Raw genomic sequence first — 57,671 nt, 5'->3', positions numbered from 1 at the left:
CGTCCGTCTGTTGAGGCAATCTATCGTCGGATACAAAAGCAAAACTATTTGAACTCAATACACTCCGCTGCTGACTTAAACAATTTCTTTTCGATGCAGTATGAAATACCAATAGGGATTTATGATACAAATAAAATTAACGGTGATATTGAAATTCGTGTGGGACAACTAGGTGATGAGTATTTAGGAATTAATGGTAGAACCATTTCGATGGAGGATAAAATTTTATCCAGTGATGAGACGGGAGCCTTTGGAAGCCCTTTTGTCGATTCCGAAAGAACCGCTGTAACAACTGAAACCAAACATGCCATTCAAATTGTGTATTTGAAGCCATCTTTACAAAATCAAAGCTGTGAAAAACTACTGACTTCTCTTGGTGCGATGTTCACACAAGTACATGGTGGCTCGGCTAAATCCTTTTTAGTTCTGTAAAATCTTTATAAAATAAAAAAACGCAACACCTCGTTTATCTAAGAAACGAAACACTGCGTTATATATGTATTGGAGCGGGTGATGAGAATCGAACTCACGACATCAGCTTGGAAGGCTGAGGTTTTACCATTAAACTACACCCGCACATAGATATTAATTATATGAAGTTTTCAGTACGACTTTCGGGCCTTACATGCCTCTTCCTCTGCAAGAATATTCAAGATGTAAATGCGTCGAGGCAACTCGCAGCAAGTACATTGAAGCTTTGCTCGTGGCTGAGGTTTTACCATTAGACTATACCCGCATATAAAATTTATATGAAGTTCATTAATTAATTATGTGATTATTATAACAAGTTTGTAAATGAAGTGCAATAGGTTTTGTAACTTTTTGTCGAAGTTTTTTTATCGGCTGACTACTTGATTTATTATACATACCTCATCATTATTTTGCAATAGTAATATTAAAAATATATTCACGTTACTTACATAATTAATACAAAACATCATAAAATTAACCTTTATCAATATAATAATCGTTCTAAGGGACTGCCTGATTTCTTCATGGCAGCCCTTTCTCTTTTCATAAATTTGTTTTGACTTTATAGATTATTAGGAGTAGATTCATATATATATTCAAATAATCAGATATTCTATTATTCAGAAGGAAGGATAAAAATGCTACATAGGTGGGCTTTTTCAGGGAGATTTAAAGGGTATTCGGTTCATTCTTTTCAAAAGGATCTTATTTCTGGCGTCGTTGTTGGGATTATAGCAATTCCTCTTGGAATGGCATTCGCGATTGCTTCAGGCGTCAAACCAGAATATGGGATTTACACGACCATCATCGCGGGTATTCTTATTTCACTCTTTGGAGGCTCCAAATACCAAATCGGTGGACCGACTGGTGCTTTTATTCCGATTCTATTTGGGATTGTTGCAACTTATGGATTTGAAAATTTATTAATTGCTGGTTTTATGGCGGGTGTTCTTCTATTCTTAATGGGTCTTTTTAAACTTGGGTCTTTAATCAAATTTATTCCACGACCTGTTACTATTGGATTTACATCAGGAATTGCAATTATTATTTTTGTTGGGCAGGTACCAAATTTTCTTGGTCTTGATAAGATTGAGAAACATGAACTATTTATAGATAATATGAGAGAGATTATATTTCATATTCGAGAGATTAATATTTATAGCATTCTAACGGCTACGATTTGTTTAGTTGTACTGCTGTTAACTCCAAAGTTCTTTCCGAAAGTACCCGGTTCATTAATCGCTTTGCTTATTTCTACTGGTATCGCGACTATTTTTTACCCAACTCAAGTTGCTACGATTGGGTCAACATTTGGGGATATTCCTAGCAAACTACCAAGCTTTCAATTTCCTGAGATCACATTTGAACGAATTAAACAGTTGATTCAACCGGCATTTGTGATTGCAATGTTAGGAGCAATTGAATCTCTTCTTTCTGCTGTTGTTGCAGACGGTATGACAAATAGTAAACATAATAGTAACCGTGAATTAGTTGGACAGGGAATTGCTAATATGGTTACCCCTTTATTTGGTGGGATTCCAGCAACTGGTGCCATTGCAAGAACGGCAACCAACATTAAAACAGGCGCTGTTTCACCTTTTTCTGGTGTTATACATGGTGTCGTTGTTTTGCTTGTCTTACTTTTATTTGCACCGTATGCTTCAAAAATTCCTTTAGCAAGTATGGCCCCAATTATTATGCTAGTTGCTTGGAACATGAGTGAGCGCCGTGTTTTTTATCATGTGTTACAAACAAAAACGGAAGATTCTCTTGTACTTGTTGTCACCTTTCTACTCACCGTCTTTATGAATCTAACTGTTGCGGTGGAGGTAGGACTCATTTTAGCAGTTGTACTTTTTACTAAGCGAATGAGTGATATAATAGTAACGGAAAAAGCTTTACCAAACCCAGAATCTAAACATGAAAAAGTAGATAGTCGTGTTGTGACTGATTCTCATGATTGTCCGCAAATAAGTATTTATAATGTGGAAGGTCCTCTGTTTTTCGGGGCTGCTCAGGCTTTTGAACAACAGATTATGAGTTCAATCAATTACAAACCAAAGGTTCTTCTCCTACGTTTAAGTAGGGTACCTTTCATGGATACAACAGGAGAAGGGCGATTAGCTAGTATTGTTCAGGACTTTTCAAAGCAAGGTATTGTTTTAATCTCAGGGATCAAACCACAACCAAAAAGCGTTCTTCATAAAACCGGGTTATATGAGGTAATCGGTGAGGAAAACTTTTTTGAACATACAGGTGATGCCATTGATTATGCCCTTACCCAGATTAACAACAATAAATGTTTGGGTTGCAGACACTTTGCTTTTAAAGAATGTCAGGCTCTCTCCGGAGTCCACGAGAAAGTAGTGAAAAACAGAGGTATTTCTATGAGTTAATGTAGAAAGTGAGGTAAGGTAGTGAATTTAGAAATGCAACAATTCAAGGCTGACTTTTTTAAAGCTCTCGCACATCCATTGAGGATTCGTATCCTAGAGCTTCTTGCTGAGGGGGATAAAAATGTGAATGAAATTCAAACCCTTATTGGAAGTGAAGGGTCAGCCGTGTCCCAGCAATTAACCGTACTCCGTGCTAAAAATATTGTCTATGGAACGAAAGACGGTAATCGTGTTATATACTCACTAAGAGACCCAATGATTGTCGAACTTCTCTCGGTGGCAAAACAAATTTTTAATAATCATCTTGTAAATACCATTTCCCTACTTGATAAAATCGGGGAAAATGAAAACTAATAGAAAACGGCTAAAATGATTGAAACCATTTTAGCCGTTTTATTCGTTTACTTTACTAGTGGGAAGCCGAATCCTGAAGCAATGTCATCACCATTTCCGGCATATTGACCAGCAGTGATATCGTTACTTTTTGCACGATTTTGCATCTCAGTTCTTAATTGCAGGTTAGTCATACTTGGATTTTCTGACCATATTTTTGCTGCTAAACCTGAAATATGAGGTGTTGCCATTGATGTACCGCTGATTGTGTTGTACGTACCGTCACTCCAAGTTGATTCAATAGCACGACCTGGTGCTGACAGCTCAACATCTCCTTCTCCAATCACATAATCACCATCTGTTGTTGGATTTCCTCTAGAAGAAAAATCGGCAACACGGTAAGAACCATTCTGCAACACATTTTCTAATGCCGCTACAGCAATTGCATTATGAAGTCCACCAGGGTATTCAATAGTATTAGGGGCTGGACCGCTATTGCCAGATGCTGCGACGACTAATGCTCCATTATTGAATGCATACGTAACAGCATCAGCAATTAATGAGCTTTTCCCGCTCGATCCTAATGACATTGAAATAATGACCTTGACTCCTTTTTGCTTCCCTTCATCGGCTGCATGGCGTATGGCTGCAGCGATATCATCTGCATATCCGGAGCCACTATTTCCTAATACTCGATATGCCCACAGCTTTGCATCAGGTGCAACTCCATATATTCCATTTCCACTACCCCCATTGGCTAATACGGTTCCGGCAACATGTGTTCCGTGGCCATTTTTATCGTTACACGACCCATCAATTATTGGAGATTTTCTTTGGCTGAAATCCTTGCATTGCTCCACATTGGCTTGTAAATCAGGATGATTAATATTTGTACCCGTATCCAATACAGCTACTCTAATATTGTCTCCACCATCCGTCACGGAGATAAACGGATCATTATATATTGCTTCGATTCCCCATGGGGTGCGGTCGGAAGGTACTGCTTCTCCACCAGCTTTTGGTTTTGCAGTAATTGAAACCTGATCAACAAGCTCTATCTTTAAATTTTTATTTTTTAATAAGGCTTTGTACTGTTTTTCATTGACCGTTGTTGAAAAGCCTTTTGATTCAAAATCCCATCGTGCACCATAAGTAGTTTTTAGTTCGGATTTATCATTTTTATTGAGTGGTTGAATTAATACGCGTAAATCATTGTTTGAGGACTCGTTCTGTTCAGGAGCGGCAAACACTCCGCTGGCTAAAAGAGAATAAAACATAATCGCGATAAGAAAAACTGACAGTAGCTTTGAAATTGATTTCAAAAACATCCCTCATTTCTATAATATGTAGATAATGGATGGAATCAGTTTCAATAATCTTGGGTTAATTTGAAGTTGGATAACTAGAAGGTAAATTGGCAGGAAAGAAGAACAAATTTTTAACTTTTCACCACCTTTTATTTTTTGAATATTCCGCCTATTCATTATAATAGAAGAACCTACTTTCTTCATTGGTTCAAAAGAACGTTTTTATATAGAAGTGACAGGGAAAATATGACTAATTAAAAAAGGCTAGCTCATAATGAACTAACCATTAATCTGGTAAAAATTCCTCACCAAAATTATTGATGATAAATCTTCTTTCTTCAGCTTCATTCATTAAACCATACGCTTTTCCTATCGTTCCGTTTTGGTAGTCCCAAAAATAATTATGATCATCATCTGCTCGACTGAAATCACCATTTTTCCAGCGTTCAGCAATGGCTAAGAGCTGTTCTTTTCTAGAAAAATCGCTTTTGGAAATGATATCATAAATCTCATGGATGGTATCGGGAATCATCGGTGTTGCACCCCATTTATCTTCGGCTTTCACCTTTTGATGGGTCATATGATGCATCACTTTGATAACTTCATGTTCATCTGGTGTTTGGCTTAATTTCAAATCATATGTGATGCCACCAATTTTCTTAGTCTGCTCTTTAAAATCATTCGCATTACTGGATTCCTGCTTCGATGAAGAGACTACTTTTTGATTATCAGCACTGTCGAACACATTAAAAACACTGAACATCAAACCTACTGAAACCGCTATTAAAAGCACAAAACCTATTATCCAATATTTCATCATTTCCCCCTCTAAAAGCACCATATTCTTACTTTTAAGTATTATGTATCCATTTCTCATATTAGCATAAAATAAATGGTTAAATAGCGTTATTTTCTTAAGTGACGTATCTTAAGGATAAAATTAGGTAAAAATACCTACAAACAAGTCGGAGGTTTATTTTATTGAGTTTGGGATTATGGGCCTATCTAGTATTATTTCTTTTAGGATTAGCGATTTTAGCAATTGTATATTGGAAAGTTAGGTCGGGTCGTCTTTTTATTCTTTATTTTACCGTCACTGGTACCACTCTTTTATTTGATTACTTCGTCTATCTTTGGGGAAAAGCTTATGTTTATAAATTAGGTGTGTTAAACAATGAATTAGATTCACATTTAGGTGCAATGGTTAATGGCCTTGTGCTCCCTGCGTTTGCAGCTTTATTTGTCGTTTTGAGGTGTAGGTGGTATTGGAGCATTCCGTTAGCTTTATTTTTCACCTTAATTGAACTCATTTTTACTAGATGGGGAATTTTTGAAACTAATTGGTGGAGCCCCTGGTATACTGTTGTTGGTTTAGTTATTTATTTTCCTATTGCAAGACTGTGGTGGGTACATTTAAAAAAGAAATGGATTCACTTTGGAACGTTACTTTTATCATTTTATGGTATATTTATACCCTTACATTATCTGCTCCATGCAGTTATTGGCATAAGAACCTACCATATTGAATGGCTGGAGCAAATACATCGAGGTAGTTCTGCCATAACAACGGTAACGAGTCTTATTTTTGCTTTTTTACTTACTTATTTAAGTGTAGTTAATGCAAGGAATGGCTGGTATCTTATTATGATTGTTTCATATATTGCTTACGATATAGTTTTGAAAACGACCGGTGTTTTCAAGGCTAAACATACGATTCTAGATTATCCATTAAGCTTTCTCTCCTTCTTCCTCGGATATCTTTTTGTTAGGTATGCAGATCGAAAAATAAAAAACCTTAAAAAGGATACCTAGTCTGGGATTTGATACAATAGATAAAAAGGCTAGGAGGAGAAAAAGTTGGATCAATTCATGAAAAGGGCAGTTAATCTAGCCTTACAAAATGTAAATGAAGGTGGACAGCCTTTTGGTGCAGTTCTTGTAAAGGATAATGAGATAGTATCTGAAGGTGTAAATGAATTGCATAAAGTACATGATGTCAGCGGACATGCCGAATTGCTTGCCATTCGTCGTGCACAAGAAAAATTACAAACGAATGACCTTTCTGGCTTTACCATGTATGCTAGTGGTGAGCCCTGTCCGATGTGTTTGACGGCAATATACTTTGCAGGTATTGAAAATATTTATTTTTGTCAATCAGTTGCTGAAGCTGTAGAGGTAGGATTAGGGAAGTCTACGTTTATTTATAATGAATTAAAGAAAAAGAGAGAAGAACGCACTCTCCAAATGACACAGATGAAATTATTGGAGGGGCAAGAAAACCCCATGTTACATTGGAAGCAAAAATGATAAATTAAGATTATGCCTGTCCCCGAATTATAGTGGCAAACAGGCATACTATTTTTAAAGTTTTTTAGTTAAACATATAATCCGATTCGCTTCTTGAAACCCATTACTTAAATGAAAATTCAAGCTTATATTATTCTCAAGTTCCACATCGCTTGCAAATTCTTTACACCCTTTACTCTTCGCCCATTTCTCACAAGCAGATAATAGCTGTTTCGCAACTCCTATCCTCCTGTATTCTTCCTTTACAAAAATACCTTCAAGATATCCTACCGGGCTGCTTTCGGTTCCCTCAACATAGTCCATTCGTAATTGGCATTGAGCAAAACCTATTGTATCATTCTCTGATTTAGCTAAATAAATGATCGCCTTTTGGTCCAGAATCAGCTCAGAAAACTCACTAGTAAGTTCACTTTCTACATTATCTGGCCATAACCGTAATGCAAGTTTCGTAATTGCTTTTACATCATTATTAATAGCCTTTACTATTTCCATAAATTCCTCCTAAAATAGTTTCTACTATCTTGAACGTCGGCTATAATCGCGTTCGATTTCTTCCTTCCAGCTTCGGTCTATTTTCTTCCCGCTGCGCAGATTTGTGACAGCCTCACTTACCATTTGATAATTCAATTGTGTCCCTTGTTCATCAGCATGGTAGTCAACGGCAAAATCCTCATCAATTCCAAATTGCGCAGCTGTTGATACGGCATCAATATTCGCACCTAAGAACATGAATTCCCATCCATATTTCTCTTTTTGGTTTTGAACCATTTTTTTAATTTTTTCTGCTGTAAATTCACGGCTTGCATTTTCCATTCCATCTGTTGTAATTACGAATAGTACTTTTTCAGCTCGTTCATTATGACTCGTGTGTTTTTGTACATTGTTTATTTTTTGGATCGTAAAACCGATTGCATCTAATAATGCAGTGGTACCACTAACCGCGTAATCTTTTTCGGTGATTGGTGAAATTCCTTTCACATTAATTCGGTCATGCAATATATCATAATGGTGATTAAATAGAACGGTTGTGACAATTGCTTCCCCTTCCGCTTTCTTTTGCTTCTTTAGCATTGAGTTGTAACCACCAATTGTATCGGCTTCAAGTCCTGCCATGGATCCACTCTTATCTAAAATAAACACTAATTCTGTTTTCATCTGTTATCCTCCGTTCAAATTTGATTACATTGTAAGGATAACAAGATTAAAAACAGTGCAGGTCGCTTCAAAAGCGACATTTTTTATGCACCTAATAACGGTTGGTCGAACATAAATAAAGCTTCATTGATTTCATGAATATTATATTTTGCTTGTTTAATAAAAAATTCAATAATAATGTCAAATTTGCTGCTATGGGTCAATGTGTAACCAGCAGCGGACAATAAATGAATGGTTTCTTCAACATCCAATTGTAATGCAATCGCAAAGGCAATCGCTGTTTTCTTTTTAGGGGTGTAACCAGCATCTTTACGAATTTTGGAGAACAATCGACGATCAATATTTGCACGCTTATACGTTTGGGCATCAGTCAATCCTCTTTCATCGATTAAACGAAGAAGTCTTTCAGAAAATGATTCATCTAATTGCTTGACGATATCAGCTAAACTGCTATCGACCTGAAGGCTTTCCTCGATTTCGTAGAGTTCGAGTTCGTCCGTTTCCTCCATTGGTTCAGCATGATAGTGTTCAATATTTCTAGCACGGCTAAATGTCGTTTCTATTTCATCTACATAATATTCGTCTATATACTGATTTATGGAAGCAAACAACTTTTTACTAACACCAAATGATGCTTTATCAAAAACGACGAGATAGACAACCATCTCGTGGTCCATCAAAAATGAGCTAATCGTCGATACCGCGATTTGCAGAGCCTCCTCCTTTGGGTAACCATAGATGCCTGTTGATATCAGTGGAAATGCGACGGATTTGCATTTATGCTGATAAGCAAGTTCCAATGATTGTATATAAGAGGACTGTAAGAGCTTTGCCTCGTTCTTAGAACCCCCCTGCCAAATCGGACCAGGAGTATGGATGATATATTTTGCAGGCAGCATAAAAGCATCAGTGATAACTGCATTTCCTACCGGGCAGTTACCAATTTCATCACAAGCAGTTTGGAGTTCTTCAGCACCAGCAGCACGAAATATCGCACCACACACACCCCCACCCATCTTCAGCTCTGTGTTCGCGGCATTCACTATCGCATCAACTTTCATCCTCGTAATATCATTCCGAACAATCTCCAAAGGCATGAGTATCTGCTCCTTTCTCTTGGAAACCGGTTTGTGGGTCACGGGGACAGGTCCATTGTCCCAATAAATAAAAAATGGGACGAGGTACCTGTCCCTCTGTCCCATTATTTTACTATAAATGTTATTCCTTAGGCAGTAGTTGTATTTCCATTGGCTCTGCGTCTTTGCTATCAAATTCTATGACGGTTTTTCCATTGGTAGCGGATATGATACGAATTCGGGCATCGGTTGTTCCTAACTGCCATTCACCTTCAATCGTTATCCTCATTTGCTTCATCTTACTTTCGGAATGGCGCCAAGTCCGTGAATAAATACTTACTTCTTTTTGAACGCCATTTTCATCATATTGATCCTCTTCAATCCCTTCATAGAGACGTAGGTCGGTATCAACAGCACTTAAGATGAGCTTCTCACCTTCCATTTTTGTCATTACCATGGATGGAGTATCAACAGCTTTCACCATTCCATGCTCAACAGCATGATTAACCTCAAATAACGCATATCCAGTGATTCCAGTTGCTTGATCATGTACAATATGTGCATTCCGGTCTTGTTGTAGAACATGATAAGGAGCTAGATCAGCGTTTTCCATGGCCTCAGCAAATGCCTTCATTTCCTCAACTTTTGTTTTAACCAGTACAGCATATTGATATTTTCCATCTTTAGGAGCATGACCATGGTCAATCCATGCTGTTGAAAAGGATCCTGATGTATCTGAACCATCTTTTTGATCCTTAGACCGCTGTTCAGATCGACTAACTGCAAGTGTTTGTCCTGCAGGTACATAGAATCCATTATCCTTATTATCGATTAACCATGCATTATCTGAAAGTGTAAGATTATCTCTGTAAGGGAAATCTGTAATCTCCCCAGTTGATGACATCCAGACTGGTTCATTATCTGCTTTCATATGATTTTGGAATAGCGTCGTTTCTGTCGGATACTCACTATTCTCATTCTCAATGTCAGATCCAAGTGCAACAATCCGATTGTCAAAGAAGAAATAAGATTTTCGTGCACGATGAGTCCCCTCATATTTTGGATGCTCATGGAGCTTCATCGCAAACATACCGTTTTGCCCTTGTAAACTAAGGCTCCCCGAATACGTTTCGTCAGATAACAACATTTCCTCAACCCCACTAAATTTGTCAACGTTTCGTACATCTGAACGTAATTTATCAAGTGGCAAATGAATCGTTGTTGTTCCAGGCCAACGATTCCAATCCCAACCTTCTTGGACATAACCGCTATCCTTATGATTATATGAACCCATTATTTGCATTTGCCCATAAGACATATAACGGCCATATAGATTGGCGTTTTGATAGGTTTCATTCCCCCATAAATAACGACTATAGCCTTTAACCCCTACAAGCCAATCATCTCGTCTGTGGATACCAAGATTCGCATAGTTCATCGACCAATATCCATTTGGATCTGCCTCTGCTGAAACTCCTACCTTCTTGAACTCACGTACCGTAGCATCCTCCTTATCAGAAAGTCTCAAATATGCAGCAGCAACCTCTCGATCAATTTCCTCTTTTCCATCAGGTGTTCCTGCTAATGCCATATATCTATAAGGCGGCAAGACCAAGCCTTGGGTACCAGTTGGGTGACGTCCCGCAACGCTAATTAGCCATTGTGTTTTATTCGAATATAAGCGCATCGACAGCAAAGCCTTTTTCAGTGTCTCATGAGCATCTTCTGCAACTCTAAAAGGAGAATTTGAAAGAACATACATGATTGGAGTAACACCTTTGAAAGCATCATTCGCATATGCAGGATAATGATTCGCATGATGAAAAGCAGAGCCATCCTTCTTAAATGCAGCATCTAACCCTTTCGCAGGTCGAAGTCCTTGAGATAGCCAAGCTGAAAAACTCTCCATATCTCGTATCTTCTCCACAGTATCCTCTTGAACTAGAATACTAGCAAGCATACCATTCAGGGTTGTGTTTAAGATATCAATATTCCCTACCACTTCTTCCTCGGGAGTATATATTTTTCCTGCACCACTTAACCAAAATAATGCTTTTTGGGTTCGGTCTAATCGCTCAGCTTCACGTAACACGTCACGCATGAGAAAAGCGGAAGTATAGAATCCACGAATATTATAACCAAGGTGATGCATAGTTCCCTGTGAACTGCCATCGTTCCAGCCTTGATCTGCTAAATGATCTACTAAATCGATATACATTGTCTTTAGTTCACTTTTTTGATTATCGTCCTCTGTAGAGAGGTACGCATTCGCTACTACTTGCATAAAATCAGTGTATTTTCTAAGGTCAATTGTATTGTTTAAGTTTTTGAAGTCCTCTTTTAATGGTGCAGGAATTTGGTCAAAATGCGGCATAAACAAGGAGCCCCCACTGATACCTCCTTCATCGCTTCGTTTGATGCCGAATGTGGCAAATTCACCACGAATATCATTTAGTAGTGACTCTGTTACTTTTTGCTTTTTAAAAACTAGTTCTGTAAACTTCTCATCAATTGCTCGAATACCTGCTATTGCAGAATCAGAAACTTCCGATTGAGGTTCTGGTGGTGTTAATCTCGAATAGTGCAGCAAGCCGAGCCAGTGACTATTTGCGGCTTCCATAACAGTTGGATTCACAAACGGTACTTGCCGGTCTGGTGTGTGATGACGTGGGTCAAGAGGTGTGGAAAGCATCATGGAGTCAAAATATAATGTGCCTGATGTAGATTCTGGTGCAACAATCGTCATCCGATTCATTTGAGGATGTGGCGTCCCTTCCATATCACGTTCAAAGGAAACCCAAGCAGTACGCCAGCCTGTAAAATTTAGATCCATTTCAAACCAGCTATCCACTTTATTTCCTCTGCCAAATTGGAAGGTGGCTACATCATTAACGGGTTTTTCATTATAGACCCAGACAACAAAGGTATCGATCGATTGGTCCTGATTATTTTCAACATACGGTTTAAAGTTAATTTTTTCTTTTACTGTGAGTCTTGAACCATTCTGAAATTTCCATTTCAATGCCTGACGTCCATCCTTCGAATGCTCATCTGTGGTTTCAAGTGTTCCCTCTTTGGAAGTAAAGGTCTTAGGGACACCATCTTCGAACAAAAATAATGGAATCCCGAGTGCTTTAGCATCCTGTTCCATCTGGTAAGCCCTTTTTACTATATCCTCTTGTTTTGATTCCTCCTGAATCACTTCGGCATGTGCCTTTGAAGCCTGTGGTTGTGTCCCAATGACGACAAGTGGCATCGCCAAAGTAGCTGTTAACGATAACGCGATGATTTTTTTCCCATACCCTCCCTTTGATAAGGTAGGTGCTGTTAGCTTGTCTATTTCTCGCAGAAACTGTCCCTGGTGGTCATTCTTTGATTTCTTCACCTTTACTCTCCCCTTTCAATGCTAATGTGTAAAACGCTTACATTCATTAATGTTAATTAAAAAAGAAAATAAAAAAAGGTGAAAAGATTATACCCCCGCCAAAAAGAATAGGTATATATTCCTGAAATGATAAAAAAAACAAGGACAAGGAATCCCAACCTATGGAATGGGCTCCCTGTCCTATTAATAGATTTCTTTTTCAAAGCTATCTCCGTTACTATATTCGACTTTCATTACTAGTCTGATATTTTCATATTGTTCAACTTGATGGATGTTGAAAAAATGTTCACTATAATCTGGTGAGTCTTCTTTGACCATTTGCAATTCTTCTTCTCCAATTAAGGTATCTCCCTTATATTTTAAAAGGGTTGCTTTTTCTACATATACAGATTTTTCATCAATCTGATAATTAATTAACGTAATATCTAATTTTGATTTAAAAATATGAACATCTGTCTGGATAATTCCGTAATAACTCGTTCTCAAATCCCCTAAAAATTCATTCTGAATCACGCTACTTTTTACCAAATCATCATCATAAGAAACCGTTACATAAAAATGAATCATATCATTCCCATCAATAGCTTCTTTTTCTGATGCCTCTTCACTGTGATAGGAATCTGAAGTAATCAGTCCAACATGCCATTGCGGCTCTTTATCAAATCTAAATGGTACTTTTACCTGAAAAAGACCATTTTGCATTTCATTTGCAGGGAGAGCTTTATATTCCTCACTCTCACTAAAGGTGTAATGAAACACAACGTCTGAATTTTTTTGTAACTCCTTGACCTGCCAATTAAAAATTGCATTCGCTTGGCCATTTGTTACTGCGTTGTTATCAATCTCCATCGTAACCGTACTAATCCAGCTCTGTTCATTCTTAAATTCTTCTAAAGCACTGTACACCTGACTTGCCTGCCCATCAATACTAGAGATAATATCATGTTGAAAGTTCGAAAAATTGCTTACCTGCCCCTCAAGCTGATTCACTTTCGATACTAATGTAAAATTTAACACCAAACTCCCCACCAAAGCCAGCACCACAAAAATCCTAAAATTTCGCTCGATCCCCATCATCTCCCCATAAAAAATAGAAACTTCCGCATAATAACATCATATTCTCCTTACATTAAATATAACAAAATTCTGGGACACAGGGACAGGTCCCTTGTCCCACTGCAAATAAAAAAGGGACTGGAGAACCCCCGTCCCAAAAGAGGGTAAAAATGAGAATTCGTTTTGGTTATGTGGCAAATGCATTAGGTTTATGGGATTCAAGTCCTTCTAAATCATTAACTTTCACACGGTATGCAGCACTTCCTAAAGATGAACGTATGGATAAGCTAAAATTTGTGACCGCACAGAATTTACTCCATACAAAGAGGATTCTGCATTATAATATCGCACATGAAATTGAGGTTTACCGGCTTTCAAGCTCACTTGTCCCCTTGGCCACCCATCCTGAGGTCTTGTGGGATTTCATCACTCCCTTTAAGAATGAATGGGACGAGCTTGGGCGCCTTATCCAACAATTTAATATGAGGGTGAGCTTTCACCCGAATCAGTTCACCCTTTTTACAAGTCCAAGAGATGAAGTCACGACGAACGCTGTAAGCGATATGGAATTCCATTTCAAGATGCTTAAAGCATTAGATGCGCTTGATAAAGGAGTTCTTAATATACATATTGGTGGTGCATATGGTGATAAGGAAACATCATTATCACGTTTTCATCAAAACCTTAAACAACTACCAAATGAAATTAAAAAACAAATGACACTTGAAAATGATGATAAAACCTATGATGTAGAAGAAACACTGATTACCTGTGAAAAAGAAAACATTCCAATGGTCCTCGATTACCATCACTATATGGCAAATATAGGAGACGTCGACCTCTCTCTTTATTTGGAACGTATTTTCAATACTTGGAATGACAGGCCGACTGTACCAAAAGTGCATATTTCATCACCCAAATCAGATAATGCCTACCGTTCACACGCTGATTTTGTGTCATTAGACTTTGTCATGCCTTTTTTAATAATGGCTAAGGAACTTGATGAAGATTTCGATATCATGATCGAAGCGAAGCAAAAAAACCTTGCCATGCACAAACTTGTTGAAGAAATATCGAAAATTAGAGGAGTAAAGCGAACATCTAGTTCAACTGTGGAGTGGTAGGGACAAACAGCCCCTTGTCTCACTTGTAAACATGAAGAAATATGTGAGGTGAATGATTGTGACAAAGGTACGTCTTGGCTACGTGGCAATGAGTACAGAACTTAAGAATGCTTCCCCTTCAAAAACAATGACATATGCCCAATTTCAAAAAATAGAGGACAGAGAGGCTGCGATTCGCAAATTGGAGCGGATTGCCCTTTCCAATTTACATAATACACTTAGACTACTAAAGCATAATGTGGCATCTGACATTCATTTTTACCGGCTTACCTCTCGACTCATTCCTTTAGCCAATCATGAAGAACTGCTTGATTGGAATTATATGAAACCATTAAAGGCAAGTCTACGAGAAATAGGAGATTTTGTAAAAGAACATGATATCCGGGTGGATTTTCATCCAGATCACTTTGTTCTGATTAATTCTCCTCAAGTGGACATTCTTAAAAATTCAGTGCGCACCCTAAAGCTCCACTATCTTCTCTTAAGGGCTATGAGGCTAGATCCCACTCATCGTTGTGTTATGCATGTCGGAGGCAATTATAAAGAAACCGATGTTTCGCTTGAACGTTTTGTTACCAATTGGATGGAGGTTCCGGCAAAAATTCAAAAGATGATTATGCTCGAAAATGATGATACATCATTTACTCTAGAAGATACCCTATACTTATGTGAAAAACTAAATATTCCACTTGTTTTTGATTATCATCATCATCTTGCCCACCATGAGAATCCTAATTGGAAAATGCATTGGGATAGGATTGTGCAAACATGGAAGCATTCACCGCTCCCAATCAAAATGCATATTTCAAGTCCAAAAAGCAAGGAAGCGTTTCGTCATCATTCAGATTTCGTCGATATTGAGATGTTCTTTACATTTTTAAAAGAAATTAAAGGGAGTGTTCCACAAATCGACTGCATGATCGAAGCAAAGAAAAAAGACGCTGCACTCTTTCAACTAATAGAAGAAATCAAAACGAGGGATGACATAGAAATAATCGACGGCTCTTCCTTCTATTTAAAATAATTGGGACACAGGGACAGGTCCCTTGTCCCAAAATAAAAATGGGACAGGTAACCTGTCCCTTTCCCATTAGGATACTAAGTCTCTCATGGAATTATATATGCGTTCTACTACTTCAACACCAGCTTGTTCCCATCTGCTTTTATCGGATATACGCCCATCCTTATCAAGCGGCTCTTGGAATTGATCAAGTCCAGTTGTTGCAGTGACAAATGAGTTTTCATCATGGTCAAGACCAAAATTCACAATATGCTTTATGACATATGGTGTTCCAAATTGAATTTGGGCACTCGAATGATCCAGCATCCCTTCCACAACGAAAAAAGGAACCCGTAAATAAATCGTTTCTCCATTTTCACGCGATAATACCGCATCAAACTTTCCTTGATCGTATTCAAAATTACTACAAAAACTGCATCCATGGGAATCAAATATATCTCTGACCGCGCCAAAGTTTGCTTTTTTCCCATCGATTACTGAATTTAATGCAATCACACTATTCACCTCTACTAATCATAGTTACTATTGGTAGTATTTTCAAAATGGGATAGGAACATACATGGTTGCATGAAACCTCTTCTTTTTCCATAATCAAACAGACATAACTTTGGGAATGAATAGCAAAAATGAGTAAAAAGGATTTATCCTTTTTTATAAGGACACAGGCACAAGTTCGTTGTCCAAGCTAATACAAATTTTGGGACGAAGAATCTCTGTCCCACTGTAAAGGTGATGTTATGGAACAAATGTATCAGGCTGGTGATGTTGTTTATGTATTTTATCGAAATCCCCATACTCAAGACGTAGCTAATATCCAAGCAGCAGCTGTTGTAAATCACCCAGAAAGACCGAATGAGTTGGCCCTGTTTCTATATGAAACGTATTATCCATTATCAAATGAGGTTGCTGTTTATTCAACAGAAGAAGAAGCAAACCAAGCCTATCAGTATTACTATGGGGATGTTTCAGAAGGGACTTTCGAATGAAGCCATTTAACCCAAAGCTCATCTATTTTGAACCGAAAGCATTAGATTATCCGTTAGGAAAACAGCTCCTCGAAAAATTTGAAAAAATGGATGTTGAGATTCGATATACCACATCACACAATCAGGTAAGAAACTTACCTGGCGATAACGACTTCCAAAAATACCGTGTCGCTAAATCAACTCTTGTAGTGGGGATAAGAAAAACACTTAAATTTGACACCTCAAAGCCTTCTGCTGAATATGCAATTCCATTCGCAACAGGCTGTATGGGGCATTGCCACTATTGTTATTTACAAACAACAATGGGATCAAAACCATATATTCGTACATATGTAAATGTCGATGAAATTCTAGAAGCCGCTGATCAATATATGGAGGAGCGCGCCCCAGAAATAACGAGGTTTGAAGCATCCTGTACATCTGACATTGTAGGGATTGATCATTTAACACATACTCTAAAAAGAGCGATCGAACATTTTGGTGAATCAGAGTATGGCAAACTACGGTTTGTGACAAAATTTCATCACGTCGATCATTTATTAGATGCCAAACACAACGGCAAAACTAGGTTCCGCTTTAGTATGAATGCTGATTATATTGTAAAAAACTTTGAACCTGGAACATCCCCATTAGAAAAAAGAATTGAGGCTGCAGGTAAAGTTGCAAGGGCTGGATATCCTCTTGGGTTCATTATAGCCCCTATCTACCTCCATGATGGATGGGAAGATGGATACTATAAGATGTTCGAGCGTTTAGAGGCAGAATTACCACCAGAAGCCAAAAAGGACTTAACTTTTGAATTTATTCAGCACCGATTTACCAAGCCAGCAAAAAGGGTTATCGAAAAAAATTACCCAATGACTAAATTGGAACTGGACGAAGAAAAAAGAAGGTATAAGTGGGGTAAATACGGGATTGGGAAATACATCTATCAGAAGGATGAAGAAGAGGATATTAAAAAACACCTCTATTCGTATATGGAAAAATTTTTCCCTAACGCAAAACTAGAATACTTCACATAAATCAAGGTAACAATACCGTTGGACAAGGTATCCTTGTCAGGGACAAAGGGACAGGTCCATCGTCCCCAAAAAATGCAGAGGTGAAAATGATGGCAAAGCAAAAAGGAAATAACAACGCGAAACAACAAAGAAATAATGATGTTGGTTCAGGATCAAGATACCATGAAAAACATGCGAGCCATGTTCCAGATTATGGTGCTAATAGCATGGACCCAAATGCAAAGGGATACAAATAAGCTTTCGAAAAGAGGAATCAATATTATGGATTTTGAAGCGAGAAATTCAACGGAGGCTGCCCTCCTTGATTACAAGACCGGTATTGGTACTTTTACTCAAAAAATGCCAAAGCTTGCTGAATTATATAATGCTTTTACAGAGGAATGTTTTAAAGAGGGAGTATTATCTCAAAAACAAAAACAACTTATTGCTTTAGGAATAAGTCTGTATTCACAAGATGAATATTGTATCATCTACCATACAAAAGGCTGTTTAGATCAAGGTTGTTCTGAAGAGGAAATTCTCGAAGTTGTCGGTGTAACCGCTGCGTTTGGTGGAGGAGCAGCCATGAGTCAAGCCGTTACCCTTGTTCAGGATAGTATTGAAGAATTGAACCAATTAAAACAGTAAATCTTTTAACCCAAAGACAGTCTTCTAAGGCTGTCTTTTTTCCACTAAAAAACACACCCTTTAGTGTTAATGAGTGTGTCATACGATGATTTAGAGTTCATCCATTAAGTAAGGCTTTTATCTCTTCTGCATGTCTCCGACTTGTATCGATTACCTTTTTAGCTATTTTCCGGCTTTCTGGATCAAGGTCTCCCTTAACAAGTTCCTCTGAATATTCAACTCCATATTTATCTAGCCCTTTTATAGCATCTTCCATAATATCTACTGGATCGTCGGAAAGCATCATTTTATGCATGGAGCTGTGTATTCTTCCTGAAAGACCCTCGTTGTCCGCAGGCACACCATTTAAATTCTGGATTCTTTCAGCGATTATTTGAGCATTTTGCTTTGTCTCTTGTTGCATCGCTTGGAACCTCTGTTTTAACACAGGATCGTTAAGATTTTGAATATGATGTTCAAATGCACGAATGCCCATATAACATCCTCTTAATAAAGTGTTTAGTTCCTCAACCACGATTTCGTTATTATTCATATTCTCACACTATTCCTTTTTCCCTTATTATGAAGAATCGAAAAGAAATTATGCATGAAGAGGAAACCACTATACATGCACCTATCCTAATTTTAGACATAAATTGGATAATGATAACTATATGTCGGGAGGACTCAGCATGGAGAAGAACAAAACGCCACAAGCCGCAAGAGCAAATTGGCATTTGTGGGAAATCATCGGGGTTATTTTAGTTTTTGGCTTACTGCTTATTTTATTACTTTCTCCTAATTCTATGTCTACGCTTTTCGATACCATCATTCAAGAAGTAAAACCAGTTGTTGTAGATATTTTCCTCACAAGTGAAATTGGTATCGCTATTATTGTAAGCGTTATCGTTGGTAGGATACTAGAAAGATTAGGTTTTACAGACGGGTTAATTCGGATTTTTGTCCCCATTATGAAGTGGTTTAAAATCAATCCTTCAGTCATCATTCCCAGTGTATACAATATTCTTGGAGATATAAATGCAGCTGGAAAAATTTCTGGACCGATTTTAGTAAAGGCAAACGCTACAAAGGCTGAACAAAAAATTGCCGTTGCAACCATGATTCAATCACCCCAATCCTTTGCTACCTTTGTTCTTGGACTGATTGCTCTTTCCGTTTTTGGAATAAATGCCTTTCCATTAGTAATTTTATCTATTTTTGTTCCAATTGTGATTGTTCCACTCCTTCTATCAAGAACGATATATCGAGATACAAAAAAAGTAGAACTTACCGAGTTACCACGTTTTACACCCAACACACGGTTTTTAAACACGATTTTTGCATCAGCTAAAGAAGGTGCAGAACTTCTCTTTCTTATTATCATCCCTGCTGTAGCTGCTGTATTCTTTTTCATCGGCGCATTAAAATTTGCGGGTGTCTGGAGCTTCATTGAATCAGGTCTTTCTTCAAGTCTAACGTTTCTAAGTATCGAACCTGCTACTGGAATCGTTTCCGTACTTGCTGCACCAACATTGGCAGTTGCTCAACTTGCTGACCTTGCTGCAACCATTGATCCCCGATTAATTGTTGGTTCGTTTGTTCTTGCCAATTCAGGATTGCCATTATCTGTCATCTTTGGTCAGGTTCCTGTCACTTGGGCTGAAACCTCAGACCTTACTGAAAGAGAAGCACTTGGTGCAGCCGTAATTGGACTGATTATCCGCATTGCCACAGCCTGTGTACTCGGCTACTGGCTAACTCCATTTTTGGTGTGATGGTCGATGAAATATATTATTCGCGGAAAAAAACTCATTACAGTTTCAGAAGCGGGGACGATTGAAAATGGTGGAATGTTGGTCGAAAACGGATTAATTAAAGTGGTAGGTACCTGGAATGATTTAATAACTCAATACCCTGATGTAGAGGTGGTTGATTGTTCAAAGCATGTGATTACACCATCGCTTGTTGACTGTCATACCCATTTACTTGAGTTTGCGCCCACCTCGCTTTATCCGGTCACTCCTGAGACCCATTTTATTGCCGGAAAAGGAATTCTTTTTAAAGCTTTATCCTCTGGGATTACGGCAATAGGTGAGCAAATATGTGGTCATCCACTATGTGATTTTTCTATAAGTGATTATCGTGAAGCAGTGGCTGATTTTCCAATGGATATCTCGTTTGCAACGACAAGCATCTCCATCGGCTTTGAAGAACTTGCCCATTTCACATCAATTACCGAATCAACGGCCGTTACACTAGCTGACTTAACTTCATCCACTCTTGTAAAAAAAATAGCCGAAAACAGTGATTATCCAGGTGAAAATATATTTATCAATGCCACCCCAGCTAATTTTACAGAGGATGTAGTACCAAAAGCAGGCGAAATCATTTATACCAGTCAACAGCTGCAGGAAATTGTCACTCTATTTCATGAAACGGGTAAGAGAATTGGTTGCCATGTTGCCGGTAAAAAAGGGATTGATCTGACCCTCGAAGCAGGATTTGATGTCTTGCACCATGCCCACGGGATTACAGATGAGCAGATTGATCAGGCTTCTGGGAAAGGAATACAAATTGTGGCAACTCCTATGGGCGGAACACATCTACCACCGAACTCACCTGCGGAAATTAAGAAGTTGGTACAGAAACAGATTCCTGTGTCTATTTCAACAGACGCATACTTGCCACCTTATCCTGGGGTTCCATGGCTGCCGTTTCAGGATTGCTCTTTAAAAGGGCCCGATTCTTTGATGCTAATTGCTGGGCCTGCTATGAAACGTTTAAAGGAGAACTATAATGAAAACGATATTCTTGCATTATTAACTGCAAATCCAGCTAGGATCCTAGGTAAAGAAAAACATTTCGGGATGTTAAAACCAGGACTCGAAGCCAATTTCCTAGTCGCCGAGGGCATACCTGGTTTGGAAATAACAGATGTAGAACAAATTAAAAAAATCTACTATAAAGGAATCAAAGTAATTGAACGAGGCTGAGTGGGTCGTAGGGTTGTGGGTCAAGGGGACAGGTCCCTTGTCCCTGTAAATATATGGTGGAACTAGGGGCCCTCTTTCCGATTATATTAATTCTTTAGCAAGTAATCTGTATACATTTAGTCGTTTTTCTTGTGAATGCGGGATGCTACAAATCATTGCTTCGTCAAAGCCATATACCTGCTGCTCTTGACGAAGTCTTTCAGCTACTGCTTTAGCTGATCCAACTAAGTGAAGTTTTTTGCGATTTTCTTGTATCGTCATTCGTTCCACTTCGGTTAACGGATAATCTTGTGCTTCCTCTGGAGTTAACACCTGTCCAAGCTTACCTCTCATCAACCATAGTCGCGCTATGTCATGTGGCAATGCTTCAAACTCAGCTTCCTCTTCTGTCTCTGCAGTGGTAACCATATAGGAAACTGTAATCTGTGGCTTTTCCATGAAGACGGTTGGTTTAAATTCTTCTTTATACAATCCTAGTATATCCTTAGTCATCTCCCCACTGAAAAACTGTGCAAAGGAATAACCAACACCCATTCTTCCTGCCATGACAGCACTGTTTCCTGTTGAACCTAATAACCATGCTTCAGGCAGTACAACTTGAGAAGGGGTTGCGATTGTATTTTTATAGAGTGGATGGTCAGGTACTTCGTCTTTGATCATATACAATGCTTGGTCGAATTTTTCGTACATATTATTAATCATTGGTTGGCGACCTTCAGATAATGCATAAATTGCGTATTGATCCCCACCTGGTGCACGCCCAACTCCAAAATCAATTCTTCCTGGAGAATATGAACTTAATGTTTTGAACACCTCGGCAAGCTTTAATGGGGAGTAGTGCATCATCATGACTCCACCTGTTCCAATTCGGATCCGCTTTGTTTTCGCCGCCAAATGTGCTACAGAAATCTCAGGAGCAGAACTAGCATATGAGCCGGTTCCGTGATGCTCAGCCATCCACATCCGATGGTATCCTAATTCATCAGCCAAGATTGCTAGTTCCTCAGCTTTCTTCAACGCATCCGCAGGAGAATTTCCTTTAGTAATCGGCGCTTGATCAAGAACACTTAATCTCATTTCAGAATACTCCTTTCTATGTAATGGTAACAGGAATCCATGTCTTGTTAGGAAAAATATGGTGGGACGTGGGACCTGTCCCTCTGTCCCAATTTGTCTGTCTCTAAAAATAAAGTGCCAGCATCCTTCAAGGGGCTAGCACCATTTTTGATTTAGTTTGTTTTTGCGAAATCGAGAAATGCTTCAATTTTACTATCTAAAAAGCTTAGTGTTGACTCGTCAACGAGTTGTCCAGTTTGTTCATCCACTTTTTGTTGTACAGTGTTAATTAGAATTTCATTAGCACCTGGAGGTAAAATATTTGCTTGGATACCTGGGGCAACTAAAATATCACGTAAATGCAATTGAGCACGAATCGTTCCCATCATCCCCGGAGTAGCTCCAAGTGTCATGACCGGTTTGCCGATGAATACTTGCTCCACGCGTGATGTCCAATCTAAGGCATTTTTTAATACACCAGGAACCGACCAGTTGTACTCAGGTGTAATAATAATAACACCGTCCGCATTGGCAATGGCTGCTTTAAAATCCTTTACAACCTGTGGCGGATCTAATTCATCATCTTGATTAAAATGAGGTAAAGCACCGATGTCAGGTATTTGCATGTTCAATTTATCCTTATATCGTTCTTGCATGGTTTTAGCGACTTGCATATTAAATGAATTTTTTCTCAAGCTTCCTACGAGTGTTACGATGTTCATTCCTTTTACCTCCCAAGAATTAATAACATTAACACTTTCACATTATAGTAATTTGTCCCATTTTTCAAACACATTGCTCTTCAAGCATTAACCAAGACATAAACCAAATTGACAAAAAAGCGTAAGCCTCCCAGAACAGCAAAAAAAAAAACACCAGCCCCTCCCCACATAGGGTAAGTGACTGGTGGGCCGTAGGGACAGGTCCCTTGCCCAATTATTGCCATGATTCTTCGTTGCAGATGATTGAGGTTTTTTCTTGTAGTTCAGTTAGGTTAATATCTATATCAAGCGGTTGGCTAGATGATAGGAACATTCTTCTTTTTTTGTTTTCTTTCCAAAGTAAAGCTAGCTGAGATAGGTCCATTGTTTCCTCCCATATGGACGGCAAAAATGCAACGCCTTTGTTTTTTACAGAAGTATTGGTAATGAAATCCTGAGAGCCTAAAACAATATCCGGCAAATGGTTTGTTGATTCTATTGAATTAATATCAGATGAAAAACGCAAAATGCCAAAAATATTGTAAAATTTAATGACATTGAAGAGAGGTTTATATATATCCTTACATTCCTCCCATAAAGCAGAATCCAATTGGCCTTCATTAATGAGGATTCCGTCAACCTTTGCGTCACCAAAGGCCTTACACAACCCAATCATTTCTTGGGTTATTTGTGAAGCCCTATTTTTCATTAAACCTATATCTGAAGTGATATCCTCTCCATAAAGGGTTTTAATAATAGTAACTGGACCAGATATCGTAGCGATTATAGGTAGTTCTTTCCCTTGAACTTTAACCAATCGTTCCACCACTTCTTTTACAACTGGTAATCTTCCGCTTTCCAAAAAGTCGGATGATAACAATTCCTGCGAGAATGGTACTTCTATTACCTTAGGCATTTCTTGATCCATCCATACGACGGTTCCTCCAAATGCTTCTGCCTCCAACGACGGGTCCAACGGTAAAATAATAGCATCGTAGCCAAGTAGTTTTTGAGTATTCACTAATGCTGAATAAAAGGTATTCGCATCTTGTAAGATTGAAGGAATTGAAACTTGATCCACTTTTGTTAAGTACGTCCCAACCAATGGGAGAAAAGGAGGTCGAGGGACAGCTCGACCTTTAAAAAATTTTTGAACTAATTCTTTTTTATCCATAGAACAACTCCTTATTATAAAAAGTTACATACGAACAATTTGTCGTAAAGGCTCTGCATTCGGCCAGCTTCCATAGTAAATCAGTGCTTCTTCAGGTGGTTGCTTTGAAGACCAATCCACCATAAATTCTTCGTAGCTTTTTCCTCTTCCTAAACGATCCTTTCTTTCCGCTTCTCTTAGCTTGTTTGTCTTTTCTTCATCTAAAGTTAGCGTTTCAGGATCGTAGGATACTTTGTAGATATTTTGGGCTACCCAATCTGAAATGAGTTCATCCTTTAAGTCCTTGATTACATTTTCCGGTTCACGATCAAGTACATCACCATAACCAGCACCACCAGTAGAATTTGCTACATAAATATCACCTTCACTAACAGGAGCGGCTGGGCGTGGTGCGCGCTCAACTACGTAATCTCCATCAATGGAGCGATTTTTCACGAGGTCCGTCGTGTTGACAGGAATATCTGCATCCCCATTTTTCATTTTCTCAAAGTAATTTGCATTTACAATCTTAATTCCAGGATGTGACGGAGGTGGATAACCGCCGAATAACCCTTGTGAGATTGGAACTTTATGATGTTTAATAATCGATTGGTACACTAAGAATGGAACGCCTTTTACAGCCCATGCCACATTTGTACCTGCTCCACCACGATATTTTCCAAAACCTCCTGAATCCTTCCAATGCTTAAAATATAAATGTACATGCGGCTGCTCATTCTCCATATCTTCTACATCCGGAGCTTTCCCCCACCATCCCCAAGGGAATCCAAAGGAGTTATCTCCATCACGATGTGTTCTGGCTCCACTACCTTCACTGTTTAGTACGTTTGCAAGCATATCAGCAAATGGAATGCCCCATTGGTTTTGTCCAGCAATTACAACAGCACAACCACCTGCACCATAACCACTTGTTGAAAGCTCTTTTACACCACTTGCATAAAGCATTTTTGCAAAGGCATTAGACGTTGTCGATAGTACACAGCTGTTTGTAATCGGTGAATTAGCTACGGAGGCATCGACATTCGCGTTTAAAAACGTACCTTGTGGAACAATTACCTTTATGGATGAGAATATACCAGATGATGTTGGTAAATCTGCAAAAGGTACACCAAATAAATAGATTGCTATATGGGCACGTACGATGTGCATAAAACTATTAAATGAACCATCATTCTCTGGTGACGAACCTGTAAAATCAAATGTGAGTGAGTCTCCCTCTTTAGTTAATGTTAGTTGACAACGCATCAATGAGTCGGTTGTTCCCATTGTATCCATGAAAGAAACCGAACGGTATACACCATCCTGCCAGCTTGAAATACGTTTACGAGCTCCTTCTTCTGCTACGATTAACATTTTCCTCATGACACCAACAACAAGATCTACTCCTTTTTTCTCAATGAGTTGTTGGACACGAACACGTAAACGGTCACATGCAGCAACACGTGCCTTGGTGTCAATGATTTGCATTCTTGGCGCCCTTGAAACCATGTTTGCCATCATATTTAACATGTCATTTCTAATTTGATAGTTTTCTCCAATTTTGATTGGTGGCAATTTCATCCCTTCATCTGCACGAGACTTCGCTGTTAGTGGCATACCACCTGGTTCAATCGCACCTGTTTCAGGTTGATGTACCGCTGCTGCCGCCCATGCAATAAGCTCACCTTCATGGAATATTGGCATAACCGCTACTTGGTCTGGATTATGAACCCCTCCATAAAGGGCCTCATTCGCATAGAATATATCGCCTTCATTAATCCCAATTGTAGGATCGTCCTTATAATGCTTAAGAATATATTTAATTCCAATTTGAGTAGTAACAGCGTGTAGGTAAACGCCGCAATAGGCCGCTACAAGGTCACCTTTAGCCGTATATAAACCTACGACTATATCCCCTGAGTGTAGCATAGAGGAAACTCCAATTTTTGTTAAGACTTCTTTTGCCTCAAGCACTAATTGGTTTAACTTTTCACTATATATCTCATATTCACCTGGCTTTAAACTATCAAGGGCCGTTTGCTCAAATTCATCTATTGGTTCTGGATGGATTCGTTCATTAATTCCGAAATCAATCACGCCGTTACCCCCTCAACCATTTTCTTTTCAATTAAACCATTTAAATATTGATCAACTGTATAAACAACATTAGGTGGTAAAACAACAGTTGTATGTGGTGATTCGATTAAGGCTGGCCCCTCAATTTTATTACCACTTCTTAAATCCTCTAGCTGATAAATGTTTGTATCTACAAATCCACCAAGTTCTGGCCAATATGCTTTTCGAGTTCCTTTGATGGCATGGCTTGCGTCTTCACCAGATTCTTCATTTTGAATAAAGTTAAATTTCTCCTGTGGAACGATTGCTTTTAAAACAACATTTTCAATTTCGACTCCGCCTTCAGGGTAAACCGCAATAGAGCTGTAAGCATTTGAGTATTCTTCTGTAAAACTATCCCAAAGATTTTGAACATCAACAGGACTATTTAAGAATATAGTTGGCGATAGGGCCCTCTTAATATTAAGTTGACCACCATATTTCATATCGAGCTCTAGTTGATATTGAATATCTTCCGGATTGAATCCTTCACCCGTAATATCTCGGATTGCTTTTTCCTGTAGATCTCGTACGACTGAATTAAGAGATTCATAGTCGGTTAAAAATTTCTTTGTTCCAGGTTCTAGTAGAATAATGTGTTTGGATTGTTCATAAATGTGCATGACGTCCATCATTGAAGATGAAAAGGCACAGAATACAGGTGATTGCTGTAAAACAACCGTTTTAGGAATATCTGCCTCAAACCCAAAACCTGCACCATGTACAGGACCGCCACCTCCTAAAGCAAACAGCACGAAATCTTTAGGGTCATTTCCTTGGAGAGATGTTTCTTTTTGGATAATATTTGCCATATTCCCGTCACAAACTTTTTTTATGAGATAAGCAGCTTCATAGACATCTACACCTAATGGCTTTGCAATTTTTTCTTCAATCACTTGTTTTGCTTTTTCAATATTTAGCGTTAGGTTTCCTCCATGAAAATAATCTGGATTTAGATAACCTAATACAAGGTCTGCGTCTGTCACCGTTGGTTCCGTCCCACCTTGATCATAGGCTACTGGCCCAGGAAAACTACCTGCACTTTGAGGACCAACTTCAAGTCGGCCTCCGAGCACATCATTAATCCATGCGATTGAGCCGCCACCTGTTCCAATCGATTTACTTTCTAACATTGTCATATCCACTAGCCAGCGATCGATAACCGGTTTAAATTGATAATTATTTGTTTCTCCGTCTACAACTAGCCCAATATCAAAGCTCGTGCCCCCCATATCCGTAACAACTATATTAGGATAGTCATATAATTTACCTATTTGATTACTTCCAATTATCCCAGCAACTGGCCCTCCATTATACGTATTTACTGCCGATGTACGAAACACCTCTGCCATTCCTCCAGTATTATGAACCATTAGAAGTGGATTCTTGTACCCTAAATCGCGTAGTTCATCTCCAATATTCGATAATTCTTCAGCCATCGCCTGGTGAAGATATGCGTTTAAGATCGCCATATTGGAGCGAGTATACTCATATCTCTTAGGCATAACTTCACTTGAAAGAACAACCGGCATATTCCCGAGGTAATACTCTGGATATTCTTCTTCAATGAGCTCCTTTATTCTTTTTTCATGAACAGGATTTTTAAACGACCATAAAGTAGATACAACAAAGCCCATTACTCCCTGATCAACTAGATATTGCAGTTTATCTTTAAAATCTTCTTCATCAAGTGGACGAATTATTTCCCCTGTATAATCAATTCGCTCTTTTACTCCCACAACATTTTCTCTCGGAATTAACGGAATCGGCTTGCTTACTTCGGCAATTTTCCTACTTTCTAATGAACTAATTCCATCTTGCCATTGGCTTCCCTTTCCGATATAAAGAATATCTTCATATCCCTCGGTTGTAATAAATCCAAGCTTTGGCCCTTTTCGTTCGATCAGTTTATTCATTGCAACTGTAGTAGAATAACGAATCATATCCGTTTCTTCCAATAGTTCGTCAAGCTCTAAGTCAAGGAGATCAGCTCCATTTTCAATAGCTTTAATAAAACCGACTGATAAATCATATCCAGTTGTTGGACTCTTAGAAATAACGGATTGATCTCCGTATCGAATAAAGCAATCTGTGAATGTTCCACCAATATCAATATCGATTGTTGCTCTAATTTTTGTTGTCATTTCTTTTTCCTCCTTTACACATTCTTAAATACTTTTTTCTGTCGACTTTCCTCTTCAATAGCTTTTTGTTTTAAAGATTCTAGGTCTATTTGAATGTCATGTGTAATCGGATGTCCAGGTGCTAAAACTTCTGTTTCTACCAACGTACCGCAGCCAGGACAATAAAATTCAACTAAACGAACCCAATTTGCATCAGGAGAAAATGTGTAATTCCCTTCTACATGTGGTTGATGAATCTCGCTTGGATCACGATCATAAATGAGGCAACCTTTCTTATAATTCTCATGAGCTGAATTCAATTCATAATCACATTTATCACATACCCAAACTTCCTTTTGTAAATCCACGGCAATATACTCAGTTATTTTTCTTCTCATCCTTACACCTCCATAATTCCGTTTAAATGTTGGTCCATACTAAACATTGCACCAAGCGGAACAACGATCGTTGTATTTGAGCTCTCTAGAACTGCAGGTCCTTCAATTTTATGACCAGGCTTTAACCCCTCAATGTCATAAATATTTGTATTGATTACATTCCCTTTCCAGTAAATAGGTCTTGTTGATTTCGGTTCTGGAATGGAATCAACCAGCTCTAGGGATGGCAACGCAAAATGAGAGACGCTTACAAAACTATTTAATCGAATAAATTCGATTGCGATTTTGTCGGTACCTAAATGCTTAGCGATTGATTGTAATTCCTCTTTCAGATACTGTTCATTTGTGCTATGAAAAACATCACTAGGTAAATAGAAAATATCTCTAACCTTTCCATCCTCTGAAGCAGCCTCTAAGGAAACTTCATATCGTATAGATTCAGGAGTAAATCCTTCTCCACGCATATCACGATGAGAGTGTTTTTTCATTTTTTCGAGACTAGCATTAGCATTAATAAGGAATTCTCCAATCTCTTGATTAGGACTAAATTGGAAATCGACACGATCCTGATACGTATGGGCAACATCAGCTGTTGATAAACCAAATGCGCTAAATACAGAACTGAAAGGGAATGTAAAAATCTTTTTAATCCCGCTCTTCCTAGCCATTCCAGCGGAAAATAGGCCTCCGCCGCCCCCGAATGAAAAGAGTTGAAAATCCTTTATATTTTTTCCTCTTTCATTAGAAAGCTGTTTTAGTGTGTCAGCACCAATTTGTTCGATTTTATCAACAATAAGTGTTGCCGCCTCTTCATTTGATATATTTAACGGTGTAGCAACCCATTTTTTTATAGCATCGATTGCTTTTTGCTTTGATATTTTTTTTGTTCCACCTAAGAAATAGTCAGGGTCAACGATACCAAGTACGACACATGCATCCGTTACGGTTGGTCTTGTTCCACCTAGCCCAAAACATGCTGGTCCAGGTACTGCCCCTGCACTTTCCGGTCCTAATTGAAGCTCTCCATTTTGAGTAACCTTAGCAACGGTTCCACCTCCACCACCGACCGATAAAACATGGATTAGAGGGGCGTGGACTGGAATTTCCGCAATGCTTGATTCTGTATCAAATGTAAGCTCTCCATTTGAAATTAATCCCACATCTGTACTAGTTCCTCCCACGTCCACGGACATGATATTATCCAGACCATACATTTCACCGATGTATCTTGTTCCCATTAATCCTGCGGCAGGACCGGAGTTGTACGTATCCAATGCCTTTGTTTTTGCGACACGCGCAACACCACCATTGGCGTGAGCGATTAATAATGGTTTTGTATAACCCTTTTGTCTTAACCCCTCATCCGCTTTATATAAATACTTCACCATATCACGATGAAGATAAGCATTAACTACAGCCGCATTTGTTCGAACCCCATTATCTGATCGTGAACTAATATCACTACCAAGTTGAATTGGTTTTGTTCCAAGATAATGCTTTGGAAAATCATCTTGGATAATCTTTCGAACGAGTTTCTCATTTTGATTGTTCGTATGAGCATTTTTTAAGCTGACAACAATTACTCTTGTACCTAGTTCTAATAGCTTTTTTGTTACTCGTCGTACTTCAGCTTCATTAACTTCTTTAACTACTTCTCCACTTTCTGATACTTCTTCATCAATGGAAACAATCATATCTTCTTGTACTAAAAAATTTAAAATTGGGTTTTTACCCTCTTGATACAACGAATCTGCATATCCTTTTGTAACAATTAAACCTAGCTTTGGTCCGGTTCTTTGGATAATTGAGTTTGTACCAACCGTTGTTGAAAGTCTTATAGTTTTCGTTTCTTTTAGGAAATCGCTTACATTTCCATGACCAAATCTTTTAGCACCTTCCATTATGCAATTATTAAAACAAACCGTTAAATCATGTGGCGTCGTTTCCACCTTCACTACTTCAAATCGATCTCCATAGGAAAAGAAGCCATCCGTAAAAGTTCCACCTGTATCAATATCTACAGTGTATTGTGCCATGTAAAACCCTCCCTATATATTAATTAATAGATTTCTTTTACATACTTTGTTTTCATTTCATAACGAGGTAAAGTACCTTCAGGAACTAATTGAATGTCGGCACGAAACATGAGTTTACCTCTTAATGTTACTTCTAATTCCTTTTTTAAATTTTGTAAATCCTCTTCAGAGTTCATTCCATGTTCCACTTTAATTTGCAATGGTGGTTCCACTGCAGGTCCCGGCTTTTCTAATAGGATTTGGATATCACCAGTTGTTTTAGGATAAAAACTACTCACAACATCTTTTATTGCTGTTGGAAAAACGTTCACGCCGCGAATGATTAGCATGTCATCTGTTCGACCGATGCATCGAATTCGAAAACTAGTACTGCCACATGAACATTTTCCGGTTTTTACTGAAATTAAATCTCTTGTACGGAATCTAAGTAGCGGAACACATTCTCTATCAATCGCAGAATAAACTAGTTCTCCTTCACTTCCATCTTCAAACGGTTTGACCTTACCAGTTTCTGGATCGATTAATTCACAGATAACATAATCTGGTGCAACAAAATGCATCCCGTCCCCTGCTGGACATTCTGAAAAAAGAACAGGGGCCATATCCGCATTTCCCATCGCTTCAAAAACTCGAGCTCCCCAATCTTGCTCAATCCTTTGTTTCACTTCTGGCAAACCGCCGCCTGGTTCCCCACCCGTACCAATTAGCTTAATTCCTAAGTCACGAGGATTCATATCAATTGAGCGTATATAATCCGCAAGATAATTTGCATAAGATGGTGTACATAAAAGTACATCAGGTTTTAAGTGTAAGGACGTGGTTACTAGTCGTTCAGAGGCTCCTGTTCCAATTGGAATAAAAGTAGCTCCTAATCTTTCAATTCCATCTTTTAAGGGAAGTCCACCAACGAAAAATGATAACCCCATTGCAAAGATAACTTTATGATGCGGTCTTACACCCGCTGTGTAATATACTCTAGATACAATATCTGTCCATACATCACTATCCTTTTTGGTGATCCCAACATATGTAGGCCTCCCAGTTGTACCAGATGAGGAGTGAATTCTTATAATTTTGTCAAAATCAATACATTGGTGTGTACCTAAATCAGAGGCGTTTTCTTGGCTTTTACGGATCTCAAACTTCTCCGTAAAGGGTAGCTTTTGTAAATCTTCAAGTGTCACAATTTCCATAGGGTGGATTCCTGCCTCATCTAATTTAGAAGCATACATTGGGGAATTTTGATACATATACTGGACTTGCTTGCGTAACTTTTCTTCTTGTAATAGCTTAAGTTTCTCAGGCGATATTTGTTCTTCAACTGATTTTTGATATGAGAACAAGATATACCTCCTTTCCTACTCGATAATTCTATATTTTTAGAATATTATGTGTACATTTTACAGGAAAGAAAACACTATAACCACGTTGTTTACCCACAAAAATAACCGGAATTTTTAACACATCTTTGTCTTCTAGAAACAAAAGATAGGTGATATGTCACAAAAAAAAATGACCATTATGTAAATAGTCATTTTCCTATACTTTGCTATACATCAAATGCTCTAGCCTTAATGCAAGAGATAGACTAAGTCTTACCTCGGAATCTGCTAGATCAAACCCAGTCATATCTGTTATTTTTTCAATCCGATACTTAAGTGTGTTTTGATGTACAAATAATTCTTCGGCAGCCCTCTTGATTTGACCATTATGCTTTAAATAGACTTCTAAGGTTTCTTTTATTTCTTTTGAATTTTTCAATTCATTTAGCTTCTTTAGATAAAGATTCGTGTATGCGCTTACGTTTCTTTCATCAAACATGACCATACTCGAAAGCAATGTCCAACTCCCACACGCTGGAAAATATCCGACATTCCCGAGATGCCTGATTCTAGGAAGAGCACTTAAGATTTGACTTGCCTGTTGATAGGAATGTTCAGTCAGCTCGATTGAATCTACAGATTCACCCACTCCTATGAATACCTCTAATTTCCTAGTCTTCGCATGTAAATCGAGATTCTTCTGTAGTACGTCTTGTAACTTGTAGCTTACATCTAGTATTTCATGTTCTGAATCATGTGAAACAAGAGCAACGATAGCCCCATCTTTGTAAATCTTACACGGATTCCCAACCAACTGTTCTATTTTTAATACGATTCTTTCAGATATTGTCTTAGAACTTAAGTTAATCCATTCGCCATTCTTATAGGCACCAATACGTACAATAGAAATCTTAGGTTTTAAGTTAATTTCCAATGTCTTCAATATGCTATAAGCTTCCTCTACTTTTTCCATATTACTAAATAGTAAACAATCAAAAAGCTGATTTATAAGGTACCTTTCAATTTCGATACGTTTATTTTTTGGTGTTCTTATATGAGACATCTCAAGAGCCGCATTTATTGTTAATCCTAATTGTTCTGATAAATCCATAAGCAAATGTAAATCATCTTGGGTAAAGTATCCATCATTTTTGTTGATAGCGTGCAGAATACCAATTCTTTTATTATCGACCACTAAGGGAACAGTAATGATTGATGTCGCTTTAAATAGTTTTACATAACTTTGGTTAAAACGCTTGTCTGATAGTGCATCGGATGTGATAGCTGGAACCCCAGTTAAAAAAACATCTCTTGCATTACTTTTTTCTGTCAGTGATACACGATACTGTTCAATTATTGAGTCTTGCCATGATCCAAATGCTGGTTTTTGCAGTCTCAGTTCCTTATGTTCAGGATCAAACAACATGATTCCTGCCATTTCCGAATTTAACAATTCTCCAACCTTTTGAACAATTTCGGCCAAAATTTCTTGAAATGAATATTGGTTAACAAGTTTTTGTAATTGAGTCATGAAGTTAAGACTTTTTGACTTTCTTTGCATAATCAAAAATAAGCGAGAGTTTTCAAGAATAATGGGAACTGATTGCATAAAGAAATTGACCATATTAATCTGTTTCTCTGAAAGTTCCTCTTCTTGGTGAGGAATAACGACTAAGACTCCTGAAAAAGTCTTTTGTCTTGCTATGGGGAAAAAGTAGGTAGATTGATCTTTTATGTATCTTAGAGTTTGAAGCTCAATTTGCTGAAATTTTTGCTGTGTCCGCTCAATTAATTCTTTTTTCTCCAATTTGTTCAGATTCTGACTTGATTGAGGGATTAATTGTTTTAAACTTTGGTCAAAAACAAAAAAGATCCCCTTTCCACCACCGACTAGTTTAATACTTTCTAATACAATGGCTTCAGTCAATAAATTCCATTCTTGTATACTGTGGAGATTTTCAATTCCCTTTTGAAGTAATTCAATCTGGTTTTCATTTAAGGTACTATTTTTCATTGAAATTAAAAACCACCTCCCGGCATTTATATTTATTTATAGCCTAAACAAATATGTACGAGGTGTCTCAGAAGATTATGATAATTATAAATTTATATCCTTTAGAAAAGAATGTCAATGCTTTAGTTGACAGGTCCCTTTCAAAATGGGTCGCAGGGACATGTCCCGTGTCCCAGGAAAAATATGGTGGGACGAGGGACCTGTCCCTCTGTCCCAGAGTGCTCCTCCTTATTTGAACCAATCCGCTTTCTCCATATTTACGAATGGGATATCTGTGTCAACTTCCCCTTCGATTTTTGCAATGGAAAAATCAGTGCCATTTAACCATTCTGCAAAGTTAAATATGGTGGGTTCTTGGTCTCCACCGAGTGCGCACCAGGCTTCAAGTTTCTTTGGAAAATAAGCTGAGGTATGTATGGTTCCGGCCCAACTTCCATAGAGCTTAGAGAAAACTCCTTTATCCGTATCATTTAAAAGTCGAAACGCCTCCAGCCCATTTAAATGATTTTTCTCTTCTATAGCCTGCAGCCTTTTGTTGGAATCATCTAGGACTCGGCGATTTTCTTCTGTTAGGATTTTAAAATGATTCGTACAAGTATATCCCCGCCGTACCTCTACTCTTCTTGGTGAAGTTTCCACAATAAATGGCATCTCACAGGTTGAATCGAATAAGACATAACTAAATGATCCGCGATGTGGAATTTCTTGTAACAACTGGACGGCCTCTTCTACATTGGAGCAAAGTTCAAGAATCAGTCTTCCAATCATATAACAAACAAATCCGTTCCCCGGACGTTTTCGATTCATAAAGGTATATCCCATCGTTAACCCATTCTCGTTGATGCCATCAGATCTGCCTGTAATTTTTTGTGTTAAACCAAGTGTTGCATAACCGCCATCTGTTGGTTGAAAAGTAACCAAACGGCCATCGTATGTCTTCGGATGGTAATCATAATTTCGAATCATATAATCTTCCCCAACTAATATTGAACAACCTGATGGTCGGATATTGAGCCTGTAGCCTCCAAATTCCATTAAGACCTTATCCAGTGACCATTTCAAAGCATCCTGCAGCCCCAGAAACTCATTCCAAATAAAAGGGGCCAACCGCTCAAATACTTGTTTCGTCTCATCAATGTCAATTTTAAATTGTGGTTTTCTCAGCTTCCACTGTTGCTCCCGATTCATCACCAAAAATGAATTCCTCAAAAGCTCCCCTTGCATAAAACCAAAATCATAATGACTACCCCGAAACTGAATCACATCCGCAAAAATTCTCTTCATATTTATTCCTCCTCATTGACATGCCCATTGTCTGTTTAAAATCCGGCAGGACAAGATATGTATCTTATTTTCCCATCTATCCCCTAAATAAAAAAGACTGCACTACAGAAACGTAAAAAAAGATCAAACCCTTTGGCTTGACCTTTTTTTTCGGGAGTTTACTTAATTTGATTGCTTAGGTTCTGCTAGTCTCAGGGACAGTTTCTCTGTCAGGTTTAAAGAGAAGCACAAGACTGTATAAACCACTTAATCCAACTAAACTGTATATAATCCTTGATAAAATGGAATCCTGGCCTCCAAAGATTGCAGCTACCAAATCAAATTGGAAAAACCCAATAAGTCCCCAATTTATTGCACCAATTATTACTAAAGCTAGAGCTAGACGTTGTAATCCATTCATATTTATCGCCCCTTAATTTTAGTAATAATAGGTTTTGCAATAAAAAATAAAAATATACACACATGTTCTATAAAAAGTTGCCTTAGTGCGCCTCTTTCTTCTCCTTCAATTTTATCCCGTGCTTTAGATAAGGAATAACTAATTTAATCATTTCTTCTGGACTAACACTATTCGGATTTCTTCTCCATTCTACGGAAGCCCCGTACATTCCCCAACTTAACATGACCGATGTAATTTTCAATGTATTTTCTTCATCTGTAGGTTGCTGTTTTTTTAACATTTTATAAAAAATGACTTCAAGCTGATCCCGGATAATACGTGCAATCGTATCTTCATAACCACGGTGACATCGATTTGATAATGACAGTTGAAAAGTAGTAATTGCTTTAAAGATACCTATAAATGTTTCTTCATTTAATTCACTTTGTTGATAGGACTCGCTATTTAAATTTATGAGCAAAACTTCAGATAAAACCTTTTCCAACAGATCATAAATATCCTCAAAATGATAATAAAAAGTTGCCCGATTAATCATGGCTTCCGTAGTGATGTCTTTTATCGTAATGTCTTTAAATTCCTTTTTCCCTGAAAGCTCAATGAATGAATCCATAATTAACTTTCGCGTACGTAAGACTCGCGGATCAGTTTTTTCTTGTGTCATTTCATTCTCCCCCTCCCACTTTTCCAACAATTTTTGTGATGTGTTGGATATCCGACAAATCAAGTCATCTATTGGTTTATATACTTTTCATTATCCACTATATTGAAAGTACAAAGCAAACAAATTGGGACGAAGGAGCTCGTCCCAGACTCAAAAAACAAAAAGTGAGGGATTTCATATGACAAACAACAATTTAATGTGTGATTTGGAAACTGGTATATGTGGTGTAGCAGGTGACGATGACATGGAAGTAATTGATTTTAACCAACCAAAGAAAACAATTGATTTATATTATGTGACAGATCCAATCTGCTCACATTGCTGGGCGCTTGAACCTACTTTTCGTCGTTTCAAAGAGCAATATGGACATTATTTCAATTTCCACACCGTCCTAGGTGGATTACTTGAAAAATGGCATAGCGGGCCTGTTGATCCGGCAAACGGAATTCATAGTCCTGCAGATGTTGCTGGCCATTGGAGAGAAGTTGGGGAATATTCACGTATGCCGATTGATGGATCATTGATGATTGACAATCCGGTCCAATCTTCCTTCCCACCATCTCGTGTGTATAAAATCATTCAAAAAAATCATGGTGATGACAAAGCAAATCAATACTTACGGCATGCTAGAGAAGAACTATTTGCCTTCAATAACAACATCGCTGAAAAATCTGTAATGATTGAAAATGTGAATCATTTAGGATTAGACGGAGAAGCAATCGTAAACGAAGCCGAATCGGAAGTTGGCCAACAATTATTAAATGAAGACTTTGCTCTTGCAGCAAAACTTGGTGCCAGAGGCTTTCCAACAATTATTATGGTGAATGAAGAAAATAAAGGGGTTAAAATTGTAGGTAGCCGTCCATTAGATTACTACGTTTCCGGACTATCGAAAATTACAGGTGAAGATACACTACAAGCAAATCAGCAACCTGCGCTTTCTGACTTGCTTGAAAAAGAAATTCTATTTGCAAAAGAAATTGAAGTTATGTACGATTTGGAACCTGCTGCACTTCAAGCATTCGTTAAGAACCAGTTAAAGCCAGGCACGTTTGAAGAAAAAGAACTCCTTGGCGAAAAATACTTTGTGAAAAAATAATGGGACACAGGGACAGGTACACTGTCCCAGAAAAAATTTGGGACGCGGGATCTGTCCCCGCGTCCCACTAATACGCCCTTTTACCACTGATCGTTCCCTCCATCGACATTTGTGCGTTCATTTCGACATAGAATAATAAAGCTGTTGTATCTGATACTGCAGTTATTATAGGTAGTGGCTCCTCTAAATCCGTAACAGCTTCCAGTTTTTCAATCTGAATGTCCCCAACAGCAAGCTCGCCAACTACAACATATAAAAATGGTAATAAACCTTGATAAACTGGTATTTCTAATTGCTCCCCTTGCCTCAGGTGTGCATCATGAATATAGACATTTTGTCTAATCTTTAGTGGCGCTTTACTTTCTTTAGGTCCTACCATGAGATACCAATCCCGGTTTCGGATGGGCTTTTCATGAAAATGAATCGTTGGTTCTAGATCGGTTTCATAAGGTCGAACAAAAATTTGGAGCATCTCGACATGATCATTTTTCACTTTTTCCTCATGCCAAAAGCTCCGACCAGCGCTCATCATCATTAAGTGACCAGTCGTTATTGGCACCTCTATACCCATTGAATCCTTATGATGCATTATGCCACACCATACATAACTTAAAATCTCATCGTTCACATGCTCATGCATCTTTATCGTTAATCCTTTTTTCATGACAGCATGATCAATGATACTTAATGGGCCGAACGCAAAATCTTTATTCTCCTCTAAAATATCGCCAGGCTGAATTCTTGTGATTGTAAATGGACCCTTGTATGGTTGCCAATGCTTCTCAGCAGAAAGTTTTTGTAACATTAGAAGGTCACCTTTTGTCTTTTTTTTATATTATAACAAACCCTGCTAATCGTTTCTTGTTCAGGACTTTCACCTTGCATATAATGGAAACTAAGTAATCCCTGAAAATTTTTTTAGCCCCGTATCTTTTTATACCCTTTTATTCGTTTATAAAGTAGAGACGCGCTGAAGGAGTGATTGTTTTGCATAGTAGGCTTTCTAATAAATCTGTGGATTTCAAAGGTCATGAGGATAATTTTTCTGAGGAACAGCTTGATGAACTATATCCTAAGCTTCGACGATATTGTCAATTTATGTCCCAAAACAGCTGGGATGGAGAAGATCTCGTTCAGGAATCTTTGATAAAGGCTTGGAACCATTACAAGCATAAGACTGTTTCAACAGCTTTGTTGAATAAGATTGCTCGAAATGAATGGATTGACACAATCCGCAAAAGAAGCAAAGAGTCACTTGAAGCTATTCCAGAACATGCTTACCATGAAACACCTCTGATTGAAGACCGGTTTGAAGCAGTTCAACAACTGATTCATAAGTTAACACCGAAACAAGCTGTTATGTTTGTTTTAAAAGAAGGATTCCAATTCCAACTATCTGAAATAGCCGAAATTCTAAAAATAAACGAAACGGCTGTTAAATCTGCAATCTATCGAGCGAAACAGAGAATGACTAACAATGAGGATAATGAAAATAACCCATTAATAAATATGTATTGGTCAGATCAAGACCGTGAGAAACTCAAAAAAGTATTTCATGAATCCTTTAGGACTCAAGATCCATCCATCATAATCAAGACTATTCCTTTTATCCATTCAATCACCAAAAATTCAAGTCCTACTTGCATGAAGCATAAATCAGGTCTCTACAAACTTCCTTCAAGCACTGTCTCTATGGCTGCATAATAAGATGCAAGCGAATAAGGAGGAAAATAAGATGAATTCGATACCATATGTAATTGAACAATCCAGTCGTGGGGAACGATCATATGATATTTACTCGCGGTTATTAAAAGATCGTATTATTTTGATTGGTGACGAAATAAATGATGCTGTTGCAAATAGTGTCGTTGCGCAGCTATTATTTTTAGCCGCTGATGATCCTGAAAAGGATATTTCTCTCTATATTAACAGTCCTGGAGGTTCAACAACTGCTGGTTTTGCCATCTTTGATACGATGCAATATATCAAACCAGATATCAGGACCATTTGTACAGGTATGGCTGCATCCTTTGGTGCTATGCTTTTGCTAGCCGGAACAAAAGGGAAAAGATTTGCCCTTCCAAATAGTGAAATCATGATTCATCAACCACTAGGTGGAGCACGTGGGCAAGCCACTGAAATTGAGATCTCTGCAAAACGAATTCTTAAGCTTCGAGAACATATCAATCAAACCATTTCGGAACGCACAGGTCAACCTGTTGAGAAGGTAGCAAAAGATACAGACCGTGACTATTTCATGAGCGCCCAAGAAGCGAAAGAATACGGGATTATTGATGAAATAATTAAATGACTCTAGATTGATGCAATTCCCCACTTAAAGTGCCCCAACCAATGATTTATTGGTTGGGGTTTAAAACTGAAACTAATAATCTGATGCATTACATTTAGTTCCTATACTGTTTTAAGTTGTTTTTCATTAAATCTTCCATTCCCCCATCATCAATTTCTGCATCATCCCATTGGTGACCAAAAAAACGATCAGTACTTTCAATTAAAAAATTTAATTCAAACCACTTTTCTTGTTTGATTAGATTAACTATATACGCTAATCTATTAACCATAAATTTATTTAGCTTTTTCATATCTTCTTCAGTTATATTTTTTTCTCTATCAGCATGCATGTCCTCTATTGGACCATTACGAAAAGCAAAATGAGTAATTGCTTTTGCTATTTTTGTCAGATTATCCTTGCTCAATAATTCATGTTTTGCCTTTTCTTGTACTTCTTCCGGAATATTATTTATTAAGTCGTCGATTATGGAATTCCGAATTGTTATACCATTTTTTCTTCGCAGATATGTTATTTTAGTTGGCTTTACATCAAATAGATTCGCTATCATATTATCTGTTTTTTCCTCTTCAATAAACAATATTCTAAGTACTTCCGGAGTTAATTCATTTATATCTATCCTTTCACAATTACTTTTCCTCACTTCAAATTCCTCATAAAGCCCCATAGTATAAGCTCCTTTATATTAGTGCTGAAAAAGTCCATTATTGTTATTATTGTCTTATTTTTAAAAAAGCGAACACTTCTAGTAGTATTCGCTTCAAAAATTATCTCAAATGTATTTGTTAGAATTGGACAATATAAATAAACTCTACCATTGCTCTGCCGTCGGTAAAATATTGCCACGCTAAATTGAAGTAAATTTGAACTGTCCGAATTTTCCTTACTTTCGGACTCGACGACGACTGTTCCTACTCTTCCTGTCCGAATTCTCCTTACTTTCGGACTCGATGATGACTGTTTCTCCTCACCCTGTCCAAATTCTCCTTGCTTTCGGACTCGACGACGGCGGTTCCTCCTTACCCTGTCCGAATTCTCCTTGCTTTCGGACTCGACGATGGCGGTTCCTACTCTTCCTGTCCGAATTCTCCTTGCTTTCGGACTCAACGACGGCAGTTTCTCCTTACCCTGTCCAAATTCCCCTTATTTTCGGACTCGACGACGGCGGTTCCTACTCTTCCTGTCCGATTTCTCCTTACTTTCGGACTCGTGAACTGCCTTTCCTGCTCTACCAGTCTGAATACACCTAGTTAGATAAAAAAACAATCGTTCTTAATGATAGTAACCTCATAATAATAAAAAAATGACATGTTAAACTAATGTCAGTTTACATACCATTTTTTAAATTTATATTAAAACCGGAATGGTTTTGTCTCAACCTGCGCCCTTCACAAGTATAGACTTAAGTTTTTCCATCTTTTTCCCAATTGATTTCGCTGATAAAGGTAGATCCCAAGATTAAGATGCCACCCACAATTTGTATTAGGTTCATACTTTCATTTAAGATAATGGCCGCCATGATTACGGCGGAAATGGGGTCAATATAGCTTAACACGGCAATGGTTTGTCCCTTTAATTTTTTTATTGCAGAAAAATATAAAAGGTACGCTACCCCTGTATGAATGATCCCCACCATCAATAATAGACTGATTGACTGTAGATCAAGTCCTGAGTAATTCAGGCTTTGCGTTGCTAGAACGTATGGAAACAATACAATTGAGGCCATTGAAAGTTGCATAATTGTAGTTTCAAAATCTGATAGGCCCTTGATAAACTTATTAATGAGAATCATACTTGCGTAAAACGCCGCAGCCAATAATCCGTTCAATATGCCTACAGGATGATTGTATGTTCCAACCGTTGTTTCAGCACCTGGATTAACTACTAAAAGTAAACCTACAAAGGCGAATACAATGCTAATCCCCTTCATCCATGTCCATTTTTCCTTCAGTAATAATGGAGCCAAAATCATAACAAACACTGGGGCAAAATAATAGCTTAGCGTAGCATTTGAAATAGTTGTATACCGATAAGATTCAAATAAAAAAATCCAGTTAAAGCCCAACGCGGCCCCTGATAAAAGTAGTAAGATAAGGTTCCGTTTTGACATTTTCAATGAAAACTTCTGCTTAACTAAAAAACTAGCACCAATTAAAAACAAACTTCCAATTGTTCCACGAAATAAAGCCATTTCGCTCGAAGAAAGATCAATATTCTTCACAAATAACCCTATACTGCCAAAAATCAGCATCACTACTATAAAAATAAACTTTGCCTTCATTACCCTTCTCCTATTATAGGCCTCTCCCTCTTCCTATAGGACACGAGGGCAGGCACAAAATGTCCTAAAACTAAATGAAACAGAAAACCTCAATTTATGAGATTCTCTGTTTCACATGTTACATTGCTTTATTTAAATTGTCAGCCTATATTTTCATTTTCGGAATCTATTACGTAAAAAGTCTCGTAATCTTTTCCTCTATAAATGAATCGGTCCCTGTGGTCCAACTGGAACACCGATTAGGTACCAAACCACAGCAATTATGATCCAGAATATACCGAAGAATACTGTGTATGGAAACAGTCCAGAAATCAATGTACCTAACCCGATATTTTTATCGTATTTTTTCGCAAAAGATAATAGCAGTACTAAATAAGGAAGCATCGGTGTAATAGGATTTGTAATGGAATCCCCAACTCGGTAAATGGCTTGTGTAAACGCCGGGTGGTAATCCAAATACATAAACATCGGTACAAAGATTGGAGCAAGGATCGCCCACTTTGCTGATGCACTTCCAATTAGTAGATTTACAAAAGCAACAAAAATAATGAACAAAATGATTAATGGAACACCTGTTATTCCTATATCATTCAGGAAATTAGCCCCTTTAATCGCAATGATTGGACCTAGATTACTCTCGCTAAAGAATGAAAGTAATTGTGCAGCAAAGAACACTAACACAATGTATGGTCCCATCGTACTCATCGATTTACCTAAGATATTTCCAAAATCTCTTGAACTAGTAATTGTCTTGGCACCCAGTCCGTAGAAGAAACCAGGAATAAAGAAGAAGATTGTTAAAATTGGTACAATCCCTGAAATTAATGGTGAACCATCGATGATTGAACCAGTTTCCTGGTTTCGCAAAATGCCATTTTCAGGAATAATTAATGCCAATAAAACAATCACATAGACAGCTGTTGATATTCCTGCCCATTTTAGTCCACGACTTTCTTCTTGTGAAATTGATTCAATTGCCTCAATTTCACCTGTATATTCCCCGAATCTTGGAATCGTGAACTTATGTGTAACCCATAAAGAAATAAATAAAAGGACAATGGCAGATACCACTATAAAATAATAGTTCATTGCAGGATTTGCCGCATAATTAGGATCTACAGTTTGAGCCGCTGGACCAGTAAAGCCAGCAACTAGTGTATCTGACATCCCGATAATGAAGTTCGCAGCAAAAGCCCCAAGAGTGGAGGCATACGCCATAACGAGTCCGACAAGCGGATGATATCCAAAAGCCATCAATACACTTGCTGCAAGTGGCGGCAATACGATTGGACCTGCATCCCCTGCTGCGTTCCCTACAATCGCAATTAAAATTATGATTGGAATAATTAGCTTTTTGGGAGTCGTTAAGACCGCACGCTTCATAATCGTTGAGAAGAATCCACTATTTTCAGCCATTCCAATCCCAATCATCATAACAAGAACCATACCAAGTGGAGCAAAAGAGGTAAAGTTCGTTACTGAATTTAGTAAAATTGCAACTAGACCATCCCCAGTTACGAGATTAATTGCCTCCACTGCTTCCCCTGTCGTGGGATGTGTTGCTGATACATTGAATAACGATGCAATATAAGATGAAATCAAAGTAATGGCACAAAGAATAATAAACAATACGATTGGATCAGGTAACTTATTCCCTGCGTACTCAATCGAATCTAGCATTCGATTAAAAAAGGTATTATTTTTTTTCGTTGTAGTTTGCGACATACTATCTCCCTTCATTGGTGCATATGCTTATTTATTGTTGGGTTAAAGTTAATGCTGTAAAGACATGGAATCGTAATCCGTCTTTCAATGCTTGTTCATCAATATCAAACTTCGGATGATGGTGTGGATACGTGATTCCCTTTTCTTCGTTCCCTGCACCAATAATGACAAAGCAACCAGGCTTTTCATTACTGAATGCAGAGAAATCTTCTCCACCAAGAAGAGGATCAACCCACTCAAGTGTTCGATCAGGTAAGAACTCTTCAAGAACCTGTACAACTTCATCTGTTACGTGTTTGTCATTCATTACCGAACTATATCCATACGTATAGTTTACCTTTGCTTCAACACCGTTTGCTTTTGCAATTCCTTCAGTAATTTCAATGATACGATTTTTTACAAGTTCACGTACTTCAGGACTTAATGTTCGAACGGATCCACCAATTTCAACAGTATCTGGGATGACATTCAACGCTAACCCACCAGCTTTGAATTTAGTCACAGACACTACACTCGGTTGTAGTGGGTCAATGGACCGTGAGACTATATGATTAAGGCCAGTAACAATTTGTGCACCAGTCGCAAGAGGGTCAATTGTTAATTGAGGAGTTGAAGCATGTCCCCCTTTACCTTGTAATGAAATCTCAAACACATCACTTGCTGCTGTTAAAGCTCCATAACGGATGTGAATCGTACCAAAGGGAACTGTTGAAAATAAATGGACACCGACAACCTCATCAACTCCGTTAAGTACCCCAGCGGCAACCATCTCTTGTGCGCCTCCAGGAGGTAGTTCCTCTGCGTGTTGGAAAAGAAAGACGATTTCTCCACTTAAATCTTCTTTATGCTCCGTTAAAATCTTAGCTGCTCCTAACAACATCGATGTATGACCATCGTGTCCACAAGCATGCATGACACCATCTTTCGTTGAAGTAAACGGAAGCCCAGTTTCTTCTCTAATAGGCAAAGCATCCATATCTGCACGGAGAGCAATGACTTTTCCTGGCTTAGATCCCTTTAAACGGGCTACTACACTTGTTTTTGTCGGTCTTGATAATTCAAAACCACCAAAGCTTTCAAGAAGGTCATATACAAATTGAGAGGTATGATCCTCTTGAAAAGAAAGTTCTGGGTTTTGATGTAAAATGCGACGCCATTCGATTACATCCTGGTAAACATCATCTAATTGTAGAAGGATCTCATTCTTTTTCATAGTAACATCTCCCATTTCGTAAGTAATTTTTATAGAGCAGATCTGATATATAGTTTCTTAGAAAAATACTTTAGTACGTTAATATGATATAAGAATATACAAACTATTTCAATGGAAAATTATATTAATATTTTTCTGAATTAATAGTTTCATTTTGTTTTTCGTCTTAATACGGGTACACAGCGCCTGAATTACCCTGTGTTTTGCGGAATATATCCTATTTCAAAAAATAAAAAGGCAATACCCTATAGGATATTACCTTTAATAACTATATCTTTTGTTAGAATTCTATTTATGTGCGTTATACCTAACTTAATATATTACCTTTTTTCAATTATTGTAATATATCAATTTTCCCGTTCTCTGAACATTGTATCCTCTCCATTTTCAGCCACAATCGACTTAAAATCATGACCGGATGGATTTTGGAATAAGCGTATTCCAAATTCTGGAGCAACTGCAAAAAGATGGTCAAAAATATCAGCCTGAGTCGTTTCGTATACGTCCCATCTTACATCATTAGTAAAGGCATATATCTCCAGTGGTAATCCGTTCTCCGTAGGTGCCAATTGCCGTACCATCAATGTCATATCCTGATTGATACCGGGATGTTTTTGAAGATAATTGCTAATATAAGCCCTAAATACACCGACATTTGTCAAAGCCCTGCCGTTTACTGGATTACTACGATTAATATCATGCTTCATGTTGTATTCTTCAATTTCATGTTCTCTTTTTGTAATATAATCCGCTAGATAATGGATGTTTTTAAATTTCTCAATCATCTCTTCCGTACAAAATGAAATACTCGTTGAATCAATAAATAATGATCGCTTGATTCGTCGTCCACCGGATGTTTGCATTCCTCTCCAATTGATGAATGAATCGGATATAAGAGCATAACTCGGAATTGTCGTAATCGTTTTATCAAAATTTTGCACCTTAACTGTAACTAGAGATATGTCAATAATATCCCCATCTGCGCCGTACTTTGGCATTTCAATCCAGTCACCAACCCGAACCATATCATTGGAGGTCAACTGAATTCCTGCTACAAGCCCTAATAATGAATCTTTAAATACCAACAAGAATACAGCTGATAGTGCACCAATCCCACTGAGAAGAATAAAAGGACTCTTCCCCATTAAGTTTGCAATAACCAGGATGAATCCAAGGGTTATTACGACAATTTTCACAACCTGAACATATCCTTTTATTGGCCTAGTTTTAGAAATTTCATATGTTTGATAAATATCATTTATTGCATTTAAAATTCCATTAATAACCATTAATGCCACAATGATGATATAGACATTTGCAGCCATTCTAATAACATCATCATACGGCTCAAAGGTAGAAGCGAAGAAGTGAATGATAATTGCTGGAACAATATGTGATAACCTGCGGAAAACCTTCCTCTCAAGAAGCATATTATCCCATGTAAATTTTGTACTAGTTACGATTTTTGTGATAATCCTAATGATCACTTTTTTTGTAATAAAATTAGCGATAATACAAAGAAGTGCGATAAAGAGAATCATTATTATCGTTGAAAGATACTTAACTACTGTTGGGTCCAATTCATATTCTAAAAGATATTTCTGAATTAATTTCATTTGTCTCCTCCATGGTATGTAAATTTCTGTTATCTTCTAAGGTGTATGAGTTCACCACGTATTGTGAGATGCTTTTTATTATATCAAATAATTTCTCCCTTTCCTTCATAAACACACATTAGATTTCGATAAACCAATCACCATACAAATTATTCGGATTGTAACAAATAATTACGTCTATATATATTAAATTGTTTTCTCAAAAAAAGACCTGACCACAAATGTAGCCAAGTCCCTTTTTGATATTGTGGGTTAAACTCTTTTTAAATACTCTCCTGTTTCAACCCATCGATTATATTTTCTTTTTTCACTTTTTGTATTGAATACAGCATGGCTGCCCCTACAATAATAAAGATGATGATTACGACAAATAAGATACTCATCCATGGAAGATTAAATCCATATTCAAACGTATTCCTAAGTGACCAATAAATTAAAAACATGATGACAAAGCTTATTGGAAGACCATATAGTAGAGCCTTTACACCATAAAATACACTCTCATAATTAATCATTTTATTAAAGCCTTTCGGGGTCATCCCCACTGATCTCAGCATTGCAAATTCACGTTTTCGAAGCGAGATACTCGTTGAAATTGTATTAAAAATATTTGCAATAGAGATTAACGAAATCAGGGCGATAAAGCCATAGGTGAAAATAGACATCATTATTATCATTTGCTCTTGTTCTTGTCTTCTTTGATAGACGTTATAGACATGCGTGCCAGAGTCTGTGATTTTATCCAACTCATCCTGTGTTGCCATTGGATCTGAACTATTCATGTATAATTCAGTTTGGATTTCACTTTTTGCCTTCTCATTTCCTTCAACAACCTTTGTTAATATATCCTCTGAAACAATTATATCTAATCCACCAAGACTAGATGTTGTAGTACCCATTGGTAGCTGGTCGGTCAATGCTTGAGCTTTAATATTAGCTAAAAATTGTTGCTCTTCAGTCTCATAGTTCATTAAATTAAGTGCAAGTGTATCTCCTACGTTTATATGAATAGATTTTGTATCAATAAATTTCCCCGTCTCGTAATCTTGATAGTTGATGTTATCGATTATGATCGCATTAAGTTCATTTGTATTTTCAAATTCCCCAGAATCCGTACCTACTTTTGCTGCATAGGTATTGAAACTGTCATGATCCAAACCATGTAATCTTACATAATAAGAAAATTTTCCATCTTGTAAAATGGAGGGATCCTTTTCTATAGATTTTAATAACTCGTTTGGAAGTTGATCTTTCTCTGTTAATGTTGTTAAATAGATCGTTTGAATAATACTTGAATTCGTTACATAATCAAGTTTCGTGAATGGTAATAGATCTTCTTTGCCCATCTGATCATTAATCACTTGAATATCATAATTAATATTATCTACAGATAGTTCCAACGACTTCTTCAGGTCCTCTGTGAAATATGACACTGTCAAAAAGAGGACAATACTGATGACAAGCGAAAAAACAGTTGCTTGATATCTTTTCTTGTTTCGTTTCAAATTTTTCAAACCAATTTCAGCTTCAATCCCAAATAGTTTACGTACAAGTTTTGATGTCTTAACTGTTTTTCTTGATAGTTTGATATCCTGTGTTTGACGTATCGCATCAATCGCTGAAACCTTTGACGCTCTCATCGCTGGAATATAGGTGGAGATAAAAATTGTTACAATTGAAATCACACAGGCTACTAAAAGAGAAGCTGGTGTAATAATTACATTTAGTTTTTCAGCAACATTTAGAGCTCCTTCAAGATAAGTGTTAATAAATGAAAAGGTTACCCCAATTCCAGCAAGACCCGAAAGGATACCTATTGGAATACTAACCGCACCAATCACAGCTCCTTCAAAGAAGACGGAATTCCGCTTCTGTTTTTTTGTCGCTCCTACACTTGATAGCATTCCTAAATGTCTTGACCGTTCAGATACACTAATTGCGAAAGCATTGTAGATTAATGCGACTGAACCAATAATAATAACTGCCATGACAATACCTGCCACAGAAAATAAGGTCAGACGCAGACTATCATTGTCTGTGACTCCATAAAAGCGTAATAATTCTTTATTATAGGATACAGAATTGATCCCATTTTCTTTAGCAATGGTTTCTGAATGCTGATATAATGAACCCTTCACTTTTTCTAATACCACAACTGCGTCTGCTGTACGATTTTTACCCAAAGCATTTTTGTCTACGTATTTAACCACCGTATATCCTGGCGACCATGATGGTTCCCATGTTGGACGTTTAATGGTCCCAACAATAGTAAACGTTTCACTAGACTCAATCTTAAGTTTTTCTGTAACCCCATTTTCATCGGATTGCAATGAATAATTCTGACCCAGCGGTTCCTCTTCACCGGCTACTAATCTTTTTCCGATTTCGACCGAAAGTTTGTCACCGATGTTATATTCGACCTTAGCATTATCGGCAATTGCTTCGGATATGACAATTTCATCATTCTTTAAAGGTAAACGTCCTTCAGCTAATTCAATTGGAAATTGTTGAAACCCTGCTGTGTTATATTCTTTAATAAACAGATAAGGTTTACTCTTATTTTTCGAACCCTCAAGTTTTGCATAGCCTAGATCATTTGAAAGGACTAATTTTTTCGTTTGACTATCTTTTTCAATTGCCTTGATTTGTTCCACATTGACATCGTTATATTTGACGTGCCATTCCCCGTTGTCCGCAATGTTATCTCGAATCATTAAGTTTAAAAAAGAGACACCCAGTGTTGCAACAGCTGTTATCATTGCAACAGAAATGATAACACCAATGATTGTGACGAGGGTTCTTCGTTTATTTTCCTTCAAATGTCGAATCGTCAGTTTGTTAATGATGTTCATGGACGAATCACCTCGTCCTTAGCGATCCTTCCGTCCTCTATTGAAATGACACGGTCAGCTTGAAGGGCAATTCGCTCATCGTGGGTAATAACAAGCAAGGTTTGATTATAGGTTTTATTGAACATTTTTAAAAGTTCAATGATTTCGCTGCTATTCTTACTATCTAGATTTCCAGTCGGTTCATCTGCTAGCATAATCGCTGGATTACTAATAAGGGCACGACCTATCGACACCCGCTGTTGCTGACCTCCAGAAAGCTGATTTGGTAAATGGTTTAAACGTTGTTCTAAACCGAGAATCTTTACAATATCCGCAAACTGCTTCGGATCAACCTTATGTTCATCTAATAGCATGGGTAATGTAATATTTTCTTCTACCGTTAAGATTGGAATTAAGTTATAAAACTGATAGATTAACCCAATCTGTCTCCTTCTAAAAATCGCGAGTTGTGTTTCATTTAGATCATAAATATCTGTGTTATCAATTAGTACCTTACCGCTAGATGGTCGGTCAACACCACCGAGTAGGTGCAATAGTGTTGATTTACCTGAACCTGAAGGACCAATAATGGCTACAAATTCTCCCTTTTTCACTGAAAATGAAACATTATCAAGTGCCTTAACTGCTGTTTCACCTTTTCCATATATCTTAGACAGATTCTCGATTTGTAATATATTCATAAGTAAACCTCCATAATTTCAATGTTGAGTTCAGTATATCTGTCTAAGATGACTCTAAAGTGACTACGAAAGTGACATTTTATTCACTTTAGGTGGAATACGCAGCTGTATACGCTAGATCACCTGTTTGTAAAGTTTTATTTTGAACTGCGTGCCTTCTTCTTTACTGCTCTTCACTTCAATATCACCTTGTTGACTATTTATAATACTATGGGCCATTGCTAGACCAATTCCGACACTATCTTCACCTGCATTCTTCCCCTTGTAAAAACGTTTAAAGATATAGGGGAGATCTTCTTTGGCTATGCCTTTTCCATTATCTGAAATAATAATCTCGGTATATAATGCATTCTCAGAAAATGAAATGGATATTTTTCCACCATCAGGCGTATGTTCAACACAATTTTTCAAAATATTAAGAAGTGCCTCTGATGTCCAGTTGAAATCCCCAAGAAAGGATACCTCTTTGTCTCCTTCAACATGCAGGTTTTGCTGTTTAATATCCATTGGAACTAATACAGGTTGAATTGCACGTTCTATCAGCTCTAAAACATAGACTGTATCCTTCTTAAAAGAAACAGTTCCAGCATCAATTTTTGAAAGTTTCAATAACGATGACACCAGCCATTCAATTCTTTCTAGCTGAATACGGATGTTATTTGTGAATTCACCCCGTTTTGCATCATCTAGTTTCTCATCCCCCAATAAATCAGCCATAACCATCATGGAGGTAAGTGGAGTTTTTAGCTGATGCGAAATATCCGAAATTGCATTCGTAAGTTTTAACTTATCCTGTTGCAAAAGAGTGCTATGCTCAGATAGCTTTAATGTCACTTTATAAATATCACTCTTTAGGATGCTAAGCTCGCCTTCATGATTGTCTCTTACATCTAAACTATAATCACCACTCGTTATCCTCCGTAAATATCCAGAAAGTTTTTCAATTTCACGATATCTCCACTTCGTAAATCCCAAAATACATCCAATCAGTAGAGCTGCTGTGAAAAAAACGAGTAGTGCAGCAAGTCCAGAAAAAAGAAAATAGGCAAACAAAGACGCAACCAGTGTTATAGAAAAAAGAGCCAGAAGTAAGAACTGGATTTCCCGGTTACGCAACATATTACTCACCAACCTTATAGCCCATTCCACGGACTGTCTTAATAATTTTCGGGCTTTGTGGGTCATCTTCAAGCTTCTCTCGTAATCTTTTGATATAAACGGTTAATGTGTTATCATTCACAAAATCACCCGCTACATCCCAAATTCGATCAAGTAATTGTGTTCTAGTAAGAACTTGACCAATGTGGTTCGCGAATATCAAAAATAGACGGTATTCTAATGAAGTCAGAAGTACCTCCTCTCCATTTTTATAAACCTTACCTTCTAACGTATTAATACGAATATTTTCTATTTCAAAAACATTCTTGGTTTGTGCCATTGTTTGCCTATTGTAACGACGAAGCACCGATTTGATCCGTGACATTAACTCACGAATACGGAATGGCTTTGTAATATAATCATCTGCACCCATGTCTAAACCCATCACAACGTTCACTTCGTCATCCAAAGCCGTTAAAAAAATCACAGGTTTATCACCTTGCTTCTTTACTAACTCACATAGCTCATATCCACTTCCGTCTGGTAAAGATAAATCAAATAAAAACAAATTAATACTGTTCCAACTATCTGAAATAATCTGCTTAGCATCCTCAACATTATGACAAACAATCGTCTCATACTCATCCTGCTTCAACGTATAATCCAACCCAGAAGCGATCGTCCTATCATCCTCAACAACTAAAATTTTCATCATAACGGGTCAAAGGGACAGGTCCCTTGTCCCAACCCTCCCCATCGTCTAAGTCTGTTCTAGGTTATTTTATCAAAAACAAAATCCCCTGGACATGTTGTTTGTACATCTCCAGGGGATATTCCTTTAAACATAGATAAAATAAACAATAAACGTAACAAAAAGAACATACATAATTGGATGTACTTCTCTATGTCTTCCCAATGCAAGCATTGTAACAGGATACATGATGAAACCTAAAGCAATTCCTGTTGCGACGCTAAATGTCAATGGCATCATAATAATTGTCGTAAATGCTGGTATGGCAATGTCTAATTTCGTCCAGTCAATATGTCGCACTTCTGCCACCATCATTGCACCCACGATTATGAGGGCTGGAGCGGTGATTTCGGATGTAACAACCGCTAACAATGGCGAGAAAAAGAGGGCTAAAAAGAAAAAGCCTGAGATGACAACTGATGAAAAACCAGTTCGTGCACCAGCTGCAATACCTGCAGTAGATTCAATCAAGGAAGCAGTTGGTGACGTTCCTAGAACAGAACCGATAACAGTTGCAGAAGCATCCGATAATAATGCAGGACCCGCGTTTGGAATTTTATTATCCTTTAAAATTCCAGCCTGACTCGCAACAGCAATCAATGTGCCTGCTGTATCAAAAAATCCAACAAATAAAAAGGTAAAAATGACAATAATTAAGTCTGGTGTAAATACATTTGGAAGTTCAGAAAAAACAACACCAAATGTTGGTTCAAGACTTGGGATTTTTCCTATGATACCTGCAGGCTTCTCAATAATCCCAAAGATCATCCCCACAACTGAAGAAATAACCATACCGTAAAATATACCACCACGAATTCCCCTAACGAGCATTATGGAGGTAATGATGAATCCGAATAAGGCAAGCACAGTCGCACCAGATGTGAAGTCTCCAAGTGATACAAATGTAGCTTCGTTTCCGACAATAATCTTCGCATTTTTTAGTCCAATAAACGCAACAAAAAAACCAATCCCACCCGCAATCGCATACTTCAAATCCTGCGGTATCACATTAATAATTTTTTCACGGATTTTTAAGACACTTAAAAGGACAAATAAGATACCTGCGACGAAAACGCCCGTTAATGCTGTCTGCCAAGGAATTCCCATCCCAATCACAACAGAATACGTAAAAAAAGAATTTAGACCCATACTAGGGGCAATCCCGATTGGATAATTAGATAGGAGACCAATAAGCAGCGAGCCAAGAATAATAGTTATTGCGGTTGCCGTAAAAACGGCACCTTTGTCCATCCCTGATTCACCTAAAACGATAGGATTGACCACAAGGATGTAGGCCATCGATAGAAATGTTGTGAGTCCGCCAATAAATTCCTGCTTATATGTTGTTTGGCGCGTATTGAAGTCAAAATAATTTTTCATATTTCTATATTCCCCATTTTGCTTTGATTTATTTTTTCAAAATAAAAAAAGCCTTGATAGTGTAGACCTACCAAAGCACGTACAAAATTTAGTCAAAAGGACAAATCATATCCTTATAAACCATTTGTAGTCAAGCTTTTTACGGTAGCTTGGTAGAAACAATCGGGCCATATTCCCGAACATATACAAATTACTATATTCATATAACTTAAAAAATCTAACAATGATTTTAAGTTTCGTCAAGTTTTTTTCTCTTTTGTTATACCTTTAGTATAACAAACGTGTTATACTATACATAGAACAGATAGGAGGGATTGAAATGATTATTCGAATTGAGCCCGAATCCGATATTCCCATTTACCAACAAATGACCAATCAAATCATTGAAGGAATTGCTATAGGGTTGATTCAGCCAGGTGATTCCCTACCATCCGTGAGAACGTTTGCCGCAGACCTTGGCATTAACATGCACACAGTTAACAAAAGCTATCACCAACTTGAGAAAAAAGGAATTATTCGAATCGTTCCGAAATCTGGGGCGGTGATTTCTTCCCCACACGATTTCAACGATTTTTCCTTTAACAGGTTAAAGGAAAACTATAAATTACTCATCGCGGAATCACTCGTTGTCGGTATGTCCAATGAACAAATTCAAGAATTAGTTTCTTCTACTATAAATCATTTAAAAAACTCATCAAATAAGGAGGCATAATTATGACGTTGGCTATCTTTCTCATAATCGCGGTTATTCTAGCCGGGATTCAGATCGCAGTTCCTTTTCTTGTGAAACGCACAGTTATCTTCGGGATTACAGTTCCCGAAAAACATATTAATAATGAAAAACTTTCTTCTTTTAAAAAGAAATATTCCCTGCTTGTATCCCTTTTATCTATAATCTCTTTGGTAAGTTACGCAATATGGGTACTTTCTAGCAGCGCCTCAGAAGAACAGACCGTTTTGATTGGAACCGTTATTCAATTTGCGATTATTTTGTTTAGCTTTACCCTCTATTTTTATTTTCACGGAAAAACTCTTCAGTTAAAAAAGAAAATGAAATGGGGAGAAAGTATAAAACAAATTCAAATCGCTGATCTGTCAGCACGTGCTAAGGATGAAATGCTGCCTTGGTATGTCTTTTTAGTACCCATATTCATCACAGTTGGTGTAATCGGTTATACCATTTCTCAATATACTCTTCTTCCAGACCAGATTCCAACTCACTGGGGAATTAACGGCGAAGCTGATGCCTTTACTGATAAAACACCTGTTTCAGCCGTTTCATCCCCACTCATGTTGCTTGTGATGCAGGTAATGTTTCTAGCGATTATTATAAGCACAAAAAAATCAGGCATTAAACTAAGTGCAACAGCAACAAACGCTTCACGATTGCGACAATTAACATTACGTAAATATACAAGCTGGTTACTATTTTTAACGTCTATTTTATTAACGGGAATGTTTAGTTTCTTTCAATTAAGAACGATACATCCTGATATTGTGGACGGAACGATTGTTATGGCCGTACCAATTATTTTCCTAGTTATTACTTTAGGCTCTACGGTAGCATTTGCTCTAAAAGTTGGCCGTTCAGATAAACGATCCATTGATGAAGCAGCTGCAGGCATAACAGATTATGACGATGACAAGCACTGGGTTGGCGGTCTCTTTTATGTCAACAAAAATGACCCTTCCATCTTTGTTGAAAAACGCTTTGGTGTAGGCTGGACGATCAACTTCGGTAACCCAATTGGGTATTTAATTATTTTAATACCCATAGCTATCATCATCCTGTTTAGCTTTCTTTAAAAAATCGACAAGCGTTGCTTGCCGATTTTTTTCATCCAGATGATGGGTTTAGTTTCATTTTTGTATCGTAGGCTCGGAAAGCCTTACCATAGAAATAGGCAAAACTACCTTGTAATCCAGCTGCAAGATAAAAAGGTAAAGCCAAAGCACCTAACCCGAAAAGATAGCCAGTAATATACGGACCAATTGAAATTGGCAGACGCATTGATAAAAGATTAATACTTGATGCAAATCCACTTCTTTTTCCACGCGTTAGGCTAACACTTAGTGCTTGCCCTGCACCTTGTGACCCTCGATTTAATGCCGTTCTTAGAATATAAAGAATGGATACAAGTGCATATGAGGACAACAATGGCATTAATATGAGAAGAAGGCATGCTACATAACGAACCATTACAATCGATTGTACTGTCCCATATTTATGTGAAATTCTAGCTTGAAACATCGAAATAATACCGGTCGCAAAAAAAGTAAGAGCTAATGTACTACCAATTTGCGCACTGCTTACACCAAATTTCACAGAAAACCAGTAAGCCATCATCGGCCCCGTCAATCCAATTGCGATCCCATTCAACACATTAATCCCTGCTAATTTTAAAATAGCTGTATTTTCTTCCTTTGTAATTTTCATTTCTTCATTCTCGCTCATCTTCTCTATTGGTTTTTCTTTTCGGTTAAAAGATTCTCTACTAACTGTTAATACAATGGCAGTCGTAGCAATTGAAAATGCAAATGTAGCATAAAAGGCGAGATGGTAGACAGAGATTCCAAGTGAGAGGTTGCCAAACCCCATCGTACCCACTAGCATCGCCCCTGTCGCCATTCCAAAAAAGCTTAGCGCATTATTGAGACTATAGATTTTTCCTCGTTCCGAGGGTTTGATAAAAGATGCAAGCCATGCCTGTTCCGCAGGAGCAAACGGGCTTGCTGAACCCGCATCTGCTTTTCCAAAACCGGAAAAGGCAATCGCAATAAACAATAGGAAAGGATTGATGGACAGGATTCCAATCAATGCACACCCTGCCGTCGAAAGTTCCGAAACCAGAACAAAAGGTTTCCTGCCTACGCGGTCGCTGAATATACCAACAAACGGTGCAAGAAAAACCCCCAGCAATCCACCTGCAGCTAGCACAGTTCCGATTTTAACAGAACTCCACCCTAAATCATCTAGGTATAGTGCTAACACAACAACCATCATACCTTGTCCTATACTTCGAATTAGATTGACTAACATTAGCTTTTTGACCTCGGGATGTATTCTATCTGTATGGTCTTCTTTGACTAGCATATTTTCACCACTTTGAATTGAGACATTGGATTGAGTCTTGGTTAAAATAGGTAATTGGGATAATCTTATTTAAAAGCCTTCCATAGTGTGGTGGCATTTATTCACTAGGTGTGGGGAGAGGGATATTTTTAATACGGATTGTCCGATTTCTTTATTTATAATCTGAGCGGGGGCTATTCGCGTTTTCGCTCATAGATTTTATGAAGAGGATTCAGTGTGGGAATTGTTGTTTTTTTCCTCTTCATAACTCTTATGAAGAGGATTGGGGGACGAGGATGCTCTCGCTTTCCCCTTCATAGCTTCGATGAACAGGATTGGGTTGCAGGATTGGTCTCGTTTTCCCCTTCATAACTTCTATGAAGAAGATTGGGGGACGGGGGTTGCTCTCGTTTTCCCCTTCATAGCTTCGATGAAGAGGATTCGGCGACGGGATTGGTCTCCTTTTCCCCTTCATAGCTTTTATGAAGAGGATTCAGTGTGGGAATTGTTGTTCTTTTCCTCTTCATAACTCTTATGAAGAGGATTGGGGGACGGGGTTACTCTCGTTTTCCCCTTCATAGCTTCGATGAAGAGGATTCAGGGACGGGATTGGTCTCGTTTTCCCCTTCATAGCTTCGATGAAGAGGATTCGGCGACGAAGGTGATCTACTTTTCCCCTTCATAGATCTGATGAAGAGGATTCGAGGACAGGGTTGCTCTTGTTTTCCCCTTCATAGCTTTTATGAAGAGGATTCAGTGTGGGAATTGTTGTTCTTTTCCTCTTCATAACTCTTATGAAGAGGATTCGGCGACGAGGTTACTCTCGCTTTCCCCTTCATAGCTTCGATGAAGGACTTTACACCAAGATCCAGACTACACTCGGTCCTTCATCACCTCCATGAAGCACTTTACACCAAGCTCCTAGCTACACCCGCTCCTTCATCACCTCGATGAAGGACTTTACACCGACGCCCAGGCTACACTCAGTCCTTCATCACCCCTATGAAGCACTTTACACCAAGCTCCTAGCTACACCCGCTCCTTCATCACCTCGATGAAGGACTTTACACCGACGCCCAGGCTACACTCAG

Annotated in this window: 51 protein-coding genes, 1 tRNA gene and 1 riboswitch (1 of these 53 running past the window's edge); of the genes, 18 read left to right on the top strand and 34 right to left on the bottom strand. The window is 37.9% G+C overall.

Translation table 11 applies throughout. The annotated features are described in order from the left end of the window. Positions 1-432, top strand: partial view of a phenylalanine--tRNA ligase beta subunit-related protein gene (locus AC6CHV_RS21155; RefSeq protein WP_498079623.1) — the 3' portion only. It extends 234 nt beyond the left edge of the window; 432 of the gene's 666 nt are visible here — the last part of the coding sequence; its start codon lies off the left edge, out of view; its stop codon occupies positions 430-432. 70 nt (positions 433-502) lie between these two features. Here AC6CHV_RS21155 and AC6CHV_RS21150 read toward each other — a convergent pair. Then, positions 503-576 (bottom strand) — tRNA-Gly (locus tag AC6CHV_RS21150). A 533-nt stretch (positions 577-1,109) separates the two neighbouring features. Between AC6CHV_RS21150 and AC6CHV_RS21145 the strand changes: the two genes are divergently transcribed. Both AC6CHV_RS21145 and AC6CHV_RS21140 read left to right on the top strand, forming a co-directional pair. Beyond that, positions 1,110-2,867 (top strand): sulfate permease, encoded by a 1,758-nt coding sequence (locus AC6CHV_RS21145; protein ID WP_498079622.1) that lies wholly within the window; start codon positions 1,110-1,112, stop codon positions 2,865-2,867. Between the two features lie 21 nt (positions 2,868-2,888). After that, positions 2,889-3,221, top strand: coding sequence for a metalloregulator ArsR/SmtB family transcription factor (locus AC6CHV_RS21140; protein ID WP_121448829.1), 333 nt, complete (start codon positions 2,889-2,891; stop codon positions 3,219-3,221). A 47-nt stretch (positions 3,222-3,268) separates the two neighbouring features. Here the strand turns inward: AC6CHV_RS21140 and AC6CHV_RS21135 are convergent, their stop codons facing one another. After that, positions 3,269-4,528 (bottom strand): S8 family serine peptidase, encoded by a 1,260-nt coding sequence (locus AC6CHV_RS21135; protein ID WP_498079621.1) that lies wholly within the window; start codon positions 4,526-4,528, stop codon positions 3,269-3,271. 265 nt (positions 4,529-4,793) lie between these two features. Further along, on the bottom strand, positions 4,794-5,324 hold the full coding sequence (locus AC6CHV_RS21130) for a DUF6241 domain-containing protein (RefSeq protein ID WP_498079620.1): 531 nt from the start codon (positions 5,322-5,324) through the stop codon (positions 4,794-4,796). Between the two features lie 164 nt (positions 5,325-5,488). Here AC6CHV_RS21130 and AC6CHV_RS21125 point away from each other — a divergent pair, with 164 nt between their 5' ends. Continuing rightward, complete coding sequence (locus AC6CHV_RS21125) at positions 5,489-6,319, top strand: hypothetical protein (protein WP_498079619.1); 831 nt, start codon at positions 5,489-5,491, stop codon at positions 6,317-6,319. A 45-nt stretch (positions 6,320-6,364) separates the two neighbouring features. Continuing rightward, positions 6,365-6,814, top strand: coding sequence for a deaminase (locus tag AC6CHV_RS21120; protein WP_498079618.1), 450 nt, complete (start codon positions 6,365-6,367; stop codon positions 6,812-6,814). A gap of 54 nt (positions 6,815-6,868) precedes the next feature. Here AC6CHV_RS21120 and aac(6') read toward each other — a convergent pair whose 3' ends face one another. From aac(6') to AC6CHV_RS21095, 5 genes are all read right to left on the bottom strand, one after another. Continuing rightward, complete coding sequence (aac(6'), locus tag AC6CHV_RS21115) at positions 6,869-7,306, bottom strand: aminoglycoside 6'-N-acetyltransferase (protein ID WP_341332619.1); 438 nt, start codon at positions 7,304-7,306, stop codon at positions 6,869-6,871. A gap of 24 nt (positions 7,307-7,330) precedes the next feature. Then, positions 7,331-7,969: a vWA domain-containing protein gene (locus tag AC6CHV_RS21110; protein WP_498079617.1), complete on the bottom strand. Its 639-nt coding sequence runs from the start codon at positions 7,967-7,969 to the stop codon at positions 7,331-7,333. 83 nt (positions 7,970-8,052) lie between these two features. Next, the gene (locus AC6CHV_RS21105) at positions 8,053-9,066 is read right to left on the bottom strand and encodes a macro domain-containing protein (RefSeq protein WP_341332621.1); all 1,014 of its coding nucleotides are present in this window, start codon (positions 9,064-9,066) and stop codon (positions 8,053-8,055) included. 121 nt (positions 9,067-9,187) lie between these two features. Beyond that, on the bottom strand, positions 9,188-12,430 hold the full coding sequence (locus AC6CHV_RS21100) for a chondroitinase family polysaccharide lyase (RefSeq protein ID WP_498079616.1): 3,243 nt from the start codon (positions 12,428-12,430) through the stop codon (positions 9,188-9,190). A gap of 183 nt (positions 12,431-12,613) precedes the next feature. Continuing rightward, positions 12,614-13,447: a hypothetical protein gene (locus AC6CHV_RS21095; protein ID WP_341332623.1), complete on the bottom strand. Its 834-nt coding sequence runs from the start codon at positions 13,445-13,447 to the stop codon at positions 12,614-12,616. A gap of 209 nt (positions 13,448-13,656) precedes the next feature. Between AC6CHV_RS21095 and uvsE (AC6CHV_RS21090) the strand changes: the two genes are divergently transcribed. Then, on the top strand, positions 13,657-14,610 hold the full coding sequence (uvsE, locus tag AC6CHV_RS21090; protein WP_498079615.1) for a UV DNA damage repair endonuclease UvsE: 954 nt from the start codon (positions 13,657-13,659) through the stop codon (positions 14,608-14,610). 58 nt (positions 14,611-14,668) lie between these two features. Next, positions 14,669-15,634 (top strand): UV DNA damage repair endonuclease UvsE, encoded by a 966-nt coding sequence (gene uvsE, locus AC6CHV_RS21085; RefSeq protein ID WP_498079614.1) that lies wholly within the window; start codon positions 14,669-14,671, stop codon positions 15,632-15,634. 66 nt (positions 15,635-15,700) lie between these two features. On the opposite strand, the gene AC6CHV_RS21080 is transcribed toward uvsE (AC6CHV_RS21085), so the two are convergent. Continuing rightward, on the bottom strand, positions 15,701-16,126 hold the full coding sequence (locus AC6CHV_RS21080; protein ID WP_121448841.1) for a YugN family protein: 426 nt from the start codon (positions 16,124-16,126) through the stop codon (positions 15,701-15,703). A 242-nt stretch (positions 16,127-16,368) separates the two neighbouring features. Here AC6CHV_RS21080 and AC6CHV_RS21075 point away from each other — a divergent pair, with 242 nt between their 5' ends. The 4 genes from AC6CHV_RS21075 to AC6CHV_RS21060 all read left to right on the top strand — a co-directional run bounded on the left by AC6CHV_RS21075 (position 16,369) and on the right by AC6CHV_RS21060 (position 18,266). Then, the gene (locus AC6CHV_RS21075) at positions 16,369-16,617 is read left to right on the top strand and encodes a transcriptional regulator SplA domain-containing protein (protein ID WP_099353271.1); all 249 of its coding nucleotides are present in this window, start codon (positions 16,369-16,371) and stop codon (positions 16,615-16,617) included. Beyond that, complete coding sequence (gene splB, locus AC6CHV_RS21070; protein ID WP_341332626.1) at positions 16,614-17,639, top strand: spore photoproduct lyase; 1,026 nt, start codon at positions 16,614-16,616, stop codon at positions 17,637-17,639. The genes AC6CHV_RS21075 and splB overlap by 4 nt, the downstream gene beginning before the upstream one ends. An 89-nt stretch (positions 17,640-17,728) precedes the next feature. Beyond that, the gene (locus AC6CHV_RS21065; RefSeq protein ID WP_165918263.1) at positions 17,729-17,875 is read left to right on the top strand and encodes a hypothetical protein; all 147 of its coding nucleotides are present in this window, start codon (positions 17,729-17,731) and stop codon (positions 17,873-17,875) included. A 25-nt stretch (positions 17,876-17,900) separates the two neighbouring features. After that, positions 17,901-18,266 (top strand): carboxymuconolactone decarboxylase family protein, encoded by a 366-nt coding sequence (locus AC6CHV_RS21060; protein WP_121448844.1) that lies wholly within the window; start codon positions 17,901-17,903, stop codon positions 18,264-18,266. 97 nt (positions 18,267-18,363) lie between these two features. On the opposite strand, the gene AC6CHV_RS21055 is transcribed toward AC6CHV_RS21060, so the two are convergent. Next, positions 18,364-18,798: a DUF2383 domain-containing protein gene (locus AC6CHV_RS21055; protein WP_498079613.1), complete on the bottom strand. Its 435-nt coding sequence runs from the start codon at positions 18,796-18,798 to the stop codon at positions 18,364-18,366. Positions 18,799-18,937: 139 nt separating this feature from the next. Between AC6CHV_RS21055 and AC6CHV_RS21050 the strand changes: the two genes are divergently transcribed. After that, positions 18,938-20,020 (top strand): hypothetical protein, encoded by a 1,083-nt coding sequence (locus AC6CHV_RS21050; protein ID WP_341332629.1) that lies wholly within the window; start codon positions 18,938-18,940, stop codon positions 20,018-20,020. Between the two features lie 6 nt (positions 20,021-20,026). Further along, a complete protein-coding gene (locus AC6CHV_RS21045; RefSeq protein ID WP_341332630.1) occupies positions 20,027-21,238 on the top strand; it encodes an amidohydrolase family protein in 1,212 nt (403 codons plus the stop codon). 81 nt (positions 21,239-21,319) lie between these two features. Here the strand turns inward: AC6CHV_RS21045 and AC6CHV_RS21040 are convergent, their stop codons facing one another. The 12 genes from AC6CHV_RS21040 to AC6CHV_RS20985 form a co-directional block, all read right to left on the bottom strand. Continuing rightward, the gene (locus AC6CHV_RS21040) at positions 21,320-22,315 is read right to left on the bottom strand and encodes an MsnO8 family LLM class oxidoreductase (protein ID WP_341332631.1); all 996 of its coding nucleotides are present in this window, start codon (positions 22,313-22,315) and stop codon (positions 21,320-21,322) included. A 152-nt stretch (positions 22,316-22,467) separates the two neighbouring features. Next, the gene (locus tag AC6CHV_RS21035; protein WP_341332632.1) at positions 22,468-23,016 is read right to left on the bottom strand and encodes an NADPH-dependent FMN reductase; all 549 of its coding nucleotides are present in this window, start codon (positions 23,014-23,016) and stop codon (positions 22,468-22,470) included. Between the two features lie 214 nt (positions 23,017-23,230). Continuing rightward, positions 23,231-24,169: a uroporphyrinogen decarboxylase family protein gene (locus AC6CHV_RS21030; protein WP_341332633.1), complete on the bottom strand. Its 939-nt coding sequence runs from the start codon at positions 24,167-24,169 to the stop codon at positions 23,231-23,233. Positions 24,170-24,193: 24 nt separating this feature from the next. Next, complete coding sequence (locus tag AC6CHV_RS21025; RefSeq protein ID WP_121448851.1) at positions 24,194-26,245, bottom strand: hydantoinase B/oxoprolinase family protein; 2,052 nt, start codon at positions 26,243-26,245, stop codon at positions 24,194-24,196. Beyond that, positions 26,242-28,407 carry a hydantoinase/oxoprolinase family protein gene (locus tag AC6CHV_RS21020; protein ID WP_341332634.1) on the bottom strand — a complete coding sequence of 722 codons (2,166 nt, stop codon included), beginning with the start codon at positions 28,405-28,407 and terminating at the stop codon, positions 26,242-26,244. The genes AC6CHV_RS21025 and AC6CHV_RS21020 overlap by 4 nt, the downstream gene beginning before the upstream one ends. A gap of 14 nt (positions 28,408-28,421) precedes the next feature. Continuing rightward, the gene (locus AC6CHV_RS21015) at positions 28,422-28,784 is read right to left on the bottom strand and encodes an acetone carboxylase subunit gamma (protein WP_341332635.1); all 363 of its coding nucleotides are present in this window, start codon (positions 28,782-28,784) and stop codon (positions 28,422-28,424) included. 2 nt (positions 28,785-28,786) lie between these two features. Beyond that, positions 28,787-30,820 (bottom strand): hydantoinase/oxoprolinase family protein, encoded by a 2,034-nt coding sequence (locus tag AC6CHV_RS21010; protein ID WP_341332636.1) that lies wholly within the window; start codon positions 30,818-30,820, stop codon positions 28,787-28,789. Between the two features lie 23 nt (positions 30,821-30,843). Then, positions 30,844-32,163, bottom strand: coding sequence for a phenylacetate--CoA ligase family protein (locus AC6CHV_RS21005; protein WP_341332637.1), 1,320 nt, complete (start codon positions 32,161-32,163; stop codon positions 30,844-30,846). 196 nt (positions 32,164-32,359) lie between these two features. Then, entirely contained in the window at positions 32,360-34,156 is a 1,797-nt protein-coding gene (locus AC6CHV_RS21000) for a helix-turn-helix domain-containing protein (RefSeq protein WP_341332638.1), read from the bottom strand. Between the two features lie 228 nt (positions 34,157-34,384). Continuing rightward, complete coding sequence (locus AC6CHV_RS20995) at positions 34,385-35,440, bottom strand: C45 family autoproteolytic acyltransferase/hydrolase (protein WP_341332639.1); 1,056 nt, start codon at positions 35,438-35,440, stop codon at positions 34,385-34,387. A 175-nt stretch (positions 35,441-35,615) separates the two neighbouring features. Next, the gene (locus tag AC6CHV_RS20990; RefSeq protein WP_121448858.1) at positions 35,616-35,840 is read right to left on the bottom strand and encodes a DUF378 domain-containing protein; all 225 of its coding nucleotides are present in this window, start codon (positions 35,838-35,840) and stop codon (positions 35,616-35,618) included. 82 nt (positions 35,841-35,922) lie between these two features. Beyond that, entirely contained in the window at positions 35,923-36,501 is a 579-nt protein-coding gene (locus AC6CHV_RS20985; protein ID WP_341332640.1) for a TetR/AcrR family transcriptional regulator, read from the bottom strand. A gap of 178 nt (positions 36,502-36,679) precedes the next feature. Between AC6CHV_RS20985 and AC6CHV_RS20980 the strand changes: the two genes are divergently transcribed. Further along, the gene (locus tag AC6CHV_RS20980; RefSeq protein WP_341332641.1) at positions 36,680-37,600 is read left to right on the top strand and encodes a DsbA family protein; all 921 of its coding nucleotides are present in this window, start codon (positions 36,680-36,682) and stop codon (positions 37,598-37,600) included. A gap of 67 nt (positions 37,601-37,667) precedes the next feature. Here the strand turns inward: AC6CHV_RS20980 and AC6CHV_RS20975 are convergent, their stop codons facing one another. After that, positions 37,668-38,405, bottom strand: coding sequence for a pirin family protein (locus AC6CHV_RS20975; RefSeq protein ID WP_341332642.1), 738 nt, complete (start codon positions 38,403-38,405; stop codon positions 37,668-37,670). A 182-nt stretch (positions 38,406-38,587) separates the two neighbouring features. On the opposite strand from AC6CHV_RS20975, the gene AC6CHV_RS20970 reads away from it, so the two are divergent. Further along, entirely contained in the window at positions 38,588-39,304 is a 717-nt protein-coding gene (locus AC6CHV_RS20970) for a sigma-70 family RNA polymerase sigma factor (RefSeq protein ID WP_341332643.1), read from the top strand. Between the two features lie 4 nt (positions 39,305-39,308). Continuing rightward, entirely contained in the window at positions 39,309-39,911 is a 603-nt protein-coding gene (gene clpP / locus AC6CHV_RS20965; RefSeq protein WP_341332644.1) for an ATP-dependent Clp endopeptidase proteolytic subunit ClpP, read from the top strand. A 94-nt stretch (positions 39,912-40,005) separates the two neighbouring features. Here clpP and AC6CHV_RS20960 read toward each other — a convergent pair whose 3' ends face one another. From AC6CHV_RS20960 to AC6CHV_RS20915, 10 genes are all read right to left on the bottom strand, one after another. Then, positions 40,006-40,578: a hypothetical protein gene (locus AC6CHV_RS20960; protein ID WP_341332645.1), complete on the bottom strand. Its 573-nt coding sequence runs from the start codon at positions 40,576-40,578 to the stop codon at positions 40,006-40,008. Between the two features lie 735 nt (positions 40,579-41,313). Beyond that, positions 41,314-42,192 (bottom strand): DMT family transporter, encoded by an 879-nt coding sequence (locus tag AC6CHV_RS20955; protein ID WP_341332646.1) that lies wholly within the window; start codon positions 42,190-42,192, stop codon positions 41,314-41,316. A 198-nt stretch (positions 42,193-42,390) separates the two neighbouring features. After that, the gene (locus AC6CHV_RS20950) at positions 42,391-43,917 is read right to left on the bottom strand and encodes an AbgT family transporter (protein WP_341332647.1); all 1,527 of its coding nucleotides are present in this window, start codon (positions 43,915-43,917) and stop codon (positions 42,391-42,393) included. Between the two features lie 31 nt (positions 43,918-43,948). Next, a complete protein-coding gene (locus AC6CHV_RS20945) occupies positions 43,949-45,130 on the bottom strand; it encodes an amidohydrolase (RefSeq protein WP_498079612.1) in 1,182 nt (393 codons plus the stop codon). Positions 45,131-45,477: 347 nt separating this feature from the next. Continuing rightward, positions 45,478-46,746, bottom strand: coding sequence for a mechanosensitive ion channel family protein (locus AC6CHV_RS20940; RefSeq protein WP_341332649.1), 1,269 nt, complete (start codon positions 46,744-46,746; stop codon positions 45,478-45,480). 263 nt (positions 46,747-47,009) lie between these two features. Beyond that, on the bottom strand, positions 47,010-49,598 hold the full coding sequence (locus tag AC6CHV_RS20935) for an FtsX-like permease family protein (protein ID WP_341332650.1): 2,589 nt from the start codon (positions 49,596-49,598) through the stop codon (positions 47,010-47,012). Continuing rightward, entirely contained in the window at positions 49,595-50,278 is a 684-nt protein-coding gene (locus tag AC6CHV_RS20930; protein WP_341332651.1) for an ABC transporter ATP-binding protein, read from the bottom strand. Before AC6CHV_RS20930 ends, AC6CHV_RS20935 begins: the two co-directional genes overlap by 4 nt. A 114-nt stretch (positions 50,279-50,392) precedes the next feature. Further along, complete coding sequence (locus AC6CHV_RS20925) at positions 50,393-51,397, bottom strand: sensor histidine kinase (RefSeq protein ID WP_341332652.1); 1,005 nt, start codon at positions 51,395-51,397, stop codon at positions 50,393-50,395. Between the two features lies 1 nt (position 51,398). Further along, the gene (locus tag AC6CHV_RS20920) at positions 51,399-52,088 is read right to left on the bottom strand and encodes a response regulator transcription factor (RefSeq protein WP_341332653.1); all 690 of its coding nucleotides are present in this window, start codon (positions 52,086-52,088) and stop codon (positions 51,399-51,401) included. 126 nt (positions 52,089-52,214) lie between these two features. Then, a complete protein-coding gene (locus AC6CHV_RS20915; RefSeq protein ID WP_121448872.1) occupies positions 52,215-53,507 on the bottom strand; it encodes a solute carrier family 23 protein in 1,293 nt (430 codons plus the stop codon). 107 nt (positions 53,508-53,614) lie between these two features. Beyond that, positions 53,615-53,716: riboswitch (purine riboswitch) on the bottom strand. A gap of 110 nt (positions 53,717-53,826) precedes the next feature. Between AC6CHV_RS20915 and AC6CHV_RS20910 the strand changes: the two genes are divergently transcribed. Together AC6CHV_RS20910 and AC6CHV_RS20905 are read left to right on the top strand one after the other, a co-directional pair. Then, entirely contained in the window at positions 53,827-54,219 is a 393-nt protein-coding gene (locus AC6CHV_RS20910) for a GntR family transcriptional regulator (RefSeq protein WP_341332654.1), read from the top strand. 2 nt (positions 54,220-54,221) lie between these two features. Beyond that, positions 54,222-55,313, top strand: a complete 1,092-nt coding sequence (locus AC6CHV_RS20905; RefSeq protein ID WP_341332655.1) for a DUF1648 domain-containing protein — start codon at positions 54,222-54,224, stop codon at positions 55,311-55,313. 31 nt (positions 55,314-55,344) lie between these two features. Here the strand turns inward: AC6CHV_RS20905 and AC6CHV_RS20900 are convergent, their stop codons facing one another. After that, entirely contained in the window at positions 55,345-56,601 is a 1,257-nt protein-coding gene (locus AC6CHV_RS20900; RefSeq protein ID WP_498079611.1) for an MFS transporter, read from the bottom strand. Positions 56,602-57,671 lie beyond the last annotated feature (1,070 nt).

It is taken from the genome of Ferdinandcohnia sp. GQ5 (assembly GCF_059759275.1).
This window is presented reverse-complemented; position numbering and strand designations above follow the sequence as displayed.

Coding starts and splice junctions, on each gene's coding strand:
- AC6CHV_RS21020 (WP_341332634.1), bottom strand. CDS start 28,407: ATGACAACAAAAATTAGAGCAACAATCGATATTGATATTGGTGGAACA.
- AC6CHV_RS20910 (WP_341332654.1), top strand. CDS start 53,827: ATGATTATTCGAATTGAGCCCGAATCCGATATTCCCATTTACCAACAA.
- AC6CHV_RS20920 (WP_341332653.1), bottom strand. CDS start 52,088: ATGAAAATTTTAGTTGTTGAGGATGATAGGACGATCGCTTCTGGGTTG.
- uvsE (WP_498079615.1), top strand. CDS start 13,657: ATGAGAATTCGTTTTGGTTATGTGGCAAATGCATTAGGTTTATGGGAT.
- AC6CHV_RS20900 (WP_498079611.1), bottom strand. CDS start 56,601: ATGCTAGTCAAAGAAGACCATACAGATAGAATACATCCCGAGGTCAAA.
- AC6CHV_RS20990 (WP_121448858.1), bottom strand. CDS start 35,840: ATGAATGGATTACAACGTCTAGCTCTAGCTTTAGTAATAATTGGTGCA.
- AC6CHV_RS20985 (WP_341332640.1), bottom strand. CDS start 36,501: ATGACACAAGAAAAAACTGATCCGCGAGTCTTACGTACGCGAAAGTTA.
- AC6CHV_RS20935 (WP_341332650.1), bottom strand. CDS start 49,598: ATGAACATCATTAACAAACTGACGATTCGACATTTGAAGGAAAATAAA.
- splB (WP_341332626.1), top strand. CDS start 16,614: ATGAAGCCATTTAACCCAAAGCTCATCTATTTTGAACCGAAAGCATTA.
- AC6CHV_RS21130 (WP_498079620.1), bottom strand. CDS start 5,324: ATGAAATATTGGATAATAGGTTTTGTGCTTTTAATAGCGGTTTCAGTA.
- AC6CHV_RS21105 (WP_341332621.1), bottom strand. CDS start 9,066: ATGCCTTTGGAGATTGTTCGGAATGATATTACGAGGATGAAAGTTGAT.
- AC6CHV_RS20945 (WP_498079612.1), bottom strand. CDS start 45,130: ATGAAAAAGAATGAGATCCTTCTACAATTAGATGATGTTTACCAGGAT.
- AC6CHV_RS20940 (WP_341332649.1), bottom strand. CDS start 46,746: ATGAAATTAATTCAGAAATATCTTTTAGAATATGAATTGGACCCAACA.
- AC6CHV_RS21015 (WP_341332635.1), bottom strand. CDS start 28,784: ATGAGAAGAAAAATAACTGAGTATATTGCCGTGGATTTACAAAAGGAA.
- AC6CHV_RS21000 (WP_341332638.1), bottom strand. CDS start 34,156: ATGAAAAATAGTACCTTAAATGAAAACCAGATTGAATTACTTCAAAAG.
- AC6CHV_RS21035 (WP_341332632.1), bottom strand. CDS start 23,016: ATGAACATCGTAACACTCGTAGGAAGCTTGAGAAAAAATTCATTTAAT.
- AC6CHV_RS21110 (WP_498079617.1), bottom strand. CDS start 7,969: ATGAAAACAGAATTAGTGTTTATTTTAGATAAGAGTGGATCCATGGCA.
- AC6CHV_RS20980 (WP_341332641.1), top strand. CDS start 36,680: ATGACAAACAACAATTTAATGTGTGATTTGGAAACTGGTATATGTGGT.
- AC6CHV_RS20975 (WP_341332642.1), bottom strand. CDS start 38,405: ATGTTACAAAAACTTTCTGCTGAGAAGCATTGGCAACCATACAAGGGT.
- AC6CHV_RS21135 (WP_498079621.1), bottom strand. CDS start 4,528: ATGTTTTTGAAATCAATTTCAAAGCTACTGTCAGTTTTTCTTATCGCG.
- AC6CHV_RS20995 (WP_341332639.1), bottom strand. CDS start 35,440: ATGAAGAGAATTTTTGCGGATGTGATTCAGTTTCGGGGTAGTCATTAT.
- AC6CHV_RS20905 (WP_341332655.1), top strand. CDS start 54,222: ATGACGTTGGCTATCTTTCTCATAATCGCGGTTATTCTAGCCGGGATT.
- AC6CHV_RS20915 (WP_121448872.1), bottom strand. CDS start 53,507: ATGAAAAATTATTTTGACTTCAATACGCGCCAAACAACATATAAGCAG.
- AC6CHV_RS21060 (WP_121448844.1), top strand. CDS start 17,901: ATGGATTTTGAAGCGAGAAATTCAACGGAGGCTGCCCTCCTTGATTAC.
- AC6CHV_RS21050 (WP_341332629.1), top strand. CDS start 18,938: ATGGAGAAGAACAAAACGCCACAAGCCGCAAGAGCAAATTGGCATTTG.
- AC6CHV_RS21040 (WP_341332631.1), bottom strand. CDS start 22,315: ATGAGATTAAGTGTTCTTGATCAAGCGCCGATTACTAAAGGAAATTCT.
- AC6CHV_RS21075 (WP_099353271.1), top strand. CDS start 16,369: ATGGAACAAATGTATCAGGCTGGTGATGTTGTTTATGTATTTTATCGA.
- AC6CHV_RS20960 (WP_341332645.1), bottom strand. CDS start 40,578: ATGGGGCTTTATGAGGAATTTGAAGTGAGGAAAAGTAATTGTGAAAGG.
- AC6CHV_RS21010 (WP_341332636.1), bottom strand. CDS start 30,820: ATGGCACAATACACTGTAGATATTGATACAGGTGGAACTTTTACGGAT.
- AC6CHV_RS20930 (WP_341332651.1), bottom strand. CDS start 50,278: ATGAATATATTACAAATCGAGAATCTGTCTAAGATATATGGAAAAGGT.
- AC6CHV_RS20955 (WP_341332646.1), bottom strand. CDS start 42,192: ATGAAGGCAAAGTTTATTTTTATAGTAGTGATGCTGATTTTTGGCAGT.
- AC6CHV_RS20925 (WP_341332652.1), bottom strand. CDS start 51,397: ATGTTGCGTAACCGGGAAATCCAGTTCTTACTTCTGGCTCTTTTTTCT.
- AC6CHV_RS21045 (WP_341332630.1), top strand. CDS start 20,027: ATGAAATATATTATTCGCGGAAAAAAACTCATTACAGTTTCAGAAGCG.
- AC6CHV_RS21055 (WP_498079613.1), bottom strand. CDS start 18,798: ATGAATAATAACGAAATCGTGGTTGAGGAACTAAACACTTTATTAAGA.
- AC6CHV_RS21145 (WP_498079622.1), top strand. CDS start 1,110: ATGCTACATAGGTGGGCTTTTTCAGGGAGATTTAAAGGGTATTCGGTT.
- AC6CHV_RS21065 (WP_165918263.1), top strand. CDS start 17,729: ATGGCAAAGCAAAAAGGAAATAACAACGCGAAACAACAAAGAAATAAT.
- AC6CHV_RS20950 (WP_341332647.1), bottom strand. CDS start 43,917: ATGTCGCAAACTACAACGAAAAAAAATAATACCTTTTTTAATCGAATG.
- AC6CHV_RS21030 (WP_341332633.1), bottom strand. CDS start 24,169: ATGGATAAAAAAGAATTAGTTCAAAAATTTTTTAAAGGTCGAGCTGTC.
- clpP (WP_341332644.1), top strand. CDS start 39,309: ATGCAAGCGAATAAGGAGGAAAATAAGATGAATTCGATACCATATGTA.